Raw genomic sequence first — 57671 nt, 5'->3', positions numbered from 1 at the left:
CGGTCGGCGCCACCGTGGTCGGCACGGTCGGCCAGCAGGGCGGCCGCCTGTCCATCGTATTCAACAACAGCGCGACCCAGGAACTGGTCAACCGCGCCCTGCACGGCATCGGCTACGCCAACGCCAACCCGGCGGCGACGGGCGCCACCCTGAACTGGCAGTTCAGCGACGGCAACGGCGGCGATCAAGGCCTGGGTGGAGCGCTCGGGGCCGGCGGCAGCACGACGGTCGAGATTGGCGTGGTGATGCAGCAGGCCGTGGCTTCCGCCACTGACGCCTCGCGCACCACGAAAGGCGAACTGATCTCCCAGCTGAGCCACCTGGCCAGCGTCGACGGCACCGGCGGCGCCGACGTCGTCGACGGCGGCACGGCATTCCAGCCGCAGACCGTGTCCCTGATGGCGGCGCAGGGACGCGGCGCGCGCTTCGACATGGGCGCGGGCGACGACCGCGCGACCGGCACGGCGTATGGCGACGAATTCATCATGGGTACGGGCGTCAACCGTGTGGACGGCGCCGGCGGCAACGACGTGCTGAGCGTGGTCGTGGCCGACCAGGCCGCGGCCGACGCGGTCGCCGTCACCCTGCTGGATTCGGGCATGGGCGGCGCCGATGGCGAGGCCTATACGCAGGGCTACCGCGTGAAAGTCACGAACGGCGGCGAGACCGACTACCTGCGCAACGTCGAACAGGTCCAGGTCCTCGTCTGGCAGGACAAGGACGGCGACCGCGTGCGCGACGACGTGGCGGGCAGTGCGGACGAGGTGACGGTGGCGCGCACCGTGTCGCTGGTGGCGAACAATGCGCCGAGTTTCGGCGGCACGCCGCCGGGCCTCATTGCGCGCGACTACAGCTACGATGCTGCCATGCGCACCGGCACCGTCCTGCGCGACGGCAAGCTGTTGTCGCTGCATGTCGTGGCCGACGCCAATGACGTGTATTCGCACGTGCTCGAACGCAGCAACCCGGACGGCACCCTCGATACCAGCTTCGGCACCGGCGGGCGCATGCCTTTCGATGCGCCCTTCGGCCAGGTGGCCGTCCCGCTTGAACTGGCCGACGGCAAGCTGCTCTTCACCACCCAGACCCCGGCCGGCACGGTACGCGTGCTGCGCCTGAATGCCGACGGCAGCGCCGATACGTCCTTCGGCACCGGCGGCGTGGTGCCACTGTCGCTGGCCGGCTCCGTCATTTCGGTCCAGCACGATCTGCTGGACGCGAACGGCAAGCTGGTCATCATTGGCGGCGCCAGTACGGCGGGCATCAACGGCAGCGACGTCCTGGTGATGCGCCTGAACCCGGATGGGTCTCTGGACAGCGGCTTCAACGGCAGCGGCCAGCTGCGCGTGGAGCTTCCCGGCACCAACGAAGGCATGCGTGCCGCCGCCATCCAGGCCGACGGCAAGCTGGTCATGGCCGGCTTCGGGCGCGGAACGAACAACCAGGACATCCTGGTCATGCGGCTGAATGCCAACGGCACGCCGGACACCAGCTTCGGCAGCGGCGGCAAAGCCACGCTGGCGGTCGGCACCAGCTTCGACGGTTCCGACGTGGCCAGCAGCGTGCAGCTGCTGGCGGACGGAAAGATCCTGGTCGCCGGCTATAGCACGGCGCCGGTTTCCGGTACCACGGCCGCCCCCAACGACGGCATCCTGATGCGCCTGAACGGGGACGGCAGCCTCGACACCAGCTTCGGCAACGGCGGTATCGTGCGCGCCATGGCCGGCGCCAACCAGGAATTCCTGCGCGAGACGGCGCTGCTGGACGACGGCAGCATCATCACGATGGGCATTTCCTTCGTCGACGGCAATATCCTGGACACTGCGCTGGTGCTCGCGCGCTTCCGCCCGAACGGCACGCTCGACACCAGCTTCGGCAAGGGCGGCGAAGTGCGCCTGGCCCTGCGCGGCGTGGGCGGAGACGGTAACGATCTCGCCATCGTCAATGGCAAGATCGTGGTGTTCGGCAGCGTCTACAACAACGGCGACGGCTATACCAGCCCGATGCTGCTGCGCCTGAACGCCGACGGTAGCCTGGACACTTCCTTCGTACAGCCGGGCGCCACCTCGCTCGGCAACACGGTACGCGCGGACGGCCGCCACTTCACCGCAATCGACAGCAATGCCGCGATCTTCGACGCTGAGCTGTCGGCGCGCGGCAACTACGAGGGCGCCAGCGTGTCCGTGGCGCGCCAGGGCGGGGCCCAGGCCGGTGACCAGTTCGGCGCGATCAACGACGTCAGCTTCGCCGGCGGCCGCGTGAAGGTCGGGGGCGTCGACATCGGCGCCGTCAGCGAAAGCGGCGGCCAACTGCTCATGAGCTTCAATGCCGCCGCGACCCAGGCGCTGGTCAACCGCGCCATGCAAAGCATCGGCTACGCCAGCACCAGCGCCACGCCATCGGCCAGCATCGGCTTCAACTGGAGCTTCTCGGACGGTAATGCGGGCGCCCAGGGCCTGGGCGGGGCACTGAGCGCTACCGGCGCCAGCACCGTCGAGATCGGGCTGCTCAAGACGGAGGTCGCGCCGCTCCTGAGCGACCCGACCCGCACCATCTACAACCAGCCGATGACGCAGGTGCAGTGGATGGCCAACATTAACGGCAGCGCGCGCAGCGAGTCCTTCGACGCCGCGAGCGACATCGGCAGCGTGGCCCAGGGCCTGATGGGGACCTACGGCCGCGGCGCCTACTTCGAGATGGGCGGCGGCGGCGACACCGTGACCGGCACCGGCTACAGCGACGAATTCGTCATGGGTGCGGGCGTCAACCGTATCGACGGCGGCGCCAATGCCGGCACCCATCCGCAGGGCGGCGCCGGCAAGGACCAGCTGAGCATCTACGTGGCGAACCAGGCCCAGGCCGACGCGGTCCGGGTCGTCAAGCTCGAGGCGGGCATGACGGGCGACGACGGCGCGGCCTTCGCCGCCGGCTTCGAGGCCAAGGTGAGCAACGGGGCCGAGATCGACTACATCAAGAACGTCGAACGTGTCATCGTCTCGATCTGGAACGACGCCGACGGCGACCGTGTTCGCGACAATGGCGAAGTCAGCTATGTGCGCGACGTGCCGCTGCAGCCGCGCGTGTACACGATCGCGCCGGAAAATGCGCCGCTGCCGCAGTCTTACCACTTCGCATGGATCGACGGCTGGGCGCGCAACGACAGCGTCAACGTCGCCACCGACGTACCGGAAGCCACCCGCAGCCTGATGGCGCAATACCAGCGCGGCGTCTATATCGACACCGGCGCCGGCGACGACACCATCGTCGGCTCCGGCTTCGGCGACAACATCGTCGCCGGTACCGGCACCAACCGCGTCGACGGCGGCGCCAACGCCGGCACGACGGCGCAGGGCGGCAAGGTGCAGGACATCCTCGACATTTATGTGCGCACCACCCAGGAAGCGGGCGCGGTCGTGGCCACTGCGCTCACCGCCGCCATGACCGGCGCCGACGGCGCAGCGTATACGGACGGCTACCGCTGGAAGGTGGTGGCGGGGCAGGAGACCGACTATCTGAAGAACATCGAGGCGGTCAACATCACGGTGTGGAACGACGCCAACGGCAACACGGTCCGCGACAACGGCGAAACCCAGTTCGCGCGCCAGATCGCCTTCGAAACCCATATCGACGAGGTCCGGGTCAGCACGACCGACCCGACCAGGAACACCGATGGCGTTCCTCTGGCGGAGACCTATCACTTCGCCTGGGCCCACGGCACCGTCGGCGACGACGTGATCGACGCTGCCAGCATCTCGCAGACGACGCGCGACCTGATGGACCAGTACAAGCGCGGCATGTGGGGCCAGCTGGGCGACGGCAACGACCGCGTGACCGGCTCGGCCTACGGCGACAACATCGACCTCGGCAAGGGCGTCAACCGCTTCGATGGCGGCAGCGACATCGGCACCCGCCCGGACGGCTCACCGATCTTCGACGTGCTCGAAGTGCACGTGCGCAGCCAGGCCGAGGCCGACGCGGTCGCGGTCACGAAGCTGAGCGCCGCCATGACGGGCGAGGATGCCGTGGCCTTTGGCGAAGGCTACGTGTACAAGGTAACGGGGCCGGACCAGGTCAGCTACATTAAGAACGTCGAGCAGGTCTACGTCGGCATCTGGAATGACGCCGACGGCGACGGCGAGATCGACCACGGCACCGAGGTGACTTTCGGCCGCATGATCGACGTCGAGCAAAACAGCTTGCCGCGCTTCGGCCCGCAGCAGGGCGTGGCCGTGGTCGACCACGGCTGGGACTTCACGCCCGGCGACATCGAGCGCGGCCCGGACGGCAAGCTGTGGTTCATCGGCGGCGTGGACGAGGGCGCCGACGACGACAACTACCAGACCTTCCTGGCGCGTCACAATGCCGACGGCAGCGTCGACACCAGCTTCGGCAACGGCGCCGGCTACATGATCCTGCCGCTCGTCGCCACCAACGGCTTCGACATCGCGGTGCAGGCCGACGGCAAAGTCGTCGCGGCGCTCGGGGTCATGAACGGAGCGAATTCCGGCCTGAAGGTGCTGCGCTACCATGCCGACGGCACGCTCGACACCAGCTTCGGCAGCAATGGCGAGACCCTGGTCGTCTTCGGCAGCGCCGTCACCACCACCGGCGTACTGGTGGGACCCGATGGCGCGGTCGTCGTCACCGGCAGCACCCCGGTGGCCGGCAGCGGCACCGACTTCGCCGTCGCGCGCCTGACCGCCAACGGCAGCCTGGATACCGGCTTCAACGGCAGCGGCAAGCTGACCCTGGCCGTCTCGGCGTTCGGCGACTTCCTGACGGCCGCCCAGCTGCAGGCCGACGGCAAACTGGTGCTGGCCGGCACCTCGCGCAGCGGCACGACGCTGGACACCAGCGACTTCGCGGCCGTCCGCCTGAACACCAACGGTTCGCTCGACAGCAGCTTCGGCACTGGCGGCAAAGTCATCGTCCCGGTCGGAACGGCGTCCGATTCCGTCACCAATATGACGCTGCTGCCGGGCGGCGCGATCCTGCTCGGCGGGAATAGCAACAACGGCAGCAATAACAATGCGGCCCTCGTCAAGCTCGATGCCAACGGCGCCCTGGTGAGTGGCTTCGGCAATGGCGGCAAGGTGCATACGCCTGCGGACACCACGCCGGACCTGAACTACGCAAGCCTGGTCCAGGCGGACGGCAAGATCGTGGTGGCGGGACAATCGGGCGCCAGCGAGCAGATGGCGGTGACCCGCTACAACGCCGACGGCACGCTCGACACCAGCTTCGGCAAGGGCGGCACGACCCTCTTGACGATTGGCGGCCTGCGCGACTACGCGACCGGCATGGTGCTCGACGGTGACAAGATCGTCCTGATGGTGCCGGCCTACTTCAACACCGGCGCCGACAGCCGCCTGGCCTTGCTGCGCCTGAACGCGGACGGCAGCCTGGACACCGGCTTCGCGCCGGGCCAGTACGGAACCCTGGGCGGCGCCGTGCGCACCTATGGCACGGGTCCGGTGGTACTCGACCATAACGTGATGGTCCATGACGCCAATCTGGCCGAGCGCGGCAACTACGGCGGCGCCTCGGTGACCGTCGAGCGCCAGGGTGGCCGCAATGGCGACGACGTGTTCTCGCTGAAGGGCGAAGTCAGCGCCAGCGGCGGCCAGCTGTCGGTCGGCGGCACGGTGATCGGCACGGCGACGTTTGAAGCGGGCGCGCTGCGCCTGGACTTCAACGCCGCCGCGACCCAGGGCCTGGTCAACCGCGCCCTGCACGGCATCGCCTACGCCAACACCTCGGCCACCCCGCCGTCTTCGGTGACGATCGGTTGGAGCTTCAGCGACGGCAACACCCACAACGAGCAGGGTGGCGGCGGCATCGGCTTCGCCAACGGCCAGACGGTCGTCGAGATCGCCCCGGTCGCGCGCGAAGTGGCGCGCAGCTACTTCGACCCGGCGCGCAGCAGCGACAACCAGCTGCTCACCGGTATTAACTTCTTCGCCAGCGTCACCGGCACCAAGGGTGCTGATAGTTTCGGCCCGAGCGACCTGACGCCGCAGGTGCATGCCCTGATGACGGAGTTCAGCCGCGGCGCCACCTACCAGATGATGGGCGGGAACGACACCGTGGTCGGCACCGGCTTCAGCGACGAATTCATCCTGGGGAATGGCGTCAATCACGTGGACGGCGGCGCGAATGCCGGCGGCTCGCCTTACGGCAGCGGCCCGGGCGAGGACACGCTGATCGTCTACGCGCCGAACCAGGCCGTGGCGGATGCGGTCACCGCCAACATGCTGACGCCGATGTCCACCGGCGCCGATGCCGTTGCGTTCGCGGCCGGCTACGAGGCGAAGATCGTCAGCGGCAACCAGGTCGACTACATCCGCAACGTCGAGCAGGTATCGGTGCACCTGTGGACCGACACCAACGGCAACGGCATCGTGGACGGCGTCGAAGGGACCTACCTGCACAACATCCAGTTCCGGACCCATGTCTCGGGCAGGCAGGTCGCCGCGCCGGGTGCACTCGTGGACGTCAACGGCCAGGTGCTGGCGGACCAGTGGCACTTCGCCTGGGCCAGTGGCTTCGACGGGGACGACATGGTCATCGTCGAGCAGCGTCTCAATGCCGACGAGCTGGCGCTGATGAACCAGTACCAGCGCGGCGCCTGGATCAACCTCGGCGGCGGCAACGACGTGGTGACCACCACCGCCTACGGCGACAACATCAATGTCGGCAAGGGCACGAACTGGGTGGATGGCGGCGCCCAGGGCGGTACTGCCCCGAATGGCAATCCGGTGAATGACGTCCTCGAGATCAATACCGTCAGCCTGGCGGAACGCAAGACCGTCAGCTTCCAGGTGCTGAACGCGAGCATGACCGGCGAGGACGGCCGCGCCTTCGCTGCCGGCTACCAGTTCAAGGTGATGGCACCGGGCGAGACGGATTACGTGAAGAACGTCGAACTGCTGGCGGTCAACGTCTGGAACGATGCGAATAGCAACGGCCAGCGCGAGGAGAGCGAGATCACGGAGCAGATCTGGGTCACGCCGGACCTGAACGCGGCCGGCATCGTGGTGATCGGCACACCGCAGCCCTGACCGAAGGAGGCGCCATGCAAAACGGCGCTGCAGCGAAAGCTGCAGCGCCGTTTTTTCGTCCGCGCCGCGGGCGCCGGATCAGCAGAGCTGTCCGCCGAAGGGATCGCTGATGGTCTGGTTGGCGTAGTCGATCCCGCTCAGCTCGCGGTACTGGGCCATGCTGCGCGCGCTGCCGAGGCCATAGGCGCCGGGCAGGCCGTCGCCCATCAGCAGGCGGTTGAGCCGGTGCTTGGCGCGCTCGGTCAGGTAGGCCGACTGGAAGGCGCGCCGGGCATCAAGTTCACCGTGCCAGTGGTGGGTCTCATAGGGCGTGCCCTCGGTCTTGTACAGGTGGTAGACCGGGGTGGTGAGCGGGTGGAAGATGTCCCAGCCGCGCGTGAAGGCGCGCACCGCCAGGCTCTGCTCCTCGCCGTGGAAGTACAGGTAGGGATCGTAGGGCACTTCCTCGACAAAGTTCCCGGCCGCGAACAGGAAGCCCGCCGACACGTGGCAGCCCATCACCGGCTCGGTGGTGAACAGGTGGCGCGCCATGAAGCGCAGCACGGCGTCGTCCGGCGCCAGATTCTTCTCGGGATGGGGGCGCAGCACCAGCGCGGTGCGGCCTTCGCTCGGCGTGTAGTGCGGCTTGCCGTCGACCATGTCGAAACGGTAGGGATAGGTGCTGATGATCGGCTTGGCCGAACGCTCGCGCAGCTTCGCGTGCAGGCTGCGCAGCTGCTCGTCCCAGCCCGGCTCGAACAGGGTATGCGAATCGACCTGCAACAGGAAGGCTTCGCCGTCGTACAGCGAGAACGCGGTGCTGCGCGCCCAGCTCACGCCCAGCGTGTCCTGCGGGTGCAGGTGCACGTAGCGCACCTGGCGCGCGAAGGGCAGGGCGGCGATGGCCGCGCGCTGGTCCGCGACGTGCTGGTCGACCACGCCCAGCGACAGCAGCTCGGGCCGCGTGGCCTTGGCCACCGCGTCGTTCAGGGTGAAGAACAGCATCGGGTCGAGGTAGGAGGCGATGCTGATGAAGATGGTGGGCTGCGTCATGAGGCGGGAGCGCTGAGTCCTTGGAAGGGGTTGGCGTCGGCCTTCAGCGCGCGCTGCACGGCCGATGCCGGAAGGTTCATCAGGAGGCGGACCAGTTCCGGCTGGCGGTTGGTTGCGGTCTTCTGGTAGATCGACATCAGCTGCTTGCGCACCGTGTCGTACTGCACGCCGAGGGTGTCGGCGATGCTCTTCAGGGGCATGCCGTCGGCCAGCAGCGAGGCGACCCGGCATTCCGCGTGCGACAGGCCGAAGGCCGCGCTCAAGAGGTCCGAATCGATCTCCTGGACCGAGGTGGGATGGTAGAAGAACAGCATCACGAGCGGGCGCAGGCCGAAGCTGCCCATGGTCTGCTCCGGCACCAGCATCGTGAAGAAGCCGTACAGGACGTCGGGTGCTTCGCCCACGCCGCTGCTCATGTGCAGCGAGCGGAAGGCCTTGCCGTTGGCTTCTCCGGCGCCCACGCCGCTGCGCACCTGGTGTTCCAGCTCCGCGCACTGATCGAGGAAGGCGCTGCGGTAGGCCGGCGGCAGCACCAGGCGGTTGTCCACTACCTGGACCAGGCCGGTGGAGCCGAGCAGGCAGCGCGCCGCTTCGTTGGCCAGCACCACCTCGCCGCTCGTGGTCAGCAGCATCACGGGCTGGCGCAGCTTGTCCACCAGCGCGTGGCCGACCAGGGCCTGGGCTGAATACACGAATTGGGTCAGCCCCATGCGCGTCGCGCGCTGCAGGTGCGGTCGCAGGCGGTCGAGGAAGGCCAGGGCCTCGGGTGGCATCGGGCCTTCTTCGGGCCGGCGCAGACAGGCGAGCAGGACGATCGCCTCCTTGTTTTCGACCAGCTTGCAGGCAGTCAGGTAGCGCGCGCCATGCGGGATCAGGAACTCCTGGTAGAACGGATCATTGGCGACGAAATCCTCGGCGAAATGCTCATGGCAATGCAACCAGTTGTCATCCCATTGGGTGCGCAGCAATCCGACGCGGGGATCGATGAACTGGAATTTCTGGATGTACTCGAGGTCGATCTGCGGCGCCATGTCGGCGCCTTCGCTGTACGACAGCGCGCCATGCTCGCCGTCATAGGCAAGCAGGTGGATCGCGCGGCCGCCCACGGCCTCATGAATACATTCGAGGACCTTGCGCCAGGCCGCCCGGTTGTCGAGCGTGTCGTAGATGAGGTTGACGGCGCGGTCGAACTGCGCCTGGGAGAGGTTCAAATTTGACTCCGTTCAATATTTCCTATGCATCCTAACTGATGACGGGATGCATTGGAACTATTGGTTGTTAGCTCGCCACGACAGTATTTCAATGTGGCAATATTGCTAACTGCGGAGCCTTTATGGTGCCGCTGGTGTGCTGAACAGGACAGTGCGCACCGTGCCGCCCGCCGCCGGCGTCAGCTGGTAGAGGCGGTCGTATTCGTCGTCGCCGATATCGCTGCCGGGCGCGCCGCCGAACATGCGCACCAGTTCCGGCAGGGTGTTCGAGTGACCGACCACCAGCACCGGTCCGGACAGGGCTTTCACCTTTTCCACCAGCGCCTTGGGCGCCCGCGGGTCGTACAGCTGGACCTCGAGGCCGAGGCGCTGGGCCAGCGGCTGGGCGGTCTGGCGGGTGCGGTTCGTTGGCGTGCTGTGGATGCTGGTGATCCCGGTGCGCGCCAGCATGGCGGCGATCGCCTGCGCCCGCGCCTGGCCCTGCGGGGTGAGGTCCGGATCCTGGCCTACCGCCGCTTTTTCCCCATGGCGCACCAGGTAGATGGCGCTCGGCTCGGCCAGCGCCACGCCGGGCGCGATAATGGCCAGGCTCAGGGACAGGCAGCGGAACAGGCGGGGCAGGCTCATGGGATCCTCTTATAGGTAGGGACGAAAAAAAAGGCAGAGTAGCATGCCTCTGCCTGTGATCCTGATTTTCGTAGGGTGGTCGGCGAAGCCGAACACCTTAGAGTTGGGTAAGCGAGATCGTATTCGCCGCCGGGGTCGAGCACGGCTCTTCATCGAACGCGATATCGCCCAGCGCATTCGGCACGCCGTCGGTCTTCAGGTCGACGAAGCCGAACAGGTTGCGGTCCTGCAGGTGCGACGGCACCACGGTGGAGAGCGAGGAGAACACGTTCTCCACACGGCCCGGATGCTTCTTTTCCCAGTCGCGCAGCATGGCCTTGATCTGCTTGCGCTGCAGGTTTTCCTGCGAGCCGCACAGGTCGCACGGGATGATCGGGAAGCCTTTCACTTCGGCATAGCGCTCGGTGTCCGCTTCCTTCACATAGGCCAGCGGGCGGATCACCATGTGCTTGCCGTCGTCCGACACCAGCTTGGCCGGCATGCCCTTCAGCTTCCCGCCGAAGAACATATTCAGGAAGAAGGTCTCGAGGATGTCGTCGCGGTGGTGGCCCAGGGCGATCTTGTTGCAGCCCAGCTCGTCCGCCACGCGGTACAGGATGCCGCGCCGCAGCCTGGAACAGAGCGAGCAGGTGGTCTTCCCTTCCGGGACCAGGCGCTTGACGATGCTGTAGGTGTCCTGGTTCTCGATGTGGAAGGGCACGCCCAGCTTTTCGAGGTAGGCCGGCAATATCTCGGCCGGGAAGTTCGGCTGCTTCTGGTCGAGGTTGACCGCGACGATGTCGAAGTGGATCGGTGCGCGCTCGCGCAGGGTCATCAGGATGTCCAGCAGGGCGTAGCTGTCCTTGCCGCCCGACAGGCAGACCATCACCTTGTCGCCGTCCTCGATCATGTTGAAGTCGCCGATGGCCTGGCCCACCAGGCGGCACAGGCGCTTGTGCAGCTTGTTGTTCTCGTACGCGATTTTTTCGAGTTTCTTGGCCTGCGCGTCCGGGTTCAGTTGGTCGAGATCCGCTTCGCTCATGCTTCTTCCTTCACCGAAAACACTTCCACGCCCACGCCTTCGCAATCCGGATAGACGTCCGGCTTCATGGTCGAGACCCGTGCGGCGCGCACCCGCGGGTGGGTCAGCATCGCCTTGACCACGTCGTCGCACAGGGTTTCCTGCAGGTGGATGTGGCCCTTCGAGATGCGCTTGGCGATGGTCTCGCGCATGAAGTCGTAGTCGACCACTTCCGACAGCTGGTCGGCCTTCGGGGTCGACTGCTCGAGCGGGATGTACAGGTCGACGTTGATCAGGACACGCTGTTCCGCCTTCTTCTCGAAGTCATGCACGCCGATGTTGATCATCACTTCGTAGTTGCGCAGGAACAGCCGGCGGCAATCGCGCAAGCTCGGGTGAATCAGGGCGGATAACATGGGTAAAGCCTTATGTAAGTTGTTTGGGTTCGGTCAGGAACATCACGTCGCGGTTCGAGGCCATCAAATGCTGGCCGCCATCGACCAGCAGCGTGGTGCCGGTCAGGGCGCGCGCGCCGGCGGCATACACCACCGCGTCGGCGATGTCCTGCGGGGTCGAGGAACGGCCCAGCGGCGTCATGCGGTGCGCCTGGGCGAAGCCTTCCTCGCTCTGCTCGCCCGACACCATCGTGATGCCGGGCGCCACGCCGACCACGCGCACCGTTGGCGCCAGCGCCTGGGCCAGCATCGTGGTGGCCGCATGCAGCGCCGCTTTCGACAGCGTGTACGACAGAAAATCCGGGTTGAGATTGTACAGTTTCTGGTCCAGCAGGTTGATCACCACCGCCTGCGATCCCGCCGGCGTGGCGGCGTGCAGGGCCTGCGCCAGCAGCAGCGGCGCCGTCAGGTTCGCACCCATATGGGTATTCAACAGGGCCGGCGAGAAGCTGGTGGCACTGTCGTATTCGAACAACGATGCATTGTTGACCACGCACGTAATCAAGCCAAGTTCCGCCGCCACGCGGCCGGGCAGGGCGCGCACTGCGTCTTCAATCAAGAGCTCGCATTGGAACAGCGCGGCGCGGCGGCCGAGGGCGCGGACGGCGTCCGCCGTCTCTTGCGCTTCGCGCTCGGAATGGCGGTAGTGCACGGCGATATCCCAGCCGGCAGCAGCCAGGCCGAGCGCGATCGCGCGCCCCAGGCGGCGCCCGGCGCCGGTCACCAGTGCGACTTTGGTAGCGGTCATATCGTTCGAAGGCATTCGTGTTGGCTTGGTTTCGCTACAATGCCGGCATGTCCATGCCCGCACCTACTCCCGACGCGCTCGCCGCATCCCAATCCCTGCAACACTTGATCGCCGCCGAAATCGAACAGCTCGGCGGAGCGATGGCGTTTTCACGGTTCATGGAACTGGCGCTGTATGCGCCCCGGCTCGGGTATTACAGCGGTGGCGCCTCCAAGCTCGGTGCGAGCGGCGATTTCACCACCGCGCCGGAAATCTCGCCCCTGTTCGGGGCGGCGCTGGCGCGCGCGGCAGCCGCTATTATCGCCCAAAGCGCGCCCGACATCATCGAATTCGGCGCCGGCACCGGCAAGCTGGCGCGCGACGTGCTCACCGCGCTCGACGGGATGGGCGTGCAGGTGAACTCGTACACCATCATCGAACTCTCGGGCGAATTGCGGGCGCGCCAGCAGGAGTCCCTGAAAGACCTGCCCCAGGTCCGCTGGCTGGACGGCATGCCGGAGTCGTTTAGCGGCGTGGTGCTGGCCAACGAGGTGCTGGACGCGATGCCGGTCGAACTGGTCGTGCGCAAGGAGGGCCGCTGGATGCGCCAGATGGTCACTGTGGAGAATGGCGCCTTCGCTTACGTCCAGCAGGAACTGCCGCAGGAACTTGCGCTCCATGCCGCGCGCCAGATCCCGGACGCCGATTTCCTGCCGGATGCTTATCTCACCGAGATCCACCCGGTGGCCGAGGGTTTCATGGCTTCGCTGGCCGCCATGATGAAGGGCGGGCGCGGCGCCGCTTTCCTGTTCGACTATGGCTTCCCGGCGCGCGAGTACTACCTCGACCAGCGCATGGGCGGCACCCTGATGTGCCATTACCGCCACCATTCCCACCCGGATCCCTTCTATTTGCCGGGCTTGCAGGACATTACCGCTCACGTCGACTTCACCGCGATGGCCCTTAGCGCGCAGGAAGCCGGGCTGGCCGTGCTCGCCTATATGAACCAGTCCTCCTTCCTGCTCGGCTGCGGCATCGGCGAACTGCTGATGGAAACGGATCCGCAGGATGCGCTGCGTTTCCTGCCGCAATCGAAGGCGGTGCAGAAGCTGGTGTCGCCGGCTGAAATGGGCGAATTGTTCAAGGTGCTGGTGGTGGGACAGGACGTGGACTTGCCGGATGCTATCGTGCGGGCCGACCGGACTCATCGCTTGTAGAATTTTTGACATCTTGCGTTCTGGACACAAATCCGGCTAAGCTGTACCACCCTGCCTGTTCCCAAGGCGAACTGGCGCATTCTCGAGAACATGGCCCGAATCCACACCCACTATGACAATCTGAAGGTCGCGCGCGGCGCGCCGGCGGAAGTCATTCGTGCGGCATACAAGGCCCTCAGCCAGAAATACCATCCCGACAAGAACCCGGGCGACGAAAAGGCCGCCCGCATCATGGCGATCGTCAACACCGCCTACAACACCCTGTCCGACCCGGTGCGCCGCAAGGAGCACGACGAGTGGATCGCCTCGGAAGAGTGGGAAGTGGAATGGCTGGAGAGTACCGGCGCAGAAGAAACCCCGGGACGCCCGCCGCGCCCTGACGCCTGGGAGCCGCGTGTCCCCGAGGTGCAGGCGCGCCCACGCCCGCGCCTGATGCGCGACCCGCGCTGGTGGCTGGGCCTGGCGACCTGTTTCGTGGCCGGCGCCGCCGCCTCCCTATACCTGGCGGAACAGCCACGCGCCAAGCTGCCGGCGGCCCTGGCCTGGGTCGGCAAGCCGGATCCGGTGCCAACGCCGGCGCCTGCCGCCGACCGCCCCGACGAACTGGGCGCCGATGCCAGCACCGAAGGCTGGGCGCGCCGCTTCGGCGGCGAAGGCAAGGAACCGCCGCCGGAGATCAAGGCGCTGGCCGTGACCCAGCTGGTGGTGCCGGCGCGCGCGCCGGACTGCGGCACCGACCTTCAAACCCTGGTCGCGCCCAGCGGCGACCCCTGGCCGGAAGAATCCGGCTACCTGCCGGGCTACCCGGTCGGCAACAGCGGCAGCGAAATGCAGGTCCAGATTGACAACAGCGCCAATGCCTCGCCGGTGTTCGTCAAGCTGTACGACCTCGACCGCCGCTCGAACGTGCGCCACGCCTATGTGCTGGCGCACGCGAACTTCGTGATCGACAAGCTCAGCGCCGGGAAATACGAAGTCCGCTACCAGAACATCGTCGTCAACGACGGCAAGACCGAGTGCCTGAACGGGCGCCGCGTGCCATTGAGACAAGCCGCTGCCTTTTCGCCGGGCGGCTGATCGCAGCCGCTGTGGTTTTTTCTCCGCAATAACTGCAAGTCGCGTCGGGATCTTTACCCGATTCAACTATTTTAGTTCCCAACCGTAATATACTGGACTGATGCAGCCAGCCCATGCAGCGGCTGCGCCCATGCCCAACGCAGGCTTACGGAAAACATGAACGAACTGGAAGGCCTCACGGCCCTGATCATCGAGCCCCACGCGGGCATGCGCGCCAACATCCACAGCATGCTCAACATGTGTGGCCTGACGCGCATCGAGCACGCCAGTTCGTCCAACCTGGCGGTCAAGCACCTGGGGCTGCGCAGCTTCGACATGGTCCTGTGCGAATACGACCTCGAGGGCGGCCAGGACGGCCAGCAGCTGCTCGAGGACCTGCGCCACCACAAGCTGATGTCGCTCTCGACCATGTTCTTCATGGTCACCGCCGAGGGCAACCACAGCAAGGTGGTCAGCGCCGCCGAGCTGGCGCCCACCGACTACATCCTGAAACCCTTCACCGCCGACCGCCTGCTGGACCGCATCGCGCGCGCCCTCGACAAGCGCAGCGCCTTCATGCCGGTCTACATCCTGATGGAAGCGGGCGACCAGCGCGAAGCGGTCGACGCCTGCATCGAGGGCGAGCGCCTGCACCCGCGCTACGCGGTCGACTTCCTGCGCCTGCGCGCCGAGCTGCACGTGTTCCTGGGCGAGCCGGACCAGGCCGAGCCGATCTACCGCAAGCTCATCGAAGCCAAGACCATCGCCTGGGCCAGATTAGGCCTGGCCAAGACCCTGTTCCTGCGCAAGCAGTTCGAGGAAGCCAAGGGCATGCTGGAAGAGCTGGTCGACTCCAACAAGAACTTCGTCGACGCCTACGACTGGCTGGCGCGCACCCATGCGGCAGTGGGTGACCTGGGAAAGTCGCAGGCGGTGCTGAACGAGGCGGTGGCGGTGTCGCCGCATGCCGTGCGGCGCCTGCGCACCCTGGGCGAGACCGCCTTCGAGGCGGGCGACACCGAGGCCGCCGAAAAGGCGCTCAAGCAGGTGGTCGCCAAGGCCAAGTATTCCGAATTCCGCGACCCCGAAGACCACGTCAAGCTGGTGCGCACCCTGGTCAAGAAGGGCGACCCGGTGGCCGCGGCCTCGGTCATCCGCGACCTCGACCGCTCGATGGGCGGACGCCCGGCCACTACCCTGTGCAGCGCGATCTCCTCAGCGCTGCTGCATGAATATACCGGCAACGAAACCCGCCTGAACGAATCGCTGGCCACGGCGCTGGAAGCCTGCCAGGACGCGCCGTCGCTCTCGAGCGACCTGAAGCTCGAACTGGCGCGCACCTGCCTGGAAAACAATATGGAAGAGGGCGGGGCCGAGCTGGTGCGCGAAGTGATGCGCGACGCCCCGAACGACGCCGGCATGGCGCGCGCCATGGGCGTGCTGGAGCAGGCGGGCTTCCCCGACCTGGCCCGCACGCTGGCGCAGGAAAGCCGCCAGCACGTGGTCGACCTGGTGGCCGACGGCGCCGCGCGTGCGCGTAGCGGCGACTACAAGGGCGCGGTCAGCCTGATGCAGGAAGCGGCCGCCAAGCTGCCGAACAACCCGGCGGTGGCCTTCAACGCCGCGCTGGCGACCCTGCGCTGCCTCGAGCATGACGGCTGGGAAGACAAGCTTGGCCAGCAGGCGGTCAGCCTGATCGGCAACGTGCGCCGGCTCGACCCGGGCAATCCGAAGCTGGGCGCGCTGTCGGCGCTGCACCACCAGGTACTCAAGAAATACGAACGCAACGCGCAGGGGCGCCAGGTGAAACCGGCCCAGAAGACTGCCCCTGCCGCCGCCCCTGCCACTACCGCAGGAAAAGCGGCATAAGAAAGATGACGGGCCATGGCCGCAATGCTTGACGCAGTGACAAATTCCATTCCGCCGGAAGGCGCGACCCGCCGCGTGCGCGCGGCCCTGATGCACAAGGTGTGCGGCGACGAAGAGATGTTCGCCCTCGGCGCCTCGATCGCCCGCGTGGTCGAGATGGCCTCGAGCGATGACCAGGGCACCCATGACCTGGCCTATTACGTGGTGTCGGACCCCGCGCTGACCCAGCGCATCCTGCGCCTGTCGAACACCATCCAGTACCGCACCGCGTCCAGCACGCCGGTCACCACGATCTCGCGCGCGATTTCGCTGCTCGGATTCGATAATGTGAAAACCACGGCGCTGGCGATGTTGCTGGTCGACGCCCTGGCCAGTTGCGAGCACGCCGGCAGCGTGCGGGTGGAACTGGAAGCGGCCCTGTGCGCCAGCCTGGTCGGCCGCGAGATGGCGCGCCACAGCTTCTTCCAGGGCGCCGAGGAAGCCGCGATCTGCGCGCTGTTCAAGAACCTGGCGCCATTGCTGGTGGCCAGCCACGAGCACGACCGCTACCGCGAGATCAGCGCCCTGGTCGCGGGCGGCAAGCACACCGTCGGCCAGGCGTCGCAGATGATCCTCGGCTGCAGCTACGACGCGCTGGCGCAGGCGGTGCTGGCCGAATGGAAGATCCCGGACGTGATCGTGCGCGCCCAGGCCTCGCTCCCGCCCACCGCCGTGCGGGTGGCTGCCAACCGCGGCGAATGGATGCGCCAGGTCGCCGCCTTCAGCCTCGACGTGGCGCGCCTGCTGGCCAAGACCCACGAGCCGGCCAATTCGCTGGAAGCGCAGGCGCTGCTGGGCCGCTACGGCAACGCGCTCGACCTCGACCGCGAGCGCATGCTGGGCCTGATGTCCGCGGTGCAGGAGGGCATGCGCGGCCTGCTGGAGAGCATGAACATGCAGCCGGCGCCGAAGAGCGAAACCCAGGGTTCCGGCCTGCCGAACGTGCTGCTGCTGGCCACGCTGGATGCGGGCGAAGAAGAGCAGGAAGGAACGCACCCGAGCGGCAAGCCGAAGAACGCACGCGACCTGCTGCTGGCGGGCGTGCAGGACGTGACCCAGATGCGCGCCTCGGGCGGCAAGGTCAACGAGGTGGTGCTGGCGGTGCTCGAAACGCTCTACAGTGCGCTCGGTTTTCGCTTCGCGACCGTGTGCCTGAAGGACGCGAAAAGCGGCCAGTACCGGGCGCGCCTGGCGCTGGGCGAGGACAGCGCGCGCCTGCAGGACGGCTTCGCCTTCCCGGCGGCCTCGGCGCGCGACCTGTTCCACCTGGCGATGGAAAACGACGCCGACCTGATGATCTCGGACGCATCGAGCCCGAAGATCCGCGACCTGCTGCCCGAATGGCACCGCAAGCTGCTGCGCGATGCACGCAGCTTCATCGTGCTGCCGCTGGTGGTGGGCAAGGTGCAGCTGGGGCTGTTCTATGCGGACCGCACGTTGACCGCGGAAGAGGGCGTGCCGCCCGATGAAACGGCGCTCATCAAGGCGCTTAAAGGCCAAGTTCTCGCTGCGCTTGCTCCGTAGGGTGGGCGGCTTTGCCGCCCACGCGGCGACAGGCAAAATTTGATTGCTCGTGATATTGCCAGCGACCGTTGGCCGCGTGGGCGGGAGACCCGCCCACCCTACGAAAAACGCATCTCCACAATTCTCGCGAAATCACCCTTGTGGTTTTGCATCCTGCCCGTTACAATCACGCCCCGAAGCAACGCTGCTATGCGAAGCGGACAAAGTCTGCCGAAACATAGTTGACAATACGTTGAGCTTGCTTCATACTCTGCGGTTCTTCGCGGTGGGGTGGCCGAGTGGTTAAAGGCAGCAGACTGTAAATCTGCCCTCTCTGAGTACGCTGGTTCGAATCCAGCCCCCACCACCAAAAAGAAGAGTCGAAGGAATTGAAAGGTTGTACCTCGCGGGTGTAGCTCAATGGTAGAGCAGAAGCCTTCCAAGCTTACGACGAGGGTTCGATTCCCTTCACCCGCTCCAGTTAGTGCGGTGTTATTTCTAACCGCAAAAAATAAGCCCTTGTAGCTCAGTGGTAGAGCACTCCCTTGGTAAGGGAGAGGCCACGTGTTCAATCCACGTCAAGGGCACCAGAATTTTGTACGGCAGTCCGTAGCGCTTGTCCGTCAGTCGTGCCTGGTAATTCTCAAAAAAATCGTTAGATCTTAGGAGTCTCAAATGGCAAAAGGTAAATTCGAACGGACCAAGCCGCACGTCAACGTCGGCACCATCGGTCACGTTGACCACGGTAAAACCACCCTGACGGCTGCAATCGCAACCGTTCTGTCGAAGAAGTTCGGCGGCGAAGCCAAGGCCTACGACCAGATCGACGCGGCTCCGGAAGAAAAAGCACGCGGCATCACCATCAACACCGCGCACGTCGAGTACGAAACCGCGAACCGTCACTACGCGCACGTTGACTGCCCAGGCCACGCCGACTACATCAAGAACATGATTACCGGTGCTGCGCAGATGGACGGCGCGATCCTGGTGTGCTCGGCCGCTGACGGCCCGATGCCGCAGACCCGCGAGCACATCCTGCTGGCGCGTCAGGTTGGCGTTCCGTACATCATCGTGTTCCTGAACAAGTGCGACCTGGTCGACGACGCAGAACTGCTGGAACTGGTCGAAATGGAAGTCCGCGAACTCCTGTCGAAGTACGAGTTCCCTGGCGACGACCTGCCGATCATCAAGGGTTCGGCTCGTATGGCCCTGGAAGGCCAGGCTGGCGAACTGGGCGAAGACGCGATCATCCGTCTGGCTGAAGCTCTGGACACCTACATCCCGACCCCGGAACGTGCCGTCGACGGCGCCTTCCTGATGCCGGTGGAAGACGTGTTCTCGATCTCGGGCCGCGGTACCGTGGTGACCGGTCGTGTCGAGCGCGGCATCATCAAGGTCGGCGAAGAGATCGAAATCGTCGGTATCATCGACACCGTGAAGACCACCTGCACCGGCGTGGAAATGTTCCGCAAGCTGCTGGACCAGGGTCAAGCTGGCGACAACGTCGGCCTGCTGCTGCGCGGTACCAAGCGTGAAGACGTCCAGCGTGGTCAAGTCCTGGCCAAGCCGGGCTCGATCAAGCCGCACAACCACTTCACCGGTGAGATCTACGTCCTGTCGAAAGACGAAGGCGGCCGTCACACCCCGTTCTTCAACAACTACCGTCCGCAGTTCTACTTCCGTACGACTGACGTGACCGGTTCGATCGAGCTGCCGGCAGACAAAGAAATGGTCATGCCAGGCGACAACGTGTCGATCACCGTCAAGCTGATCGCTCCGATCGCGATGGAAGAAGGTCTGCGCTTCGCAATCCGCGAAGGCGGCCGTACCGTCGGCGCCGGCGTGGTTGCCAAGATCCTGGCCTAATCGCCAAGACAGAGGGAAGCGGGCCAACGCTTCCCTCGATCAGCATTGCCTGGCACGCGCGTGCCATGTATAATGCTGGATTCAGCGAGAAGTTTTCGTAGGGGTGTAGCTCAATTGGCAGAGCGTCGGTCTCCAAAACCGAAGGTCGCGGGTTCGATTCCCTCCGCCCCTGCCACCGAATTCTGATGCTTCGGCGTCGAAAGTAAAGAAGATGTCCAATCAATCCGTGCAAACTGTCAGCACCTCGAATGACAAGTTCAAGGTCGCCCTGGCGGTGGTTGCCACGATTGCAGGCGTTGTCGGGTTCTTTTACCTGAAAGGCCAAAACAAACCAGCCTTGGTCGCCGCCGGCGCCCTCGTGGCTGGTTTAGTTTTTGCCGTCCTGCTTTTGTGGACCTCCGCAACCGGTCGCGATTTCCTGAGCTTCGCCAAAGAGTCCGTGCGCGAGACCAAGAAAGTTGTTTGGCCGACCCGTAAGGAAGCCACCCAGATCACCGGCATCGTGTTTGCCTTCGTGGTCGTGACGGCGATTTTCCTCTGGGGCACGGATAAGATTCTTGAATTCCTGTTGTACGACGTGATCCTGGGGTGGAAAAACTGATGAGCGATAACGTGCAAGACAATGTGCCGGGCGATGTCCCGGCACAAGACGCTGGTGCGGCTCCCGTGAGTGTCCCGGTGAACAACAAGCGCTGGTATGTCGTCCACGTCTACTCCGGCATGGAAAAGAGCGTCATGCGCGCCCTGACCGAGCGCATCGAGCGCGCCGGCATGCAGCAGCAGTTCGGCCAGATCCTGGTTCCGACCGAGGAAGTCGTCGAAATGCGCAACGGCACCAAGGCCGTCTCCGAGCGTCGTTTCTTCCCGGGCTATGTCCTGGTTGAGATGGAAATGACGGACGAGACCTGGCACCTGGTCAAGAACACGAGCAAGGTCACCGGCTTCATCGGTGGCAAGTCGAACAAGCCGACGCCGATCCCGGCACGCGAGATCGACAAGATCATGCAGCAGGTCCAGGAAGGCGTCGAAAAGCCGCGTCCAAAAGTCCTGTACGAAGTGGGCGAGCAAGTCCGGATCAAGGAAGGCCCGTTCACCGACTTCAACGGCAATGTCGAAGAAGTCAACTACGAAAAGTCGAAGGTGCGTGTTTCTGTCACCATCTTCGGCCGCGCGACTCCGGTGGAGCTGGAGTTCGGGCAGGTAGAGAAAGTCTAAAACGCCGAATCGGAGCGTCGCAGCAGTAGGCGGAATCCGGTAAGAGGAGCCCCGCCGCAGAGTAGTAGTGGTGGGGCGCTACTACTCAATGCCAACTTAGGAGCCAGACATGGCAAAGAAGATTATTGGCTTTATCAAGCTGCAGGTTGCAGCCGGTAAGGCAAACCCATCCCCACCGATCGGCCCGGCACTCGGCCAGCGCGGTCTGAACATCATGGAATTCTGCAAGGCGTTCAACGCCCAGACCCAAGGCTTCGAGCCGGGCATGCCGATTCCTGTCGTGATCACCGCCTTCGCGGACAAGTCCTTCACCTTCGTGATGAAGACCCCGCCGGCAACCTACCTGATCAAGAAAGCCGCTGGCATCACCAAGGGTTCGCCGAAGCCACATACCGACAAGGTTGGCACGCTGACCCGTGCCCAGGCTGAAGAAATCGCAAAAACCAAGCAGCCGGACCTGACCGCCGCCGACATGGACGCCGCAGTGCGTATCATCGCCGGCTCGGCACGTTCGATGGGCATCACGGTGGAGGGTGTGTAATGGCTAAGCTGTCCAAGCGCGTTAAAGCAATGAAAGAAAAAGTGGACCGTAACAAGGTCTACGCGTTCGACAACGCTGTGTCGATCGTCAAGGAATTCGCCACCGCCAAGTTCAACGAGTCGATCGACGTCGCGATCCAGCTCGGCGTGGACCCGAAGAAGTCGGACCAAGTGGTCCGCGGTTCGGTCGTCCTGCCAGCAGGCACCGGCAAGACCGTGCGCGTCGCTGTCTTCGCTTCGGGCGACAAGGCTGAAGCTGCTAAAGCAGCCGGCGCCGACATCGTCGGTATGGAAGACCTGGCCGAAATGGTCAAGGCCGGCAACATGCCGTTCGACATCGTGATCGCCTCGCCGGATACCATGCGTATCGTCGGTACCCTGGGTCAGATCCTGGGCCCGCGCGGCCTGATGCCGAACCCGAAGGTCGGCACCGTGACCCCGGACGTGGCTGGCGCCGTCAAGAACGCCAAGGCCGGTCAGGTTCAGTACCGTACCGACAAGGCTGGTATCGTCCACGCCACCATCGGTCGCAAGTCGTTCTCGGACGAGCAGCTGAAGACCAACCTGTCGGCACTGCTGGAAGCCCTGAACAAGGCCAAGCCGGCAACGTCGAAGGGCGTGTACCTGCGCCGCGTCGCGATCTCGTCGACCATGGGCGCTGGCGTCCGTCTGGACCACGCTTCGATCGCTGCTTAAGATTTAAAGCATTAAGTCCTCGCAGTTCATCGCGAGGCGCATCTTTGGGCTGTCGGGGCAATTCACCGCTCCGGCAGGCAATCAAAGACCGTTGGGCCGATGGCAGAGGTTGAGCCGGAGGTTAATAGACCACCCAACGCAGATGGTGTACCCGAACAAGTTTTGTAGTCCACGCTGCGTGAATGTATCCGCGTCAGATTGGCTTCTTAACTTCGGACGCCGTGTTCGAACCGATGCAGGCGCTGTTGCTTGCATCATTTAAGGAGATTGACCGTGGGTCTTAATCTGAATGACAAAAAGGTCGTCGTCGAAGAAGTGAGCGCGAAAGTAGCAACCGCGCAAACCATCGTCGTGGCTGAGTACCGTGGCATCCAGGTTGCTCACTTGACCAAGCTCCGTGCATCCGCACGTGCCCAGGGCGTGTACCTGCGTGTTCTGAAGAACACGCTGGCTCGTCGCTCTGTCGAAGGCACGCAGTTTGCCTCGCTGGCTGATTCCATGACCGGTCCGCTGATCTACTCGATCTCGGACGACGCCGTTGCTGCAGCAAAAGTCATCAATGACTTCGCTAAAACCAACGACAAGCTGGTCGTGAAAGCCGGTAACTACGCAGGTAAGCAGCTCGATGTAGCTGGCGTTACCGCGTTGGCAAGCATCCCGTCCCGTGAAGTCCTCATCTCGCAGCTGTTGGGCGTCATGCTGGCACCGGTTTCGGGCTTTGCACGTGGTCTGGCTGCCCTGGCAGCGAAAAAAGGCGAAGGTTCGGAAGCTGCTCCAGCAGCCGAAGAAACCGCCGCAGCTTAATAGCCGCGCCTTTTTTCTCAAGTACCAACCTGAACTACACACACAACATATTTGGAGTTTCAAATGGCAATTAGCAAAGACGATATCCTGAACGCAGTGAGCGAAATGTCCGTCATGGACCTGAACGAACTGGTCAAGGCATTCGAAGAGAAGTTTGGCGTGTCGGCAGCTGCAATGGCAGCACCGGCAGCTGGCGGCGCCACCGGCGGCGCAGCTGCTGCTGAAGAGCAGACCGAGTTCAACGTCGTGCTGACCGAAGTCGGCGCGAACAAGGTCGGCGTCATCAAAGCCGTCCGTGAAATCACCGGCCTGGGCCTGAAGGAAGCCAAAGACGTCGTCGACGGCGCACCGAAGACCGTGAAAGAAGCTCTGCCGAAAGCTGAAGCTGAAGCCGCTAAGAAGAAGCTGGAAGAAGCTGGCGCCAAGGCCGATCTGAAGTAAACCATTTGCATTGGGCGCTCCAAGGGGTGCCCAGCGCGGGAGTCAAAGCTTGCAAGCCTGCCGAAAGGGAGGGGATGCGGCTTTGGCTCTTTTGTCGTCCCTGAAACAAACGTTTGCGTCAGGTGCCGATAAGCAACACAAGTAGTCGCAGCAGCAGAAGTCGGAAATATCGTAACACAGCAGTACGGCTGTCTTAATCACCTGGCGGGAAAGCAGAGGCTTCAGGCCTTGCGTGTGGTGGCTCCACCACTGGCAATTCCTGAATTCTCATCCTTTCTGTCACTCACGGAGTGTCCATGCACTACTCATTTACTGAGAAGAAGCGCATTCGCAAGTCGTTCGCGAAGCGCGCCAACGTTCACAACGTTCCCTATCTTCTGGCTACCCAGCTCGAATCCTACGAGAATTTCTTGCAGGCTGACGCCACTCCGTCCGTCCGCAAGAATGAAGGCCTGCAGTCCGCCTTCACCTCCATCTTCCCGATCGTGTCGCACAATGGTTTTGCGCGCCTCGAGTTCCTGTCCTATGTGCTGGGCGACCCCGCGTTCGACGTGAAAGAGTGCCAGCAGCGTGGCCTGACCTTCGCGTCGCCGCTGCGCGCCAAGGTGCGTCTGGTGATCCTGGATAAGGAATCGCCGACCAAGCCGGTCGTGAAGGAAATGAAAGAGCAGGAAGTGTACATGGGCGAACTGCCGCTGATGACCACGAACGGTTCGTTCGTCATCAACGGTACCGAGCGCGTCATCGTCTCCCAGCTGCACCGCTCGCCGGGCGTGTTCTTCGAACACGACCGCGGCAAGACCCACTCGTCGGGCAAGCTGCTGTTCTCGGCTCGTATCATTCCTTACCGCGGCTCGTGGCTGGACTTCGAGTTCGACCCGAAGGACATCCTGTTCTTCCGCGTCGACCGCCGCCGCAAGATGCCGGTGACGATCCTGCTGAAGGCCATCGGCATGACGCCGGAGCAGATCCTGGCGAACTTCTTCGTCTTCGACAATTTCAATCTCCGCGATGAAGGCGGCGAGCTGGAGTTCGTGTCCGAACGCCTGCGCGGCGAAGTCGCGCGCTTCGACATCGTCGATCCGAAGTCGGGCAAGACCATCGTCACCAAGGACAAGCGCATCAACGCCAAGCACGTGCGCGACATCGAATCGGCTGGCATCAAGTCGATCTCGGTGCCGGAAGACTACCTGCTGGGCCGCGTGCTGGCCAAGAACATCGTCGACCAGGACACCGGCGAAGTCATCGCCGTGGCCAACGACGAGCTGACCGAAGAGCTGCTGGGCAAGCTGCGCGACGCCAATGTGTCGGCGATCCAGACCCTGTACACCAACGACCTGGACCAGGGCGGCTACATCTCGCAGACCCTGCGCACCGACGACACCGCCGACCAGACCGCCGCACGCGTGGCGATCTACCGCATGATGCGTCCTGGCGAACCGCCGACCGAAGAATCGGTGGAAGCCCTGTTCAACGGCCTGTTCTACAGCCCGGAACGCTACGACCTGTCGGCTGTCGGCCGCATGAAGTTCAACCGCCGTATCGGCCGTGACGAACTCGTGGGCGACATGACCCTGTCGAACGAAGACATCCTGGCCGTGATCAAGATCCTGGTCGAGCTGCGCAATGGCCGCGGCGAAGTCGACGACATCGATCACCTGGGTAACCGCCGCGTGCGTTGCGTCGGCGAACTGGCTGAGAACCAGTTCCGTGCCGGCCTGGTGCGCGTGGAACGCGCCGTCAAGGAACGCCTCGGCCAGGCCGAAGCGGACAACCTGATGCCGCACGACCTGATCAACAGCAAGCCGATCTCGGCCGCGATCCGCGAATTCTTCGGTTCGTCGCAGCTGTCGCAGTTCATGGACCAGACCAACCCGCTGTCGGAAGTCACCCACAAGCGCCGCGTCTCGGCCCTGGGCCCGGGTGGTCTGACCCGCGAACGCGCCGGCTTCGAGGTGCGCGACGTGCACCCGACCCACTACGGCCGCGTGTGCCCGATCGAAACGCCTGAAGGCCCGAACATCGGCCTGATCAACTCGCTGGCACTGTACGCCCGCCTGAACGAATACGGCTTCCTGGAAACCCCGTACCGCAAGGTCGAAGGTTCGAAGGTCACCGACCAGATCCACTACCTGTCGGCGATCGAAGAAGGCCGCTACATCATTGCGCAGGCAAACGCCGCGATCAATGAAGCAGGCCAGCTGGTCGACGAACTGGTGTCGGCGCGTGAAGCCGGCGAAACGATCCTGGTCTCGCCGGAACGCATCCAGTACATGGACGTGGCCCCGGGCCAGATCGTGTCGGTTGCAGCTTCGCTGATTCCGTTCCTCGAGCACGATGACGCGAACCGTGCACTGATGGGCGCCAACATGCAGCGCCAGGCCGTGCCTTGCCTGCGTCCTGAAAAGGCCGTGGTCGGTACCGGCATCGAGCGCACCGTTGCGGTCGACTCGGGCACCACCGTGCAGGCCCTGCGCGGCGGCGTGGTGGACTACATCGACGCGGGCCGTGTCGTGATTCGTGTGAACGATGACGAAGCACAGGCTGGCGAAGTCGGTGTGGACATCTACAACCTGATCAAGTACACCCGTTCGAACCAGAACACCAACATCAACCAGCGTCCGATCGTGCAAGTGGGCGATCGCGTGGCTCGCGGCGACGTCATCGCCGACGGCGCCTCGACCGACCTGGGCGAACTGGCTCTGGGCCAGAACATGCTGGTGGCCTTCATGCCGTGGAACGGCCTGAACTTCGAAGACTCGATCCTGATCTCGGAAAACGTGGTCAAGGACGACCGCTACACTTCGATTCATATCGAAGAGTTGTCGGTGGTCGCACGTGACACCAAGCTGGGCGCGGAAGAAATCACCCGCGACATCTCGAACCTGGCCGAGAACCAGCTGGCGCGCCTGGACGAATCGGGCATCGTGTACATCGGCGCCGAAGTGCAAGCCGGCGACGTGCTGGTCGGTAAGGTCACCCCGAAGGGCGAGACCCAACTGACCCCGGAAGAGAAGCTGTTGCGCGCGATCTTCGGCGAAAAAGCCTCGGACGTGAAGGACACCTCGCTGCGCGTGCCTTCGGGCATGGTCGGCACCGTCATCGACGTGCAAGTGTTCACCCGCGAAGGCATCCAGCGCGACAAGCGCGCCCAGCAGATCATCGACGACGAGCTGAAGCGCTACCGCCTGGACCTGAACGACCAGATGCGTATCGTGGAAGGCGACGCCTTCCAGCGTCTGGAGCGCATGCTGATCGGTAAGATCGTCAACGGCGGTCCGAAGAAGCTGGCGAAAGGTGCTGCAATCACCGCCGACTACCTGGCGGACCTGGACAAGTTCCACTGGTTCGACATCCGTCCGGCCGACGACGACACCGCCAACGCGCTGGAAGCGATCAAGGAATCGATCAACGAGAAGCGCCACCAGTTCGACCTGGCCTTCGAAGAGAAGCGCAAGAAGCTGACCCAAGGCGACGAGCTGCAGCCTGGCGTGCAGAAGATGGTCAAGGTCTACCTGGCCGTCAAGCGCCGCCTGCAGTCGGGCGACAAGATGGCAGGCCGCCACGGTAACAAGGGTGTGGTCTCGCGTATCGTGCCGGTGGAAGACATGCCGTTCATGGCCGATGGCCGTCCGGCCGACGTCGTGCTGAACCCGCTGGGCGTTCCGTCGCGTATGAACGTCGGTCAGATCCTGGAAACCCACCTCGGTTGGGCAGCCAAGGGCCTGGGCTGGCGCATCGGCGAAATGCTGGCCGCACAAGCGAAGGCGCAAGACCTGCGTACCTTCCTGGGCAAGATCTACAACGAAACCGGCCGCAAGGAAGACCTGGACAGCTTCAGCGATGAAGAAATCCTGAGCCTGGCAGCGAACCTCAAGAACGGCGTGCCGTTCGCGACCCCGGTGTTCGACGGCGCCCACGAAGACGACATCCGCCGCATGCTGGATCTGGCCTTCCCGGACGACATCGCCGCCAACCTCGGCATGACCCCGTCGAAGAACCAGGTCACGATGTACGACGGCCGCACCGGCGAAGCATTCGAGCGCAAGGTCACCGTCGGCTTCATGCACATGCTGAAGCTGCACCACCTGGTCGACGACAAGATGCACGCCCGTTCGACCGGTCCGTACTCGCTGGTGACGCAGCAGCCGCTGGGTGGTAAAGCCCAGTTCGGTGGCCAGCGCTTCGGTGAGATGGAGGTGTGGGCACTGGAAGCCTACGGCGCGTCCTACGTGCTGCAGGAAATGCTGACTGTGAAGTCGGACGACGTGAATGGCCGTACCAAGGTTTACGAGAACCTGGTGAAGGGCGATCACGTGATCGACGCCGGCATGCCGGAATCGTTCAACGTGCTGGTGAAGGAAATCCGTTCGCTGGGTATCGACATCGATCTCGAGCGCAACTAAGCAGGGCCAGCATGGCCGCCAGCCTTCGGGCATGGCCTGCTGCCCTTGAACGTCGCCCCGGCGCAGGCCGGGGCCCACTACAGCTGTTAGTTGTAGAAAATTGGATCCCGGCCTGCGCCGGGATGACGGTTTTAGGGGTGAGTGGTTCACGCAAACGCCGGCGAAAATCGGCGAGAAGCGGCGGCAGTAGTACCTAGTAAAGAATTCAATCACCTGGAGTGATACATGAAAGCACTGCTCGATCTATTCAAGCAAGTTCAGCAAAACGAGAGCTTCGATGCCATCAAGATTGGCCTCGCCTCGCCCGAGAAAATCCGTTCGTGGTCCTACGGCGAAGTCAAGAAGCCGGAAACCATCAACTACCGCACCTTCAAGCCTGAGCGCGACGGTCTGTTCTGCGCCAAGATCTTTGGCCCGATCAAGGACTACGAATGCCTGTGCGGCAAGTACAAGCGCCTGAAGCACCGCGGCGTCATCTGCGAGAAGTGCGGCGTCGAAGTCACGCTGGCCAAGGTGCGCCGTGAGCGCATGGGCCACATCGAGCTGGCCTCGCCGACCGCCCACATCTGGTTCCTGAAATCGCTGCCGTCGCGTCTGGGCATGGTCCTGGACATGACCCTGCGCGATATCGAACGCGTGCTGTACTTCGAAGCATACGTCGTGACCGATCCTGGCATGACCCCGCTGAAGAAGTGCCAGATCATGTCGGAAGACGACTACGCCGCCAAGTACGAAGAGTACGGCGACGACTTCACCGCATTCATGGGCGCCGAAGGCATCCGTGAACTGCTGCGCTCGATCGACATCCACCGCGATGCCGAAGCCCTGCGCGTGGAGCTGAAAGAGTCGAAGTCCGAAGCCAAGATCAAGAAATACGCCAAGCGCCTGAAAGTGCTCGAGGCGTTCCAGCGCTCGGGCATCAAGCCTGAGTGGATGATCATGGAAGTGCTCCCGGTCCTGCCGCCGGAGCTGCGTCCGCTCGTCCCGCTGGATGGTGGCCGTTTCGCGACCTCCGACCTGAACGACCTGTATCGCCGCGTCATCAACCGTAACAACCGCCTGAAGCGCCTGATGGAACTGCGCGCTCCGGAAATCATTACGCGTAACGAGAAGCGCATGCTGCAGGAAGCAGTGGACTCGCTGCTGGACAACGGCCGTCGCGGCAAAGCGATGACCGGCGCCAACAAGCGTCCGCTGAAGTCGCTGGCTGAAATGATCAAGGGTAAGGGCGGCCGCTTCCGTCAGAACCTGCTGGGCAAGCGCGTCGACTACTCGGGCCGTTCGGTCATCGTGGTGGGTCCGCAGCTGAAACTGCACCAGTGCGGCCTGCCGAAGCTGATGGCCCTGGAACTGTTCAAGCCCTTCATCTTCAACAAGCTGGAACTGATGGGTCTCGCGACCACCATCAAGGCAGCGAAGAAGCTGGTCGAAATCCAGGAACCGGTGGTCTGGGACATCCTGGAAGAGGTCATCAAAGAACACCCGGTCATGCTGAACCGTGCACCAACCCTGCACCGTCTCGGTATCCAGGCGTTCGAGCCGGTCCTGATCGAAGGTAAAGCGATCCAGCTGCACCCGCTGGTCTGCGCGGCGTTCAACGCCGACTTCGACGGTGACCAGATGGCAGTCCACGTGCCGCTGTCGATCGAAGCGCAGATGGAAGCGCGCACCCTGATGCTGGCCTCGAACAACATCCTGTTCCCGTCGAACGGCGAACCGTCGATCGTGCCGTCGCAGGATATCGTGCTGGGTCTGTACTACGCGACCCGCGAGGCGATCAACGCCAAGGGCGAAGGCATGATGTTCCCGGACGTGTCGGAAGTCATCCGCGCGTACGACAACAAGGAAGTCGAGCTGGCGACCCGCATCACCGTGCGTATCACGGAATACCCGAAGAACGCCGAGGGTGAATTCGACCGCACCGTGACCCGCTACGAGACCACCGTCGGCCGCGCCATCCTGTCCGAGATCCTGCCGAAAGGCCTGCCGTTCTCGGTGCTGAACCGCGCCCTGAAGAAGAAGGAAATCTCGAAGCTGATCAACACGTCGTTCCGCAAGTGCGGCCTGCGTGCGACCGTCGTCTTCGCGGACAAGCTGATGCAGTCGGGCTTCCGCCTGGCGACCCGCGCCGGCATCTCGATCGCCGTCGACGACATGCTGATCCCGGACGTCAAGAAGGGCATGATCGCGACCGCCGAAGCGGAAGTGAAGCAGATCGAGCAGCAGTACGCTTCGGGTCTGGTCACCGCCGGCGAGCGTTACAACAAGGTCGTCGACATCTGGGGCAAGACCTCGGATGAAGTCGGCAAGGCGATGATGGACCAGCTGAAAGTGGAACCGGTCACCAAGCGTGACGGCACCGAAGGCACCCAGGAATCGTTCAACGCGATTTACATGATGGCCGACTCGGGCGCCCGTGGTTCGGCAGCCCAGATCCGCCAGCTGGCAGGTATGCGAGGCCTGATGGCCAAGCCGGACGGTTCGATTATCGAAACCCCGATTACCGCGAACTTCCGCGAAGGCCTGAACGTTCTGCAGTACTTCATCTCGACCCACGGCGCTCGTAAAGGTCTGGCGGATACGGCACTGAAGACCGCGAACTCGGGTTACCTGACCCGCCGCCTGGTCGACGTGACCCAGGATCTGGTGGTCATCGAGGACGATTGCGGCACCACCAACGGCACGCACATGAAGGCGATGGTCGAAGGCGGTGAAGTCATCGAGCCGCTGCGCGACCGTATCCTCGGCCGCGTGACCGGCACCGACGTGGTGAACCCGGAAACCCAGGAAACCCTGTTCGAAGCCGGCACGCTGCTGGACGAAGACATGGTGGAAGAGATCGAACGCGTCGGCATCGACGAAGTGAAGGTACGCACCCCGCTGAACTGCGACACCCGCTTCGGCCTGTGCGCCAAGTGCTACGGCCGTGACCTCGGCCGCGGCATGCTGGTCAACGCCGGCGAAGCCGTTGGCGTCGTGGCAGCACAGTCGATCGGTGAGCCGGGTACCCAGCTGACCATGCGTACCTTCCACATCGGTGGTGCGGCATCGCGTGCAGCAGTGGCATCGTCGGTCGAAGCCAAGTCGAACGGCACCGTGCGCTTCACCGCCACGATGCGTTACGTCACCAACGGCAAGGGCGCGCAGATCGTCATCTCGCGTTCGGGCGAAGTCCTGATCACCGATGACCACGGCCGTGAGCGCGAGCGCCACAAGGTGCCGTACGGTGCGACCCTGATCGTCAAGGATGGCATGACCGTGAAAGCCGGCACCGCCCTGGCAACCTGGGATCCGCTGACCCGTCCGATCATTACCGAGTACGCAGGTACGATCAAGTTCGAAAACGTGGAAGAGGGCGTTACCGTCGCTCGCCAGGTGGACGAAGTGACCGGCCTGTCGACCCTGGTCGCGATCGATCCGAAGCGCCGCGGTTCGGGCAAGGTCCTGCGTCCGCAGGTCAAGCTGCTGAACGAAGAAGGCCAGGAAGTGAAGATCGCCGGCACCGAACACGCCGTGACGATCGGCTTCCAGGTCGGCGCGCTGATCATGGTCAAGGACGGTCAGCAAGCGACCGTCGGCGAAGTGCTGGCACGTATCCCGACCGAATCGCAGAAGACCCGCGACATTACCGGTGGTCTGCCGCGCGTTGCCGAACTCTTCGAAGCACGTTCGCCGAAAGACGCGGGCATGCTGGCGGAAGTCACCGGTACCGTGGCATTCGGTAAGGAGACCAAGGGTAAGCAGCGTCTGGAAATCACCGACATGGACGGCAACAAGCACGAGTTCCTGATTACCAAGGACAAGCAAGTGCTGGTGCACGACGGCCAGGTGGTGAACAAGGGCGAGATGATCGTCGACGGTCCGGCCGATCCGCAGGACATCCTGCGCCTGCTGGGTATCGAAGCGCTGGCCCGCTACATCGTGGACGAAGTGCAGGACGTGTACCGTCTGCAGGGTGTGAAGATCAACGACAAGCACATCGAGGTGATCGTTCGCCAGATGCTGCGTCGTGTGCAGATCACCGATGCCGGTGACACCGACTACATCGTCGGCGAGCAGGTGGAGCGCTCGGAGCTGCTGGAAGAGAACGACAAGGTCAACGCAGTCAACAAGCTGCCGGCACAGTACGAAAACGTGCTGCTTGGTATTACCAAGGCATCGCTGTCGACCGACTCGTTCATCTCGGCCGCATCGTTCCAGGAAACCACCCGCGTCCTCACCGAAGCGGCGATCATGGGCAAGCGCGACGGTCTGCGCGGCCTGAAGGAAAACGTCATCGTCGGCCGCCTGATCCCTGGCGGTACCGGTCTGGCATTCCATCGCGCCCGCAAGGAGAAGGAAGTGTGGGAGGCGGAAGAGCGCCAGGCACTGCTGCAGCAGGAGAAGGCCAACATGGCCGCCGAACTGCAGGCGATGGAAGACCAGCAGAATGCCGCGGCTTCGGTCGAGCAGCATCATGGTGATGGCGAGTGATCGTCTGAGCTACTAAGCTGAAATGAGAACGGCGCCCCGAGGGGCGCCGTTTTTTTTGGCCGAATCCTAGAGTTACACATCCGTTGCACGCTCAACGTCTAGATGATAGGCTTATCGTATAGTCAACGACGCAATATTTATTCAGCGGTATCCGTTATGTTTCCAAGGAATTCAAGCGCACCGCGCAGCGACCATTTTCAACATTATGGATAGAGACTTGAATACTGCGTCTAGCTCTTGCAGAATACGCAATAATGTGTCCAGCCAATTCATTAAGAAGTTGTATTAAGCAACCTAGTGTTCAATAGCATTAATATTAACCGCGAAGCAAAGCAAATGTTGCCCGTTGTTTGCTAGCTAAAGATAACATTGAGGTAACTAGTGAGCGAAGAAATATTGGCGGTCTATGATGAGAATAAGGAATTATATAAAACATTCACCGCGAAGGTTGCGTCGCTAATTCAAGAAATATTGTCGGCTAATGGAATTAATGTACATAGTGTTACACATCGAACTAAAGATCGGCAGAGTTTAGCAAAAAAACTTGCTAAGCCAGGAGTAACCTATAGCTCAATCAATGATATCACCGATATAGCTGCGGTCAGGATCACCACATATTTTGAAGATGATGTTGACAAAGTAGTGAAGATCTTAGTGGCCGAGTTCAATGCTGACGCGGTGAATTCCGTGGACAAGCGAAGCCTGCTTGATCCAGACCGCTTCGGATATATGTCTACGCATCATGTCGTCCAAATATCAAAAGATAGATGCGCTTTGCTTGAATACCGACGATTCGAAGATTTGAAGCTAGAAATCCAAACGAGGTCCATATTGCAACATGCATGGGCTGAAATTGAACACGACTTAGGTTATAAATCAATTCTCGCCGTCCCAAAAGATATTCGCCGCCGTTTCTCTCGGCTTTCTGGATTGCTTGAATTGGCGGATTCCGAGTTTGTCGCAATCAGAGATCAGCTTCATCAATATAATGCTGCTGCACTCGAGGAAGTCAATGTTCGCTCTGAGACGGCGGATATCAATAAAGATACATTGATGGCATTCGTTGGAAGTAATCCGCTTATACAAACTATGGATCAGCGATTGGCTGACCTGACTGAATGGAAAATAGTTCAGGATAGCAGTAATGTTACAGCGATGCTTGACATATTGAACTATTTTAAAATAGACACCGTAGCAGAGCTTAATCGCATGTTAGCAAGAAGCTCTGAAGAAATTGAAGCTTTCGCTAAAGCATGGACAACTCAGCAGCAGTTTACTCCGGGCACATCTGTAGGAAGTGGCCTGTCAATTTTATACTTGGGATTTTTCTTGGCTGCGAAATCTCCGGATCCTGAACATTTACAGTCATATTTAAAGCATATGTCATTCAGGACAGACCTAACCGAAAAGATTCGCGTTGCGTTAGCTACTTCGAAAATTTCAGATGTTTAATTTTCGGACAACCTGAGCGTCTGGGACTTAACTAATAAAATTGGTACTAGCAACAAATGCAAGAGGATAATCCTGCAGACAACGGGTTGTCTAATCACGAATGCATTTAAGGCTTGATCATACTCGGGGGGCGGAGCTATTCAGACCTACCTGAAAAGAACACAGTATTCAAACGACAGCCGTAGGGTGAGAAATAGAGGTCTGTAGGATTTAAAACCACATCACAAACATTTCTCATGAGCGCGCTTCAATGCCTCTGGCGTTATCTTGAGCCTAAGCTACATTACCTCTTGTTGACTCGAGCTACTCCTAAGGTCCACACCTTTCATTTTCTCCACGTGTGGGAAATTGAGCGATCCGATCGTTTCCAGCGCTAGATCTATCGCAGACGCTTGCTCGACTAGCTCAGATTCGCTAATATCCGAAATCCCCACTTGGTGAACGACCTTATTTCTAAAGGTCTGCGCGTGGTTGATAAGCGCGACCATATCTTTATCTATTAGGCCCTTCACCGAACATAGATATCTCGACTGCATCCGAATGTTCGTCTTATTTGCTTCGTGTTTGGTGTACATATCCGATTCATTTGACGCAGCTAGGCAAACGAACTGGATTAGCTCTGCCAGCCTGTTGTATTTTGCTATGAAGTCCGCAGCACTTTTGCTTGCAGCGCCACTAAAATTTTCTGCTAGTTCTTCTCGCTCATCACCCTCAACATGGACGTCGCCAATTGAGTCTAACGCTGCCTGAATTTTTTCGCAAATGTCCGAACTGATTTGCGTCAGATCTTCGAATTCTTGTTTCGAAAGCCCTTTGCAATGGGCGATTTTACATCTATACTCGTAAAGACGCTCCCATCTCGTTCGAAGATATTCTGAATCGCAGTTGACTTTTTTTGCAAAGTACTTTTCCCAGTTGGTAAAGGGCGAATAATGTTTCAGATCGCCCACCTTAATTATCTCGTCATCACCTTTCTCTTTGAGTGAATCGATAAATCTTGCTGCATCTGATTTGGTATATTTTTTGAAAAGAAAGTTAGATAGCTGAATGAAATCAACTTCTTGAAGAAAATTCGTCTTTTCTTTTCTTCCGTCGCTTCGAACTGACTCCAGTACCTCTTTAGGGGTGGAGGCGTCGCTCCAGTCGTATCCAATGCTAATCGCCATGAATTTTGCAATTAGTTTACGCATTAAATTTTCTGTTTTGTAAATTATTGGATAGCCGGCTTGGCAATAGTCTTCCCCAACCCCATCGTGAAGCACAATGATATTTCTACCGCTAATTTTGGCGCAAATGCGCCTTACCTCCTTGAGTAAGCTAGTGTATATCTCTCGTTCGCTTGGCTCTGTATCTTCAATTGTTAGGTCATAATAAAGCGAACCGTCAGTTAATGTACCTTGCGCTAACTGATAAGGGAAATCTCTGCCGTTAAATCCAATTTTTTCTTTTTTATTAAGCGAAATGGATGTATGAGAGGCAAGCAAATTTTTGAACTTGTCTACACTAGTGCAGATCCCATCTTTCGAGTCAAAGGTTATAAGGTATTCGCTTTTCACAGGATCTCACTTTGATTTTTTAAATTAACTAGTATAGGGCTAGATTCGAGTCCCCCGAACCGCCGTATGGGCAGTCATGGCGACGCATAGCATGATTGGCAGGTCAGTTCAATTCGTCGACGTAGCTTGCTTGGTGACGGGAGGGTCCGCCGGCGCGCACGCGCTCGTGCAGCGCTTGTAGCTCGCGTTGCAGGCGGCCGCGCGTTCGCTGCTTCGCTGTTGTGCCGCGCGGCGCTCGTTCGCGCGTGCGGCCTCCGACGACACCTGGCCGAGACCGTCCGCAGTCCGGGCGAACGGATTCGTTTCCTCCAATGAGGGCTTCCTGTCGAACACGGCGAGTTTCGCCGCGCGGCTCGTGCATTGTTGCTTCTCGGAGCTGCACATCGAGGTGCACATGGACGGCTCGTGGGCATGGACCAGGGAGGCGGCCAGCAGGCCGAGCAGGGCGACGAGCAGGGTGGAAGGGTTCACAGGATTCCTTTCGCTGAAAAGCCAGCCGGGCCAATGCCGGCGGCACAAGAGGCCATTCTAGATCGACTCCTCGCCCGAAAACGCAGCCCGGAACCCGGCGGCAGCAACTTATCCTCCGAGGGTAAGCACGGCCTCATTAAGACGCGCCTGCGCTATGTTGTCCATTTAACTCATCCGTACGCCCATCCCATGTAATGACTGCTATGATGCAAAACTAAGTTATCGACGTATTCACATTTCTTGCCCCGCGAGCACTATGCCTTGGCCCTTTGACGCGACACCGGATGCGCCCAGCGCAGCCACTAACATGTCGGAGATGGAGCGCCAGATGCGCGCCTTCCCATGGGAGACCACCGCGGTCGGCCCGGTCGACGCGTGGCCGCTGGGCCTGAAAAGCGCGGTCCGCACCGTGCTCGACCTGCGCCTGCCGGCCTACCTCGCCTGGGGCGACACCTACGTCCAGTTCTTCAACGACGCCTATGTCCCCATCCTGGGCGACAAGAAGGACGCCGCCCTCGGCAACGACGCCCGTATCACCTGGTCCGAGATCTGGCCGACCATCGGCCCGATGTGGCAGCAGGTGCGCCAGGGCGAAGCGCTGGGTTCCGAAGGGCTGCCGCTGACCATCAACCGCTACGGCTATTACGAAACCTGCTATTTCAGCTATTCGTACAGCCCGATCTACGGCGACGCCGGCACGGTCGAGGGCGTGCTGGTCACCTTCGCGGACATCACCAAGGCCGTGCTGGGCGAACGCCGGCGCGACTACCAGGTGAAACTGGCCGACACCCTGCGCCGCGAGACCGAATTCGGCCCGATGCTCAAGGCCACCATCCGCCTCACCAGCGAATACTTCACCAACTCCAACGTCGCCTACGTCGAGCTGGACGAGCAGAAGCGCACCTTCACCGTCAAGGAAGAGTGGAAGGACGGCGTCGAAACCGGCGGCGCCCAGGGCACCCTGCCGGTCGACATGCTCTCTCCCGCGCAGATCGACCAGCTGCGCGCCGGCACCACCATCTGCATCGACGACGTTTCGACCGACCCAGAATGCGCGGCCGTCGCCAAGCCCTGCATCATGCTGGGCATCCATTCGGTGGTGGTGATCCCGCTGAAGGACGGCGACCGCCTGCACGGCGCCGGCTTCCTGTACAAGGACCATCCCTACCGCTGGACCATCGATGAGCGCACCCTGGCCGAAGACCTGGCGCGCCGTACCTGGGAAGCGCTGCGCCGGATCCGCGCCGAAGAGGCGTTGCGCGAAGAGACGCGCATGCTCGAGCTCCTGAACCGCGCCGGCAGCGTGCTCGCGTCCACGCTCGACATCGACACGCTGCTGCAGGCCGTCACCGATGCCGCCACCGAACTGACGGGCGCCGAATTCGGCTCCTTCTTCTACAACGGCAAGGACGCCAACGGCGACGCCTACCTGTTGTACACCCTGAGCGGCGCGCCGCGCGAAGCCTTCGAGAAGCTGGGCCATCCGCGCCCAACCGCGGTGTTCGCGCCTACCTTCAATGGCGGGCCGCCGATCCGCAGCGACGACATCACCAAGGACCCGCGCTACGGCAGCATGGGGCCGCACCACGGGATGCCAAAAGGGCACCTGCCGGTATGCAGCTATCTCGCCGCCTCGGTCTCCTCGCGCTCGGGCGAGGTGCTGGGCGGCCTGTTCTTCGGCCATTCGAAGCCGAAGATGTTCGACGAACGCACCGAACAGCTGATCTCCGGCTTCGTGGCGCAAGCAGCGGTGGCGATCGACAACGCGCGCCTGTACGAGCTGGCGCAGCGGGCGGCCAAGGAGCGTGAAGGCATCCTGGCCAGCGAGCGTGCCGCCCGCGCCGAGGCCGAGCGCCACAGCAAGATGAAGGACGAGTTCCTCGCCATGCTGGCGCACGAGCTGCGCAACCCGCTGGCGCCGATCACCAATGCGGCCCAGCTGCTCAAGATGCCCACCGTCGACGAGAACCTGCGCCTCAAGGCCGGTAACATCATTTCGCGTCAGGTGCGCCACATGACCGAACTGGTGGACGATCTGCTGGACGTCTCGCGCGTCACCCGCGGCCTGGTCAAGCTCGAGACCGAGACGCTGGAGCTGAACGCCGTGCTGCGCTCCGCCGTGGAGCAGGCGCGCCCGCACATCGAGGCCAAGAACCACGTCCTGAGCGTGGAGATGCCCGCGCGTCCCGTGGTCGTCGCCGGCGACCGCACACGCCTGGTGCAGGTGCTGGTCAACCTGCTGAACAACGCGGCCAAGTACACGCCGGCAGGCGGCAAGATCCTGCTGCGCCTGGAAACCGGCCCGGAACAGGCGCGCATGACCGTGATCGACAACGGCACCGGCATGGACGCCAAGCTGCTGCCGCACGTGTTCGACCTGTTCACCCAGGCCGAGCGCACGCCCGACCGCTCGCAGGGCGGCCTCGGGATCGGCCTGGCGCTGGTGAAGACCATCGTGCAGATGCACGGCGGCCAGGTCGAGGCGCACAGCGACGGTCCGAACCTGGGGGCGTCGGTGTCGGTGCTGCTGCCGCTGTCCGAAGGCGTCGCGGTGCCGGTGCCGGTACGCCTGCAGGCGCGCGCGCGGCCGGTGGCCCCGTGTACCCTGACCATCGTCGATGACAACGTCGACGCGGCCCAGTCGCTGGCGGTGCTGCTGCGCGAGCAGGGACATACCGTGCACGTGTTCGATGGCGCCATGCGCACCCTGGCGTCGAACGAGATCGCGAATACCCACGCCTTCATCCTCGACATCGGCCTGCCCGACATGACCGGCTACGAGCTGGCGCGCCGCCTGCGGCGCGATCATCCGACGGCCAGCTTCATCGCGCTCACCGGCTACGGCCAGGCGCGCGACCGCGACCTCTCGAAACAGGCCGGCTTCGACCATCACCTGGTGAAGCCGGTGGAATTCCGGGCGCTGGCGGACATCCTGGCGCAGCTGCCGCAGTGCCAGCCGGCCGCCGAAGCGCCAAAAACCGGTGTGGCGCCGGAACCGGATATCGCAGGCGTCAGTTGATTGTGAGTTGACTTTGTTGCTATAACTCAGCACTATTCTTATATCCTCGACATCAATACAGCTGCTGTGTCACGTAAAAAGAATAGTCGCCAGTGGGCGCGCCTGCGAATCTTGTGTTCCGGCGGCCTGCACCTGATGACCCTGATCCCCGATGCGCTGGAGCTGGTGCGCGAGCTGATTCCCAACAGCGCGTCCCAGCTGTACCTGCTCGCCGACCGGGCGCCGGAAGACGTCCATGAAGCGACCGTGCTGGGCGTGCTGCCGCCGCCCAACGGCTACTTCTATGGCGATTCGGTGGACTTCGGCGTGCCGCCGGCGGAAGCGCGCGCCCGCGCGGCCCACGTGCTCGAGGCACGCCTCGGTCCCGCCTCCAGCCCGCTCGGCACATTGACTCTGCTGCGCGACGACGGTCCGGCCTTCGATTCCGACGACGAGGAAGACCTGGGCCGCGTCGCCAATTACTTCGACCACGCGCTGCGCAATGCCGCCAGCGCCGGCAACGGCCTGTCCGGCGTGATCGAAGACGAAGCCATGCTGCTGGCCACCACCAATGGCGACATCCTGTTCCTGAGCGATTCGGCCAGTGCGCTGCTCGACCAGCTGGCCTCGCAGGAGCAGCAGGTGTTCGACCGCTCTACCGTCCCGCCGTTCTGCCTGCGCCTGGTGGAGTCGGTGGTGTATGGCGAGCGCTATCCGTGGCGCCTGCCGGCCGGGACTCTGGAACTGGCCGGCGGCGTGCTGGAAGCGCGCGCGCAGTGGATGAGCGCCGGTTCCTACGACGCGATCCACAGCCGCACCGTCGGCATCTTTTTAAAATTCGTGGTGCCGATGCCGCTGCGGATCTGGCGTGCGCTGGGCAGCGTCGAGCTTTCGCCGCAGCAGATGGAAGTGGCGTTCTGGATGGGCCTGGGCGGCGGGCGCGAAGCCGCACGCAGCCGCATGGACGTCAGCGACGCCGTGCTGCGCGACTGCGTCAAGGCGGTCTACGAGAAGTTCGGCTGCACCTCCGAAGCCGGCCTGCTGGCCATCCTGCGTCCCGCCATCTCGCGCATGTAAGCGCTTCCCCCACCCGAGGGGGTGGAACGCAAGTGTTTCAATTTTTATCATGCTGGCCTGACCACCATGAGGAAAATTGAGATGAAACTGCATTCCCTGATCGCCGCGGCCCTGCTGGCCGCCGCCACCTCGGCCGGCGCCGTCCCGCTGCAGCAGTACGCGAGCACCCTCAAGGGCTTCAGCTCCGAATACGTGCCGAGTGCAGCGAGCTGGAACGCGATCCAGGTGCTCGATGCGCCGAATACCTTGCAGTATGGCGATCATGTCACCGCCTGGGCGCCGGCGACCGAGAACAGTGGCTTCGAGTGGATCTCGGTCGGCTTCGACACCGCCGTCTACGCAAGCGGCGCCACCATCCGCGAAACCTACAACAACGGTTTCGTCTACCAGGTCGATGCCATCGACACCCTCGGCAACCTGCACACGGTCTGGAACGGCGTCGACACCAGCGCCGCGAACGTGCCTTTCAACTTTACCGTGGCGTGGTCGACCACGTCCTATCTGGTGAACGGCCTGAAGGTCTATGTCGACACCCGCCACAGCAACAGCTGGGAAGAGATCGACGCGATCCGCCTGCTTGGCGACACCGTCGCGCCGCCGGTGGTGCAGGTACCGGAGCCGGCTTCGCTCGGCCTGCTCGGCGCAGGCTTCGCACTGATCGGCTGGACGCGCCGCCGCCAGGCGCGCCGCGCAGCGTAAGCAGGACTCCCTCCGGAACATCCCCCACCCAAGGGGATGGAATACACTTGCTGGGCTTTATATCATTCACCCGGATCGAAGGAGGTTTGTCATGAACGTTCGATGGATGTGCGCCGCCCTGCTGGGCGCGAGCTGCGCCCTGGCCAATGCTGCCGACACCAAGGTCACCATGAAGATGGCGACCGAGAAGGGAGAGGGGGCCGATGTCGGCACCGTGACGATCAGCGAAACGCGCTACGGCCTCGTGTTCACGCCAGCCTTGAGCGGCCTGCCGGCCGGCCTGCATGGCTTCCACGTACATGAAAACGGCAGCTGCGGCCCGAACCAGAAGGACGGCAAGCCGGTCCCCGCGGGCGCCGCCGGCGGTCACCTCGATCCGAGCAAGACCGGCAAGCACGGCCTGCCCTGGGGCGAGGGCCACCTCGGCGACCTGCCGGCATTGACGGTCGACGACAAGGGCGCCGCCACCAATCCGGTGCTGGCGCCGCGCCTGAAGCTGGCGGACGTCAAGGGCAAGGCCCTGATGGTCCACGCCGGCGGCGACAACCACGCCGACCATCCGGCGCCACTGGGCGGCGGGGGCGGGCGGATGGCCTGCGGCGTCATCCAGTAGCCATCCCTGGTACATCAGGGATGAAATAAAATTTCAAAAATAAGCGAAAAACGAAATGAAATTTCACTCCCTGATGGCGGCAATCCTGCTGCTTCTCGCCTTCGACAGCGGCGCGGCGCTCGCGCAGCCCGCTGCCGAAACCGCCGCGGTGCAAGCCGCCCCTGAACAGGAAGCGCCGCAGGCCTTCACCTACCAGAACGGCGACCTGGTGCTGGACATCCAGGATTCGGCGGGCGGCGAGATCCTGCGCGCCGGCCTGGCCTATTTCTTCCAGGACGAGCACATCGCCACCGCGAACGAATACCCGATCCAGCCGGTCGAGCCGATCCAGGAGCAGGGCGAATCGCCTTTCTCGGCCGAGGCGCAGCTGGAAGCCGCGCCGCTGGCCGAACCGCTGTCGGTCACCCTGTTCGGCGCCGGCCTGGTGCTGCTGGGCTGGACCCGGCGCCAGGCTGCGTCCACCGGCAACTGGCGCCAGCGCCTGGTGCGCGCCTTCTGGCCCTGGCCCAGCATCTCCTGGCTGGACAGTTAATCCTTGTGCCGGGGCCCACCCGGCAGCTCCACCTGCGGCACCGGCGTCGCCTGGGCCGCAACGAATCCCTCCAGCGCCTGCGACAGGTCGTCCACCACGCGCTTGCCCCAGGCCTTCTCCATCAGCCGATACTGGCGCTCGATCAGCGGCGCGATCTCGTCGAACAGGCGGTCGCCCTGCGGCGCCAGGCTGACCATCACCCGGCGCGCGTCCGCCGCCACCCTTTCACGCCGCACCAGTCCGATCTCTTCCATCCGCGCCAGCACGCCCGCCATGCTCGGGCTCAGGATCTGGCACAGATCGCACAGCTCGCGCGGCTCGAGCTGGCCGTGCTCGTCGAGGGCGCGCAGGATGCGCCACTGCTGCTCGGTCACGCCGAAATGATTCAGCACGGGACGGAAATGCGACATCAGCGCGTCGCGCGCTTTCAAAAGCTGCTGCGGCAGGTTACGGTGGGTGATGCGGCGGGACACGGTGAACTCCATTCATCAGGTCGGCGAGCTTGACTGGCTAACATATTAGTGATTAACTTACGAACATATTAGCGAATATCGAGGGTCGCGCTTAAGTGCGGCATAAATCGTGATTATCCGAGACAGGCCCTCCGGCCTCAAGCTGTTCCTGCTGCTGCGCGGTTCGATCCTTCCCAGGATCCTGCCCGCGCTCCTCGTCAACATCGCGATCGCCACCCTGGTGACCTGGTCGCACGGCGATCTGTGGGACGTGAAGATCACCCTCACCACCATTCCCTTCACGCTGATCGGCCTGCCGCTCGCGATCTTCCTCGGCTTTCGCAACAACTCGGCCTACGATCGCTTCTGGGAAGGGCGCAAGCTGTGGGGCGCGCTGCTGCTGCACAGCCGCAGCCTGGCGCGCCAGTGCCTCAGCCTGATCGACGCCCCTGAGCCGGCGCACATCCGCAACGGAATGCAGGATGTGCGGGTGCGCATGGTCCTGCGCGGCAGCGCCTTCTGCCACGCCCTGCGCGACGCGCTGCGTGGCCTGGCGCCTGACGCCGCACTTGCCAAGCTGCTGCCGCCCGACGAACTGGCCGCGCTGGCACGGGCGCCGAACAAGCCCGACTACCTGATGCAGCGCATGGGCCAGGACCTGCGCCTCTGCCTCAAGGAAGGACGGATCGAAGCCTGCCTGGCCGCCAACATCGACACCACGATGTCATCGATGACGGCTGCCGCCGCCGCGTGCGAACGGATCAAGAGCACGCCCATCCCGTTTTCCTACACCCTGCTGCTGCACCGCACGGCCTACCTCTACTGCTTCCTGCTGCCCTTCGGGCTGGTGGACACGATCGGCTTCATGACGCCGCTGGTGGTGGCCATCGTGGCCTACACCTTCTTCGGCCTCGATGCCCTCGGCGACGAGCTGGAAGAGCCCTTCGGCCTGGAGCACAACGACTTGCCGCTGAACGCGATCTGCCGCGCGATCGAGATCGAGCTGCGCGCCGCGCTCGGCGACGAGGACCTGCCGCCACCCCTGGCGGCGGTCGACTACTGCCTGACCTGACGAGACGTCCCTGGAGAGACAATGCATCACGACGAACACGTTCAACTCGACCGCATCCGCCTTCCGCAGCTGCGCGACCGTATTACTAGCGCCGACGGCGCCGCCGCCTGGATCAAGGACGGCATGACCGTCGGCATGAGCGGCTTCACCCGCGCCGGCGATGCCAAGGCGGTGCCGCTGGCGCTGGCCGAGCGCGCCAGGTGCGAACCCCTGAAAATCACCCTGATGACCGGCGCCTCGCTCGGCAGCGACATCGACAAGACCCTGACCGAATCGGGCGCGCTGGCGCGCCGCATGCCTTTCCAGGCCGACCCGGCCCTGCGCGCGGCGATCAACCGCGGCGAGGTAATGTTCGTTGACCAGCACCTGTCGGAGACCGTGGAACTGCTGCGCACGCGCCAGATCGCACCGGTCGACGTGGCCGTGATCGAAGCGGTGGCAATCACCGAGACGGGCGCGATCATCCCGACCACCTCGGTCGGCAACAGCGCCAGCTTCGCGATCCTGGCGGAGAAGGTGATCGTCGAGATCAACCTGAGCCAGTCGCCGGCGCTGGAGGGCCTGCACGATATCTTCATCCCCAAGCACCGCCCGCGCCGCGAGCCGATGCCGCTCATGAACGTGAACGACCGCATCGGCAGCGCGGCGATCGAGATCCCGCCGGAGAAGATCGTCGCCATCGTCATGACCGAGAAACACGACAGCGCTTCCACCATCCTGCCGCCGGACGCGGAGACGGCGGCGATTGCCGGCCACCTGATCGGCTTCTTCGTTGAGGAGATCGAGCAGGGCCGCCTGACCGAGCGCCTGATGCCGATCCAGGCCGGCATCGGCACCATCGCCAACGCCGTGGTGTCGGGCCTGATCGACGGGCCGTTCAAGAACCTGAGCATGTATTCGGAAGTGCTGCAGGACTCGACCTTCGAGCTGTTCGATGCCGGCAAGCTGGATTTCGCTTCGGGTTCGTCGATCACACTGTCCGAAGCCAAGGGGCGCGAGGTGTTCGCCAACATCGAGCGCTACAAGGAGCGCCTGGTGCTGCGCCCGCAAGAGGTGAGCAACCATCCGGAAGTGATCCGCCGCTTAGGGATCATCGCCATCAACACGGCGCTCGAGTTCGACATCTATGGCAACGTGAACTCGACTCACGTCTCGGGTACGCACATGATGAACGGGATCGGCGGCTCGGGCGACTTCGCGCGCAACGCCTATCTGTCCGTGTTCGCCACCAAGTCGGTGGCCAAGGGCGGCAAGATCTCGAGCATCGTGCCGATGGTCTCGCACGTCGACCACAACGAGCATGACGTCGACATCGTCGTCACCGAGATCGGCCTGGCCGACCTGCGCGGACTGGCGCCGCGCGAACGGGCGCAGCGCATCATCGACAACTGCGTGGCGGAGCCGTACAGGCAGATGCTGCGGGAGTATGTAGAAGAGGCGAACCGGGGAGGAGGGCAGACGCCGCACGTGCTGGAGAAGGCGTTCTCGTGGCATGTGCGGTATAGGGAGACGGGGTCGATGCTGGCGGCGTAACTTGGATCCCGGCCTTCGCCGGGATGACGGTTTTTGAGCTTGCCACTACGATATGAGCCGTCGTTCCGGCGCAGGCCGGAACCCAAGTTCCCATCCGAAGTCGCAAACCGCGATTACTTCGCAGCCGTACGCGCCTTCCCAAACGGATCCCCCGCCTTCCACGCCGGCGCCTTCGGCGAATCCGCCACCATGCGGCCCAGGTTCAGCGTAAACTGCGCCTGCTGCACCATGCCCGACAGGTCCCAGTTCGGATCGTATTCGTCGTTCGCCTGGTGGTAGCGCGCGCCGTAGGCCTTGCGCTTGGCGTTGTTCGCTTCCACCTCGTTCACCCAGCTGTTGCCCGACCCGACGGAGAACGCCGGCACACCAGCCTTGGCGAAGCTGAAGTGGTCGCTGCGGAAGTAGCCGCCGCCCAGGTCAGGTTTGCTTGGTGCGATCACCATGCCCATGCTCTTGGCGGTGGCGGCTGCCATCGCGCCCAGGTCGGTACGCTCGCTGCCCGGGGTGGAGACGTCCTTCACCAGGCCCACGAAGTTCAGGCTGTCCAGGTTCAGGTTGGCGACCGTCTTCTCGAGCGGCCACAGCGGCTTGGCGGCGTAGGCGGCGCTGCCCAGCAGGCCCTGTTCTTCGGCGGCCACCCACAGGAACATCTGGCTGCGCTTGGCCGCGTTGCGCACGGCTTCCTGCGCCATCGCCAGCAGGGCGGCGGTGCCGGAGGCGTTGTCGACAGCCCCATTGAAGATGGTGTCGCCTTCGGTACCCTGCTTGCCCATGTGGTCCCAGTGGGCGCTGTACACCACCAGCTCGTCCTTCAGTTTCGGATCGGTACCCGGTACCACCCCGGCCACGTTGAATTCGTTCAGGGTGCGCACTTCGGCGCGCGCTTCGCCTTTCACGCGCGCGTTCAGCACCACCGGCTTGAAGTTCTTGTCCTCGGCAGCGGCGCGCAGCTGGTCGAGGTCCTGGCCGCCGGCGGCGAACAGCTTGCGTGCGGTGGCGTCGGTCATCCAGCCCTGCAGGCCGGTGCCCAGCTTGCCCTCGGCCAGCTGGAAGCGTTCCGCCGCCGCCCAGCTGTTCTGCACCACGCTCCAGCCGTAGGAGGCCGAGGCGTCGGTGTGGATCAGCAGGACGCCGGCCGCACCCTGGCGCGCCGCTTCTTCCAGTTTATAGGTCCAGCGGCCGTAATAGGTCAGGCTTTCGCCGTTGAAGCGCTTCGGTTCCGCAGCGGTCGGCTTCGGATCGTTCACCATCATCACCAGGACCTTGCCCTTGAAGTCCTGGCCCTTGAAGTCGTCCCAGCCTTCTTCCGGCGCATTGATGCCGTAGCCGACGAAGACCATCTCGGCGTCCAGGGTGTGCTCCGCCTTGGCGTCGCCAGGTCCCCAGACCCAGTCGGCGCCGAACTGCAGCGGCAGCTGCTGGCCGCCCGCCACTAGAGCCAGGTTGCTCTTCTGCGGCAGCGCGCGTACGCCGGCGATCTTCACCGGCTGGCGGAAGCTGCCGTTGTTGGCCGGCTGCAGGCCGACCGCGGCGGCCTGGGTTTCCAGGTAGGTGACGGTCAGTTCGCCGCCGCGCTGGCCGGTGCCGCGGCCTTCGACGGCATCGGATGCCAGGAAGGCGAGGTGGGCGCGCAGCGGCGCTTCCTTGACGGTGGCGGCTTGGACCGGTTTCGACGCCTTCGGCGCGGCGGCGTGGGCCGGGTAGGCCAGCGCCAGGCTGCTAGCGAGGGCGGTGAGGACAACGGAGGAGACAATCTTGTGCATGGCTTCCTGCTGCGGTGGTTGATCGGGTAGTGCACGGCGTGCGCCGAACATTGTATGCCAACCCATCAATAAAACCACAACACATCCGAGGACACCGTCATGCCCGTTCCCGGCATCCGCCGCGGGGCGCCGGGCGGCAGCAGGTGCTCGGGCAGGCCGGGCATGCGCTCCTCGACGACCACCGCCATCACCTCGTCGTCCGGCAGGTCGATGGTGAAGCGCAGCAGCTGGTCTTCCATCCCGTACAGCGACAGCGTCCACGCGCTTTCCTTCGACGTCAGGGCGCGCCCGTTCAGCGTGGAGCGGTGCGGCTTGGTGCCGGCCGCCCACATCTCGATGTGCGGCGCGCGGTTCTTCGAGCGCAGCGTGAATTCCACCTGGCGCAGCTTGGGTTTCTGCAGGGGCTTGGCCAGGCGCGGGCTGCGCAGCAGGAAGGCTTCCGGGAAGGCGACTTCATCGATCTTCGGCGCCACCGCATACCACTGGCGCGGGCTGTGCCAGCCGAAGGCGTCGACGTTGATCGCCGGCCGCTCCAGGTTCGGGAACAGCTGCTTCGACCAGCCGTCGAGCGACTGGGGCGGCAGCAGCCACCAGGAACGCCAGCTGTTCATGTCCTTGAGATACACCAGGCGGTTCGGTTCGAGGGCGGGGCGTTCCTGCGCCAGCGGCGCGGAGGCCTGGCCCGGCAGCGCCACGCAGGCCGCCAGCGCCAGCGCCGCGGCGGCGATCACCACGCGCCCGAGCGGCAGCAGCAGGAGCAGGCTGGCGAAGCACAAGAGCATGATCGCGATCACCAGGGTCGTTGGATGCAGCCCGTGCGGCGCGAGTTCGGTCCAGGTGTCGCGCAGCGCCGGCGCCATCAGCAGCAGCGCCGGGGCCAGGCCGCCCGCCAGGATCAGGAGGCGAACAGGCTGGCTGCGCGGCGCCTGCAAGGCGGTGAATGCCGCCAGCGCCGCGGCGAGCGGCCACGCCAGCAGCCAGGCCGTATCCGGCGCATTCAGGAGCGCCAGCAGCAGCGCCACGCTGAGCCAGGCCATCGCGCCCAGGAACACCGAGCTTGCCCCGGCGAGCCGGCGCAGCAGATACAGGGCGCCGATGAACAGGCAGCTGCCGGCGACCAGGAACACGATGGCCGGGCCGCTGTCCTGCATCTGGGTCAGTGCCCGCACCTCCTCGTTGCGCTCCCACAGCAGCATACGGGTCGCCACCAGCAGCAGCGCCATGCCGAAGAAGCCCTGCATCAGGGGCGCCACCGTGCTGCCGCTCTGTTCCAAGGCGCGGCGGTAAGCCCGCACCAGCATCAGGCAGCACAGCGCGCCCAGGCCCCAGCTCAGGATGGCCGGATGCTGCACGCCCCCGACGATGGGCAGGGTGAACCAGGCGTGCGGCTGCGACTTGCCGCGCACCAGCGCCGCGTCGCCGTAGTGGCGCGCCAGAAGCAGCATGTTGTCGCCCAGTTGGGCCAGCATGGCGGGGTCGAGGCGTTCCACGCTGTCGAGCGTGCGCTCGCCGTCGAAGGGGCGGCCGGTGTTCACGAACAGCAGGATCGGGGCGTCGATCGCGGCCAGGGGGCCGAGGCGCGGCGAGTCCGGCAGCATGTGATACAGCCGCGCCATCAGCGAAGAGCCGTCCAGCCCCAGCGCCTGCATCCGGCCGCGCAGGATGCTGCTGCCCGCGCCGGCCGCGTCGTACAGCATGGCGGGACCGCTGCTCCCGGCCGCGTCGAACTTCAGGGTCAGCCCCACTTCGCGCGCCAGCGCATGCTGTTCGGCGAAGCCCTTGGCGCCGAGGCCTCCGACGTCTTCGCCGTCCATGAACAGCAGCAGGATGTCGTTTAGATGCGCGTTCGCGTGCGCCGGGCCGTTCCTGAGAGTACGTGCCGTCTCGATCATGGCCGCCACCTGGGCCGCCCCGCGCGCCGCGCCCAGCGTGGTCTTGCCGCTGTCGTAGTGGCCGGCCAGCAGCAGGGCCGGCCGGCGCAGGCGGTCGGGCGCGCTGCCCGGCAGGCGCACCACGACGTTGTGCACCAGGCCGACCGTCATGTGGACGTTGCCGCCCCAGTAGCGGATGCTGGGTTTCCAGACGGTGGCGGTCTGCACCATCGGTGCGAGGCCAATGGCGCGCAGCTGCTCGACGATGTAGGCGCGCGCCTGGGCGTTGCTTTGGGTGGCGATCGGCCTGGGGCTGGCGGCCAGCGCGGACACGTGCCCCATCATGCGATCGAGCGCGGGCCGCGCGGCCGGCGCCGGTGGGGCAGGGCTGCGGGTGGCGGTCCATGCCAGCAGGGCCAGCACGATGATGGCGAACAGGCCGGCCGCCAGCGCGGCCAGGCCGGGGGCGCGCGGCGGCGCCGTCGGTACTCCAGCGGTGAACATTCTCTCTCCTCTTTTATTGGTGTTTTTTCTGTGCTGCGGGTGTGGTCGGCGGTGCTCTCCTGCGTGGCTGCGAATCATTGGGCGAAAAAAAGCCCGCGATGAATGCGGGCGAAGAAGGGACTGGTACGGCTTATTCGAGTGTCCAGACGTAGGCGATCTGTCCCCATCCGGCTTCGGCGACGCCGTTGTTCGTGGCCGGCTTGAACTGGCACAGGCTCAGGGCGTTCAGCGCGGCGCGATCGAGTTCGCGGTGGCCGCTCGACTTCTGCACCTTCGCGTTCTGCACGCGGCCGTCGGTGCCGACCAGCAGGGCCAGGGTCACGGTGCCGGTGTCGCCGTTGCGCGCCGCATTCACCGGGTAGTCCGGCTTGGCGCAACCGTCGGCGTTGGCCAGCACGGCGCTGAACATCTGGCCGGGGTTGCTGTTGCTGGTCGCCGGCTGGGCGGGCGGCGCGTCATTGGTCGACGGCTGCGCCTGCTCCACGACCGGCTCCTGTTCGGTGGTCGCCAGCACCTGTTCTTCCAGTGGCGGCTGTTTCGTCTCGACTTCCTGCTTCGGCACCACGATCGGCGGCTTGACGGCCTTCACTTGCGGCGTCGGCGGTTGCTCCGGCGGCGGAGGCGGCACTTCGGGCTGGATCCACACCGTGGCGTCCTCGATCAGCTTGGGCAGGGTGAAGGTCTTGGCGTTCATCATGTTGACGACACCCAGGGCCACCAGCGCATGCAGGCCGGCGACAAGTGCGAACTTACCGGCTTTGCCACCGGTCCCATCGTTGAGTTGCGTGAAGTGCATGGCGATCTCCTCTTTTTGTTACATCCGGCAACGGGGTCGCAGGACTTTTTGCTTAAGGAAAGATATGCATCCGACTACTGTTGGAATCAATATATGCTAGGTGCTAGCAATATGTAAAGCCCTTTCTTGGTAATTTTGCTTCCAGTTGTAAGAGTTCTGGTCCTGGAAGGGAGATTGGAGAGGGTCTCGCGTCGCGGCCCGTTGTATGAAATAATCCTCTTACAACCCGCATGCTTTCCGTCGCTTGGTACACATAGCTGCCAGAGATTGGTAAGCAGATGTAAGCGGGTTATGTCAGCGGCCGAAAGAACAGGAGTGATACTGGTGTCCGAACAGAAAAAACCGATCCGCGTCATGCTTGCGGACGACCACCCGATCGTCATGACCGGGTTTGCCATGTCGCTGGAGGCGGCCGGCATGCAGGTGGTGGGACAGGCCAAGACCCCGAGCGAGGCGGTGTCCCTGTATGCGGCGCAGCAGCCCGACGTCGTGATCCTCGACATGCGCTTCGGGACCGAGCTGACCGGTCTCGATGCCGCCCAGAGCATCCTGAAGGACGACCCGCGCGCGAAGATCATCTTCCTCAGCCAGTTCGACCAGGACAGCCTGATCAAGGAAACCTACCGCATGGGCGCGCACGCTTTCGTCACCAAGGATTGCGACCCGTCCGACCTGGTGACGGCGGTGCGCCACGCCCATGACGGCAAGCTGTACTTCCTGCCGCAGATCGCGTCGCGCCTGGCCAGCATGGCGGTGCGCGGCGACGTCACGCCGCAGTCGCAGCTGGACGAACGCGGGCTGGAGATCTTCAAGCTGATGGCCGAAGGCCTGACCAACGCGGAGATCGCCGAGAAGCTCGACCTGTCGACCAAGACCATCAGCAACATCAGCCAGTCGATCAAGGAAAAACTGGGCGTGCACCGCCAGGCCAACATCACCCTGCTGGCCGTGAAGCACGGCCTGATCGAGCCCTGACGCGTTCATGAACTTCCCGCGGACCCTGCGCGCGGCCCTGGCCACACTCGCGCTGTGCATTGCCGGCGCTGCGGCCGGCGCGCAGATACAGGCGCCGAAGGACGAGGAAGCCATGGGCTTCCGCTCGCAGATCATCACCGGCGACGACAGCGAGGTCACGCGCCGCATCGCTGAAGACCTGTACAAACGCCTGCTGCCGACCTTCGCCGCCTTCCGCACCGAGCTGGCCCAGCGCCACCGCATGCTGTACGTGGCGATCGGCCCCACCGCGCTGCGCGACGTCATCATGCGCCGCTGCGACTGCGTCGTGATCTCGGCCTTCACCTCGAGCCAGGTGTGGCGCTCGCTGACCACCCGGCTGCCGCCTGGCCGCATGGCGCGCTTCACCGCCGTGTATGCCGAGCCGGCGCCGGCCGACCAGCTGCGCCTGGCCACCCTGCTGTACGGACGCCCGGTGCGGGTCGGCGCCATCCTCGGCCAGGACACCGCCTTCCTGCGCCCGGCGCTGGAAGGGGACGTCGACGTCCAGTCCTTCGTGCCCGGCGACGACATCAACCACACGCTCAACCGCATGACGCGCTCCGAAGCCCTGCTGGCGATGCCCGACGGCGACGTCTACAACCCGGAGAACGTGCGCAACATCCTGCTCTCGACCTACCGCCGCAAGCAGGGCGTGATCGGCTTCTCGGCCGACATGGTCAAGGTGGGCGCGCTGGCCACCACGTATTCCGAGATCGAGGACATCAACACGCAGGTGGCCGAGATCGCGGCCAACTTCGTCGCCACCGGCGAACTGGCGCCACCGCAGTTCCCGCACTACTTCCGCACCGTGGTTAATGAAGGCGTGGCCAGGTCGCTCGACCTGCGCGTGACCAGGGAAGCGCGCAGCTTCGCGCGCCTGCCGGCGCGGCCGGTGGCGCATGTGAAGACGGCCAGGCCATGAAGCTGCGATTCTGGCGCGGCTGGAGCATCGGCCGGCGCATGACCTTCATCACCATGATGCCGGTGACCTTCCTGTTCACCAGCTTCGTGTGGTACTCGTATTACTCGCACCGCGCCCAGGTGGCCGAGGAGCTGTCCGAGCGCGGCCGCACCCTGGCGCGCGCGCTGGCCGAGACCAGCGAATACAACGTCATCTCGGGCAACTTGTCCGACCTGCGCCTGACCATCAACGGCCTGGTGCAGTCGGACAGCAGCATCTACCGCATCGAGGTGGTGGGCGTGGACGGCGCCCAGGCCGTACGCGTCGATTCCGAATCGGCCATCGACGCCCAGCCGCATCGCTACGAGGCGCCGATCAAGAAGCAGGTGGTGTGGATCAACCTGTTCACCGACAACGGCACCCCGCACGTGTCGGCATCGAGCGACCTGCGTCCGCCCACGCTCACCACCGAGATCGTGGGCTGGGTGCGGGTGACCATGTCGCCCTCGAACATGATGGCCAAGCAGACCCGCCGTTTCCGCTTCGAAGTGGCGATGGCGGCGTTGGCGCTGGCGGTGAGCGGCGTATTGGCCTGGGTGCTGGCGCGTTCGCTGACGGTGCCGCTGCGCGAAGCGATCGGCGCCCTTTCCCGCATCCGCAACGGCGACTTCCGCGTGCAGCTGCCGGTCACGACCGGCGGCGAGGTCGGCGAGCTGCAGGCCTCGATCGGCGAGATGTCGCTGGCCCTGGACGAATCCAAGCGCGACCTGGAAAACAAGGTGGCCGAGCGCACCCGCGACCTGCTGGCCTCGCGCAACGAGGCGCTGCGCGCGGATGCCGACAAGCGCAAGCTGATCCAGAAGGTGAACTCGATCATCGAGGACGAGCGCAAGAGCATCGCGGTCGAGATCCACGACGAACTGAACGCGTCCCTGATCGCGGCCCGCCTCGAAGCGCAGGCGATCGGCGCGCTGGCCGCCAAGGCGCCCTCGAGCCCGGAAGTCGAGGAAATCGGCCGCAAGTCGCAGGCCATCACCAAGCTGGCGCTCGACCTGTACGCCAACGGCCGCCGCCTGGTGCGGCGCCTGCGCCCCGAGGTGCTCGACATGCTGGGCCTGCACGGCGCCGTGGAAGAGATGGTGCGCCACTACGACGGCAGCTCGGGCTGCAGCTTCGAATTCCACGGCGAGGGCGATTTCTCGCGCCTGTCGAACGAGCTGGCGATTTCCGCCTACCGCATCGTGCAGGAAGCGCTGTCGAACATCATGAAGCACGCCCAGGCCACGTCGGCCCAGGTGCGCCTGGTGCTGGACGAGGGCGCGCAGACGCTGCGCATCGTGGTCGCCGACGACGGCAACGGCTTCGATCCGGCTAGCGCCTCCGAAGGCATCGGCATCATCGGCATGCGCGAGCGCGTCTATGGCGTGCACGGCGTGATGGACGTGCGCTCCAGCGTTGGCGGCGGCACCGTGGTGGCGATCACGCTGCCGCTGCATGCGCCGGCCACTGTCTCATCAAGCTAACACTTCCACTTTTATAGAAACAATCATGGCTGAACACCTGCTGACCCCTTACGAGAAGGGCAACCTGAACCAGACCACCACCCTGGCGGAATGCATCACCTGGTACGAAGACCTCGCGCGCAGCTATCCGCAAGTGCTGCGCTTTTCCCAGGTGGGCGTGTCGGATGCGGGCGTGCCGATCCACGCGGGCGTGGTAAGCAGCGACGGCGTGTTCGACCTTGATGCGATCAAGCGCGCGGGCCGCCCGGTCTTCTTCAACAACAACGGCATCCACCCGGGCGAGCCGGAAGGCGTGGACAGCTGCATGGCGCTGGTGCGCGACTTCTGCACCCAGCCCGAGCGCCTGGCGGCGCTGGGTAACACCGTGTTCCTGTTCGTCCCGCTGTACAACGTGGACGGCAGCCTGAATCGCGCCGACACCTCGCGCGTGAACCAGGACGGACCCGAGCAGTTCGGTTTCCGCGGCATGAGCCGCCACCTCGACCTGAACCGCGACTTCATCAAGTGCGACAGCCTCACCGCCCAGGTGTTCAACAAGCTGTTCACGGCCTGGGACCCGGACGTGATGGTCGACACCCATACCTCGAACGGCGCCGACTACAGCTACACCATGACCCTGATCCACACCCAGCCGGACAAGCTGGGCGGCGAGCTGGGCGAGTACCTGCGCGGCACCATGCTGCCGGCCATGTACGAAGGCATGCAAGCACGCGGCTGGCCGACCTGCCCCTACGTGAACCCGGTCAAGGACAGCCCGGACCACGGCATCGCCGACTTCCTCGAGACCCCGCGCTTCTCGACCGGCTACGCGGCCCTGCATCACACGATCGGCTTCATGCCCGAGACGCACATGCTCAAGCCCTTTAAGGACCGCTACGAGTCGATGCGCGCCCTCGTCGAAACCGCGCTCGAGTTCACCGTCAGGAATGCGGCGCAGATCCGGGCGCTGCGCCAGGCAGCGAAACAGGCCGGCCGCACGCGCCGCGAGTGGCCGATTCATTGGGCGATGGACGAAGCCAATCCGGATTCATTCCGCTTCAAGGGCTACGAGGCCGGCTACAAGCCGAGCGTGCTGGGCACCTACAGCCGCCTGTGGTACGACCGTAGCAAGCCATGGGAGCGCGACATCGCCTGGTACAACCGCTTCCCGGCCGACCTGAGCGTGCCGGCGCCACGCGCCTACGTCGTGCCGCAGCAGTGGCGCGAAGCCATCGAGCGCCTGCAGTGGAATGGCGTGCGCATGGAGCTCGTCGATGCCGACCGCGTGCAGGAAGTGGACTACTACCACATCGCTTCCGTGAGCTCGCGTCCGAACGCCTACGAAGGCCACATGTTCCACGACGACGTGGTGCTGGAAAAGCGCCGCGGCCAGGTACAGCTGCGCGCGGGCGATTTCATCGTTCCGCTCGACCAGGACAATGCGCGTTACGCGGTCGAGACGCTGGAGCCCCTGGGCCACGACAGCTTCTTCCGCTGGGGCTTCTTCAACAGCGTGCTGGAGAAGAAAGAGGCGTATTCGGACTACGTGTTCGAGGATCACGCGGCCGAACTGCTAAACGACGAGCCGGCGCTGGCGGCCAAGTTCGACGCGTGGAAGGAAGCAAATCCCGCAATGCTGTCGAACCAGGAAGCGGTGCTGGATTTTATTTTCGCGAACTGCGAGCGCTATCGCGAACCGGAGTGGAGGCGGTATCCGGTCTTCATGCTCGGCTGACCGCACGCAGGCACGCAGGGCGCGGCACGTGGCTCAGCGCTTGCGCTTGTTGAGCAGGTGACGGATGCGCGCGCTGAGCGCGCTGAAGTCATATGGCTTTTGCAGCAGGTTGACATTGTCGCGCAACCTGCCTTCTTGGGTCAGGATCCCCTCGGCGTAGCCCGATGTATACAGGATCAGCGCATACGGCAGGGTAGCGCGCATGACGTCCTCGAGCTGCAGGCTGCTGACCGGGCCGGGCATGACGACATCGCTGAACACCAGGTCGATCTGTTCGCCGCTCTGGATGACCTCGACCGCCTGCGCGGCGTTCTGGGCCTGCAGGACGCGATAGCCGAGCATCGACAGGCTTTCACAGCTTGCCTTGCGCACGCTCGCCTCGTCTTCCACCACCAGCAGGGTCTCCGGACCGCCCTCGGTCCAGTCCGCCACCGTCAGCTCGGGCGCGCTGGGCGTGCCATCGCTGCGCGGCAGGTAGATCCTGACGCTGGTTCCGTGTCCGGGGACGCTGGTCAGGGCGATTTCACCGCACGACTGCTTGGCGAAACCGTAGGCCATCGACAAGCCGAGGCCGGTTCCCTGTCCGGCCGGCTTGGTCGTGAAAAAGGGCTCGAAGACCCGTGCCAGCACGTCGGGCGTCATGCCCTTGCCGGTATCCGCCACCTCGATCATGACCCAGTGCTGGGATGACGGCTGCGCCGGCATGACCTCGTCGGGAGCGACGTTGACGGCCCGGATCGTTAGCTCTCCTCCCTCTGCCATGGCGTCGCGTGCATTGATCGCCAGGTTGAGCAGGACATTGTGGAGCTGGTTCGGGTCTACCAGCACGCATCCCAGGTCCGATGCGATGTCCGTCGTGATGCGGTGATGTGGTCCGAACATGCGGCGAGTCATGTCTTCCATCTCGCGCAGCAGGTGCTCGGGATGGGTGACGACCGTCTGCAGCGGCTGCCTGCGCGCGAACGCGAGCAGCTGCGACGCCAGCTGGGCGCCGCGCTTGACGCCGGTCAGCGCCGTCTCCACGCGCAGGCGGCCGTTTTCCTTGAGGCCGTCGCCCAGCTTGAGCAGCTGGAGGTTTCCGTTAATGATCTGCAGGACATTATTGAAGTCATGGGCGACGCCACCGGTGAGCTGTCCGATCGCTTCCATTTTCTGGGATTGCAGCAGCGCGGACTGGCTTGCTGCAAGATCTTCCCGGCTTTGGCGCAGCGAGGCGAAGGCCGCGGCAAGCTGGCGCCGCGTCACACAGGAATTGCTGTGGTAGCGGACGCGCGCAACCAGCTCGCGTGGGTCCGGCCACTTGACCAGGTAGTCGCTGGCGCCGGCGTCGAAGGCTTCGGCTTTCCTGTCGGGATTGTCATCCGAGGACAGGACGATCACGGCGACGTGTTCGGTCGCCTTGTCCGCACGCAGCCGGCGTGCCACCTCGAAGCCGTCCATTGATGGCATGCGCATGTCGACCAGGACCACGGTCGCTTCCATGCTGGTGGCGCGTTCGACGGCAAGTGTCGGATCCTGGGAAAAATGAAGCCTGTGCGGTCCGAAGGCGGTCAAGCCATGCGCAACGATGTCCCGCGAGAACGACTCGTCGTCGATCAGAAGAATGGCAGGGTGGTCAAAGGTCGGTTCGGTCATTGCAACAGCCGGAAGAGGATTGAGAGATGAGGCGTATTGCAAAAGTGGCCGGCAATGGTAACCGCAGCTTGCCAATTCTCTCATCGCAGGAATCACGACCCGCCGTCGTGATTTCTGCGACGGGGGATGTCGCCGTCAAGCCCTCGCTGCGGCGGATGCGGCAGGGTATTCAGTTCACCAGTTTGTGGTGGATGGCGTAACGGATCAGCTCGGCATTGCTTTTCAAGGCCAGCTTCTCAAAGATTCGGCCGCGGTAGGTATTGACCGAGCTGACGCTGATGTCGAGCCTGGCCGCAACCTGCTTGACCGGATGACCCAATGCAAGCAGGCGCGTGACCTGCAGTTCGCGATCGGTCAGTCGTTCGTGGGCGTGGCGCGGCTGGGGCGAGGAGACTTCGTATGCCAGCAGGTCGGCCATGTTCTCGCTCAGGTAGCGTCCGCCGGCATGCACCTTACGGATGGCTTTCAGGACGAGGTCGACGGTGAGCGATTTCGTGATATAGCCTGCGGCGCCGAGTCTGAGCGCAGAAATGCCGAAGCGCTCTTCACTATGTGAACTCAGCACAAGTACCCGAAGCGTCGGAAAGCGCGCCACGACCGTCCTCAGGGCATCCAATTCGTGGGCCGGACTGAGGGTGAGGTCAAGCAGCAGCAGGTCGACCTCGACTGCATCCAGTACCGCGAGCGTCGATGCGAGGTCGGCCGCTTCGCCCACCAGGGCGATGTCTGGATCGGCAGACAACACCTTCTTGACGCCTTCGCGAACAAGCTGATGATCGTCCGCAATGACGACGCGAATCATGGTTGGCTGAGGGCTGAACAGGCTGTTGTAGTGGGCGGGGAGAGCGCGCATGAGCTCATCATAAATACGAATGAAAGTGGATGTCGTACGGTTCGTGGGGCGGCATTACGGCGGGGTATTGCGCGGCGACCCGATCGTACGGACTTTGGGGCCTGTGTGCGATTGGCAAAGTTACGACAGCTTGGGTCAATCCGTATGACTGCGAGGAGGAGGATATGCGACAGGCTGTCGCAATCCTGCCGACTTCGCTGCTGCCGGACATCCCGCTATGCTGGCAGGCATCCCGAAATATTGTCACGGGGCAACAATTTACTCTGGACACTCTGATTTTGCAAGAACCACTGCTCCGTGTACTGGTCGTGGACGACAACGCCGATGCCGCCGATGCGCTGGCGGCCTTGTTAACCTTATTTCATTGTGAGGTGCAGGTGGCCTATTCGGGCGAAGATGCGCTCGCTCTTGGCAATATGCAT

41 protein-coding genes and 4 tRNA genes (2 of these 45 running past the window's edge) are annotated in these 57671 nt (G+C 63.6%); 31 read left to right on the top strand and 14 right to left on the bottom strand.

Going from position 1 to position 57671, the window contains the following annotated elements; all coding sequences use genetic code 11:
• Window positions 1-7061: the final stretch of a hypothetical protein gene (locus GV068_RS13805; protein ID WP_159698632.1), read on the top strand. It extends 8452 nt beyond the left edge of the window; the window shows 7061 of its 15513 coding nt (coding positions 8453-15513); the start codon falls outside the window, past its left edge; the stop codon is at window positions 7059-7061.
• 78 nt (window positions 7062-7139) lie between these two features.
• Here the strand turns inward: GV068_RS13805 and GV068_RS13800 are convergent, their stop codons facing one another.
• The 6 genes from GV068_RS13800 to GV068_RS13775 all read right to left on the bottom strand — a co-directional run bounded on the left by GV068_RS13800 (window position 7140) and on the right by GV068_RS13775 (window position 12149).
• Window positions 7140-8093 carry a GlcNAc-transferase family protein gene (locus GV068_RS13800; protein WP_159698629.1) on the bottom strand — a complete coding sequence of 318 codons (954 nt, stop codon included), beginning with the start codon at window positions 8091-8093 and terminating at the stop codon, window positions 7140-7142.
• Window positions 8090-9304: a helix-turn-helix transcriptional regulator gene (locus GV068_RS13795; RefSeq protein WP_159698626.1), complete on the bottom strand. Its 1215-nt coding sequence runs from the start codon at window positions 9302-9304 to the stop codon at window positions 8090-8092. The genes GV068_RS13800 and GV068_RS13795 overlap by 4 nt, the downstream gene beginning before the upstream one ends.
• A 120-nt stretch (window positions 9305-9424) precedes the next feature.
• Window positions 9425-9931 carry a histidine phosphatase family protein gene (locus GV068_RS13790; RefSeq protein WP_229464165.1) on the bottom strand — a complete coding sequence of 169 codons (507 nt, stop codon included), beginning with the start codon at window positions 9929-9931 and terminating at the stop codon, window positions 9425-9427.
• Between the two features lie 97 nt (window positions 9932-10028).
• On the bottom strand, window positions 10029-10952 hold the full coding sequence (gene ttcA, locus GV068_RS13785; protein ID WP_159698623.1) for a tRNA 2-thiocytidine(32) synthetase TtcA: 924 nt from the start codon (window positions 10950-10952) through the stop codon (window positions 10029-10031).
• Complete coding sequence (locus tag GV068_RS13780; RefSeq protein ID WP_159698620.1) at window positions 10949-11347, bottom strand: dihydroneopterin aldolase; 399 nt, start codon at window positions 11345-11347, stop codon at window positions 10949-10951. The genes ttcA and GV068_RS13780 overlap by 4 nt, the downstream gene beginning before the upstream one ends.
• Before the next feature lie 10 nt (window positions 11348-11357).
• The gene (locus tag GV068_RS13775; RefSeq protein WP_159698617.1) at window positions 11358-12149 is read right to left on the bottom strand and encodes an SDR family oxidoreductase; all 792 of its coding nucleotides are present in this window, start codon (window positions 12147-12149) and stop codon (window positions 11358-11360) included.
• A 32-nt stretch (window positions 12150-12181) separates the two neighbouring features.
• Here GV068_RS13775 and GV068_RS13770 point away from each other — a divergent pair, with 32 nt between their 5' ends.
• The 18 genes from GV068_RS13770 to GV068_RS13685 all read left to right on the top strand — a co-directional run bounded on the left by GV068_RS13770 (window position 12182) and on the right by GV068_RS13685 (window position 33690).
• Window positions 12182-13330, top strand: coding sequence for a class I SAM-dependent methyltransferase (locus tag GV068_RS13770; protein WP_159698614.1), 1149 nt, complete (start codon window positions 12182-12184; stop codon window positions 13328-13330).
• A 90-nt stretch (window positions 13331-13420) separates the two neighbouring features.
• On the top strand, window positions 13421-14407 hold the full coding sequence (locus GV068_RS13765; RefSeq protein WP_159698611.1) for a J domain-containing protein: 987 nt from the start codon (window positions 13421-13423) through the stop codon (window positions 14405-14407).
• A gap of 156 nt (window positions 14408-14563) precedes the next feature.
• Window positions 14564-16255: a tetratricopeptide repeat-containing response regulator gene (locus GV068_RS13760; RefSeq protein WP_159698608.1), complete on the top strand. Its 1692-nt coding sequence runs from the start codon at window positions 14564-14566 to the stop codon at window positions 16253-16255.
• Between the two features lie 36 nt (window positions 16256-16291).
• Window positions 16292-17818, top strand: a complete 1527-nt coding sequence (locus GV068_RS13755; RefSeq protein ID WP_308637215.1) for an HDOD domain-containing protein — start codon at window positions 16292-16294, stop codon at window positions 17816-17818.
• Window positions 17819-18082: 264 nt separating this feature from the next.
• Window positions 18083-18167 (top strand) — tRNA-Tyr (locus GV068_RS13750).
• Between the two features lie 36 nt (window positions 18168-18203).
• A tRNA-Gly gene (locus GV068_RS13745) sits at window positions 18204-18277 on the top strand.
• A gap of 35 nt (window positions 18278-18312) precedes the next feature.
• Window positions 18313-18387: transfer RNA gene (locus GV068_RS13740), tRNA-Thr, on the top strand.
• An 85-nt stretch (window positions 18388-18472) separates the two neighbouring features.
• Window positions 18473-19663, top strand: coding sequence for an elongation factor Tu (gene tuf / locus GV068_RS13735; protein WP_159698375.1), 1191 nt, complete (start codon window positions 18473-18475; stop codon window positions 19661-19663).
• A gap of 99 nt (window positions 19664-19762) precedes the next feature.
• Window positions 19763-19838, top strand: a tRNA-Trp gene (locus GV068_RS13730).
• Window positions 19839-19874: 36 nt separating this feature from the next.
• Complete coding sequence (secE, locus tag GV068_RS13725; RefSeq protein ID WP_159698605.1) at window positions 19875-20264, top strand: preprotein translocase subunit SecE; 390 nt, start codon at window positions 19875-19877, stop codon at window positions 20262-20264.
• Window positions 20264-20878, top strand: coding sequence for a transcription termination/antitermination protein NusG (nusG, locus tag GV068_RS13720; protein ID WP_159698602.1), 615 nt, complete (start codon window positions 20264-20266; stop codon window positions 20876-20878). The genes secE and nusG overlap by 1 nt, the downstream gene beginning before the upstream one ends.
• 109 nt (window positions 20879-20987) lie before the next feature.
• Window positions 20988-21419, top strand: a complete 432-nt coding sequence (gene rplK / locus GV068_RS13715) for a 50S ribosomal protein L11 (RefSeq protein WP_020653552.1) — start codon at window positions 20988-20990, stop codon at window positions 21417-21419.
• Window positions 21419-22114 carry a 50S ribosomal protein L1 gene (gene rplA, locus GV068_RS13710; RefSeq protein ID WP_159698599.1) on the top strand — a complete coding sequence of 232 codons (696 nt, stop codon included), beginning with the start codon at window positions 21419-21421 and terminating at the stop codon, window positions 22112-22114. The genes rplK and rplA overlap by 1 nt, the downstream gene beginning before the upstream one ends.
• A gap of 273 nt (window positions 22115-22387) precedes the next feature.
• Entirely contained in the window at window positions 22388-22918 is a 531-nt protein-coding gene (gene rplJ / locus GV068_RS13705; RefSeq protein ID WP_159698596.1) for a 50S ribosomal protein L10, read from the top strand.
• A gap of 63 nt (window positions 22919-22981) precedes the next feature.
• Window positions 22982-23359: a 50S ribosomal protein L7/L12 gene (gene rplL, locus GV068_RS13700; RefSeq protein ID WP_159698593.1), complete on the top strand. Its 378-nt coding sequence runs from the start codon at window positions 22982-22984 to the stop codon at window positions 23357-23359.
• Between the two features lie 296 nt (window positions 23360-23655).
• Complete coding sequence (gene rpoB / locus GV068_RS13695) at window positions 23656-27765, top strand: DNA-directed RNA polymerase subunit beta (RefSeq protein WP_159698590.1); 4110 nt, start codon at window positions 23656-23658, stop codon at window positions 27763-27765.
• 225 nt (window positions 27766-27990) lie between these two features.
• Entirely contained in the window at window positions 27991-32238 is a 4248-nt protein-coding gene (rpoC, locus tag GV068_RS13690; RefSeq protein WP_159698587.1) for a DNA-directed RNA polymerase subunit beta', read from the top strand.
• A gap of 381 nt (window positions 32239-32619) precedes the next feature.
• On the top strand, window positions 32620-33690 hold the full coding sequence (locus GV068_RS13685) for a GTP pyrophosphokinase family protein (RefSeq protein ID WP_159698584.1): 1071 nt from the start codon (window positions 32620-32622) through the stop codon (window positions 33688-33690).
• Between the two features lie 278 nt (window positions 33691-33968).
• Here the strand turns inward: GV068_RS13685 and GV068_RS13680 are convergent, their stop codons facing one another.
• Both GV068_RS13680 and GV068_RS13675 read right to left on the bottom strand, forming a co-directional pair.
• Window positions 33969-35246 carry a HEPN domain-containing protein gene (locus tag GV068_RS13680; protein WP_159698581.1) on the bottom strand — a complete coding sequence of 426 codons (1278 nt, stop codon included), beginning with the start codon at window positions 35244-35246 and terminating at the stop codon, window positions 33969-33971.
• A 108-nt stretch (window positions 35247-35354) separates the two neighbouring features.
• Window positions 35355-35717 carry a hypothetical protein gene (locus tag GV068_RS13675; protein ID WP_159698578.1) on the bottom strand — a complete coding sequence of 121 codons (363 nt, stop codon included), beginning with the start codon at window positions 35715-35717 and terminating at the stop codon, window positions 35355-35357.
• Window positions 35718-36024: 307 nt separating this feature from the next.
• Between GV068_RS13675 and GV068_RS13670 the strand changes: the two genes are divergently transcribed.
• From GV068_RS13670 to GV068_RS13650, 5 genes are all read left to right on the top strand, one after another.
• Window positions 36025-38736: an ATP-binding protein gene (locus GV068_RS13670; RefSeq protein ID WP_159698575.1), complete on the top strand. Its 2712-nt coding sequence runs from the start codon at window positions 36025-36027 to the stop codon at window positions 38734-38736.
• A gap of 135 nt (window positions 38737-38871) precedes the next feature.
• Entirely contained in the window at window positions 38872-39792 is a 921-nt protein-coding gene (locus GV068_RS13665) for a hypothetical protein (RefSeq protein ID WP_159698572.1), read from the top strand.
• Between the two features lie 81 nt (window positions 39793-39873).
• On the top strand, window positions 39874-40491 hold the full coding sequence (locus GV068_RS13660) for a PEP-CTERM sorting domain-containing protein (protein ID WP_159698569.1): 618 nt from the start codon (window positions 39874-39876) through the stop codon (window positions 40489-40491).
• Between the two features lie 91 nt (window positions 40492-40582).
• Complete coding sequence (gene sodC / locus GV068_RS13655; RefSeq protein ID WP_159698566.1) at window positions 40583-41104, top strand: superoxide dismutase family protein; 522 nt, start codon at window positions 40583-40585, stop codon at window positions 41102-41104.
• Between the two features lie 55 nt (window positions 41105-41159).
• Window positions 41160-41636, top strand: a complete 477-nt coding sequence (locus tag GV068_RS13650; RefSeq protein WP_159698563.1) for a hypothetical protein — start codon at window positions 41160-41162, stop codon at window positions 41634-41636.
• On the opposite strand, the gene hpaR is transcribed toward GV068_RS13650, so the two are convergent.
• Window positions 41633-42109, bottom strand: a complete 477-nt coding sequence (gene hpaR / locus GV068_RS13645) for a homoprotocatechuate degradation operon regulator HpaR (RefSeq protein WP_159698560.1) — start codon at window positions 42107-42109, stop codon at window positions 41633-41635. The genes GV068_RS13650 and hpaR overlap by 4 nt on opposite strands.
• A 109-nt stretch (window positions 42110-42218) precedes the next feature.
• Between hpaR and GV068_RS13640 the strand changes: the two genes are divergently transcribed.
• Both GV068_RS13640 and GV068_RS13635 read left to right on the top strand, forming a co-directional pair.
• Window positions 42219-43160, top strand: coding sequence for a bestrophin family protein (locus GV068_RS13640; protein ID WP_159698557.1), 942 nt, complete (start codon window positions 42219-42221; stop codon window positions 43158-43160).
• A 21-nt stretch (window positions 43161-43181) separates the two neighbouring features.
• A complete protein-coding gene (locus GV068_RS13635) occupies window positions 43182-44693 on the top strand; it encodes an acetyl-CoA hydrolase/transferase family protein (protein ID WP_159698554.1) in 1512 nt (503 codons plus the stop codon).
• Window positions 44694-44806: 113 nt separating this feature from the next.
• Here GV068_RS13635 and GV068_RS13630 read toward each other — a convergent pair whose 3' ends face one another.
• The 3 genes from GV068_RS13630 to GV068_RS13620 all read right to left on the bottom strand — a co-directional run bounded on the left by GV068_RS13630 (window position 44807) and on the right by GV068_RS13620 (window position 49627).
• The gene (locus GV068_RS13630) at window positions 44807-46456 is read right to left on the bottom strand and encodes a M28 family peptidase (protein ID WP_159698551.1); all 1650 of its coding nucleotides are present in this window, start codon (window positions 46454-46456) and stop codon (window positions 44807-44809) included.
• A 65-nt stretch (window positions 46457-46521) separates the two neighbouring features.
• Window positions 46522-48831, bottom strand: coding sequence for a M28 family peptidase (locus GV068_RS13625; protein ID WP_159698548.1), 2310 nt, complete (start codon window positions 48829-48831; stop codon window positions 46522-46524).
• A 130-nt stretch (window positions 48832-48961) separates the two neighbouring features.
• A complete protein-coding gene (locus GV068_RS13620; protein WP_159698545.1) occupies window positions 48962-49627 on the bottom strand; it encodes an energy transducer TonB in 666 nt (221 codons plus the stop codon).
• A gap of 324 nt (window positions 49628-49951) precedes the next feature.
• On the opposite strand from GV068_RS13620, the gene GV068_RS13615 reads away from it, so the two are divergent.
• Genes GV068_RS13615 through GV068_RS13600 form a run of 4 tightly spaced genes read left to right on the top strand, consistent with a single transcriptional unit; the run spans window position 49952 to window position 54761 of the window.
• Window positions 49952-50602 carry a response regulator transcription factor gene (locus GV068_RS13615; protein WP_229464163.1) on the top strand — a complete coding sequence of 217 codons (651 nt, stop codon included), beginning with the start codon at window positions 49952-49954 and terminating at the stop codon, window positions 50600-50602.
• 7 nt (window positions 50603-50609) lie between these two features.
• The gene (locus tag GV068_RS13610; RefSeq protein ID WP_229464161.1) at window positions 50610-51545 is read left to right on the top strand and encodes a hypothetical protein; all 936 of its coding nucleotides are present in this window, start codon (window positions 50610-50612) and stop codon (window positions 51543-51545) included.
• Window positions 51542-53047: an ATP-binding protein gene (locus GV068_RS13605; protein WP_159698539.1), complete on the top strand. Its 1506-nt coding sequence runs from the start codon at window positions 51542-51544 to the stop codon at window positions 53045-53047. Before GV068_RS13610 ends, GV068_RS13605 begins: the two co-directional genes overlap by 4 nt.
• 25 nt (window positions 53048-53072) lie before the next feature.
• Window positions 53073-54761, top strand: coding sequence for a M14 family zinc carboxypeptidase (locus tag GV068_RS13600; RefSeq protein ID WP_159698536.1), 1689 nt, complete (start codon window positions 53073-53075; stop codon window positions 54759-54761).
• Between the two features lie 33 nt (window positions 54762-54794).
• Here GV068_RS13600 and GV068_RS13595 read toward each other — a convergent pair whose 3' ends face one another.
• Entirely contained in the window at window positions 54795-56396 is a 1602-nt protein-coding gene (locus GV068_RS13595) for a response regulator (RefSeq protein WP_159698533.1), read from the bottom strand.
• A 169-nt stretch (window positions 56397-56565) separates the two neighbouring features.
• The gene (locus GV068_RS13590) at window positions 56566-57249 is read right to left on the bottom strand and encodes a response regulator transcription factor (protein ID WP_159698530.1); all 684 of its coding nucleotides are present in this window, start codon (window positions 57247-57249) and stop codon (window positions 56566-56568) included.
• A 164-nt stretch (window positions 57250-57413) separates the two neighbouring features.
• Between GV068_RS13590 and GV068_RS13585 the strand changes: the two genes are divergently transcribed.
• A protein-coding gene (locus tag GV068_RS13585; RefSeq protein WP_159698527.1) for a response regulator crosses the window boundary here: on the top strand, window positions 57414-57671 show its 5' portion. 267 nt of this gene lie beyond the right edge of the window; only the first 258 of its 525 coding nucleotides appear in the window; the start codon lies at window positions 57414-57416; its stop codon lies beyond the right edge, outside the window.

Origin of the sequence: Massilia sp. 9I (assembly GCF_902506415.1) — a bacterium.
In the GTDB taxonomy this organism is placed as follows: domain Bacteria; phylum Pseudomonadota; class Gammaproteobacteria; order Burkholderiales; family Burkholderiaceae_D; genus Telluria.
Note: the sequence above shows the minus strand (reverse complement) of the source record. Positions and strands in the feature narration are given on the sequence as shown.

Excerpts from the sequence above, each read along its gene's own strand:
- GV068_RS13605 (WP_159698539.1), top strand. The coding sequence starts at position 51,542 with ATGAAGCTGCGATTCTGGCGCGGCTGGAGCATCGGCCGGCGCATGACC.
- GV068_RS13670 (WP_159698575.1), top strand. The coding sequence starts at position 36,025 with ATGTCGGAGATGGAGCGCCAGATGCGCGCCTTCCCATGGGAGACCACC.
- GV068_RS13600 (WP_159698536.1), top strand. The coding sequence starts at position 53,073 with ATGGCTGAACACCTGCTGACCCCTTACGAGAAGGGCAACCTGAACCAG.
- GV068_RS13665 (WP_159698572.1), top strand. The coding sequence starts at position 38,872 with ATGACCCTGATCCCCGATGCGCTGGAGCTGGTGCGCGAGCTGATTCCC.
- rpoC (WP_159698587.1), top strand. The coding sequence starts at position 27,991 with ATGAAAGCACTGCTCGATCTATTCAAGCAAGTTCAGCAAAACGAGAGC.
- rplK (WP_020653552.1), top strand. The coding sequence starts at position 20,988 with ATGGCAAAGAAGATTATTGGCTTTATCAAGCTGCAGGTTGCAGCCGGT.
- GV068_RS13760 (WP_159698608.1), top strand. The coding sequence starts at position 14,564 with ATGAACGAACTGGAAGGCCTCACGGCCCTGATCATCGAGCCCCACGCG.
- GV068_RS13765 (WP_159698611.1), top strand. The coding sequence starts at position 13,421 with ATGGCCCGAATCCACACCCACTATGACAATCTGAAGGTCGCGCGCGGC.
- rplL (WP_159698593.1), top strand. The coding sequence starts at position 22,982 with ATGGCAATTAGCAAAGACGATATCCTGAACGCAGTGAGCGAAATGTCC.
- GV068_RS13660 (WP_159698569.1), top strand. The coding sequence starts at position 39,874 with ATGAAACTGCATTCCCTGATCGCCGCGGCCCTGCTGGCCGCCGCCACC.
- GV068_RS13780 (WP_159698620.1), bottom strand. The coding sequence starts at position 11,347 with ATGTTATCCGCCCTGATTCACCCGAGCTTGCGCGATTGCCGCCGGCTG.
- secE (WP_159698605.1), top strand. The coding sequence starts at position 19,875 with ATGTCCAATCAATCCGTGCAAACTGTCAGCACCTCGAATGACAAGTTC.
- GV068_RS13790 (WP_229464165.1), bottom strand. The coding sequence starts at position 9,931 with ATGAGCCTGCCCCGCCTGTTCCGCTGCCTGTCCCTGAGCCTGGCCATT.
- GV068_RS13630 (WP_159698551.1), bottom strand. The coding sequence starts at position 46,456 with ATGCACAAGATTGTCTCCTCCGTTGTCCTCACCGCCCTCGCTAGCAGC.
- rplA (WP_159698599.1), top strand. The coding sequence starts at position 21,419 with ATGGCTAAGCTGTCCAAGCGCGTTAAAGCAATGAAAGAAAAAGTGGAC.
- GV068_RS13770 (WP_159698614.1), top strand. The coding sequence starts at position 12,182 with ATGTCCATGCCCGCACCTACTCCCGACGCGCTCGCCGCATCCCAATCC.
- sodC (WP_159698566.1), top strand. The coding sequence starts at position 40,583 with ATGAACGTTCGATGGATGTGCGCCGCCCTGCTGGGCGCGAGCTGCGCC.
- GV068_RS13590 (WP_159698530.1), bottom strand. The coding sequence starts at position 57,249 with ATGCGCGCTCTCCCCGCCCACTACAACAGCCTGTTCAGCCCTCAGCCA.
- GV068_RS13620 (WP_159698545.1), bottom strand. The coding sequence starts at position 49,627 with ATGCACTTCACGCAACTCAACGATGGGACCGGTGGCAAAGCCGGTAAG.
- GV068_RS13635 (WP_159698554.1), top strand. The coding sequence starts at position 43,182 with ATGCATCACGACGAACACGTTCAACTCGACCGCATCCGCCTTCCGCAG.
- tuf (WP_159698375.1), top strand. The coding sequence starts at position 18,473 with ATGGCAAAAGGTAAATTCGAACGGACCAAGCCGCACGTCAACGTCGGC.
- GV068_RS13775 (WP_159698617.1), bottom strand. The coding sequence starts at position 12,149 with ATGCCTTCGAACGATATGACCGCTACCAAAGTCGCACTGGTGACCGGC.
- nusG (WP_159698602.1), top strand. The coding sequence starts at position 20,264 with ATGAGCGATAACGTGCAAGACAATGTGCCGGGCGATGTCCCGGCACAA.
- ttcA (WP_159698623.1), bottom strand. The coding sequence starts at position 10,952 with ATGAGCGAAGCGGATCTCGACCAACTGAACCCGGACGCGCAGGCCAAG.
- rpoB (WP_159698590.1), top strand. The coding sequence starts at position 23,656 with ATGCACTACTCATTTACTGAGAAGAAGCGCATTCGCAAGTCGTTCGCG.
- GV068_RS13650 (WP_159698563.1), top strand. The coding sequence starts at position 41,160 with ATGAAATTTCACTCCCTGATGGCGGCAATCCTGCTGCTTCTCGCCTTC.
- GV068_RS13610 (WP_229464161.1), top strand. The coding sequence starts at position 50,610 with ATGAACTTCCCGCGGACCCTGCGCGCGGCCCTGGCCACACTCGCGCTG.
- GV068_RS13625 (WP_159698548.1), bottom strand. The coding sequence starts at position 48,831 with ATGTTCACCGCTGGAGTACCGACGGCGCCGCCGCGCGCCCCCGGCCTG.
- GV068_RS13800 (WP_159698629.1), bottom strand. The coding sequence starts at position 8,093 with ATGACGCAGCCCACCATCTTCATCAGCATCGCCTCCTACCTCGACCCG.
- GV068_RS13595 (WP_159698533.1), bottom strand. The coding sequence starts at position 56,396 with ATGACCGAACCGACCTTTGACCACCCTGCCATTCTTCTGATCGACGAC.